54 protein-coding genes and 3 riboswitches (1 of these 57 running past the window's edge) are annotated in these 56009 nt (G+C 74.0%); of the genes, 33 read left to right on the top strand and 21 right to left on the bottom strand.

Annotated elements, in window-relative coordinates; genetic code table 11:
• Positions 1–1272: the end of a hypothetical protein gene (locus AB0C35_RS39060; protein ID WP_358467340.1), read on the top strand. Its footprint begins 2034 nt before the window's first position; the window shows 1272 of its 3306 coding nt (coding positions 2035–3306); the start codon falls outside the window, past its left edge; it ends in the stop codon at positions 1270–1272.
• A 5-nt stretch (positions 1273–1277) separates the two neighbouring features.
• Here the strand turns inward: AB0C35_RS39060 and AB0C35_RS39055 are convergent, their stop codons facing one another.
• The 3 genes from AB0C35_RS39055 to AB0C35_RS39045 form a co-directional block, all read right to left on the bottom strand.
• On the bottom strand, positions 1278–1703 hold the full coding sequence (locus tag AB0C35_RS39055) for a hypothetical protein (protein ID WP_358467338.1): 426 nt from the start codon (positions 1701–1703) through the stop codon (positions 1278–1280).
• A 60-nt stretch (positions 1704–1763) separates the two neighbouring features.
• Positions 1764–3131 (bottom strand): AMP-binding protein, encoded by a 1368-nt coding sequence (locus tag AB0C35_RS39050; protein ID WP_358467336.1) that lies wholly within the window; start codon positions 3129–3131, stop codon positions 1764–1766.
• A gap of 266 nt (positions 3132–3397) precedes the next feature.
• Complete coding sequence (locus AB0C35_RS39045) at positions 3398–4222, bottom strand: NAD(P)H-binding protein (protein WP_358467334.1); 825 nt, start codon at positions 4220–4222, stop codon at positions 3398–3400.
• A 168-nt stretch (positions 4223–4390) separates the two neighbouring features.
• Here AB0C35_RS39045 and paaZ point away from each other — a divergent pair, with 168 nt between their 5' ends.
• Positions 4391–6430: a phenylacetic acid degradation bifunctional protein PaaZ gene (paaZ, locus tag AB0C35_RS39040; protein WP_358467332.1), complete on the top strand. Its 2040-nt coding sequence runs from the start codon at positions 4391–4393 to the stop codon at positions 6428–6430.
• A gap of 1 nt (position 6431) precedes the next feature.
• Entirely contained in the window at positions 6432–7409 is a 978-nt protein-coding gene (locus AB0C35_RS39035; RefSeq protein ID WP_358467330.1) for an ornithine cyclodeaminase family protein, read from the top strand.
• Between the two features lie 4 nt (positions 7410–7413).
• On the opposite strand, the gene AB0C35_RS39030 is transcribed toward AB0C35_RS39035, so the two are convergent.
• Positions 7414–8808, bottom strand: coding sequence for an NADP-dependent succinic semialdehyde dehydrogenase (locus tag AB0C35_RS39030; protein WP_358467328.1), 1395 nt, complete (start codon positions 8806–8808; stop codon positions 7414–7416).
• Positions 8809–8894: 86 nt separating this feature from the next.
• Positions 8895–9926, bottom strand: a complete 1032-nt coding sequence (locus AB0C35_RS39025; RefSeq protein WP_358467326.1) for a beta-propeller fold lactonase family protein — start codon at positions 9924–9926, stop codon at positions 8895–8897.
• A 205-nt stretch (positions 9927–10131) separates the two neighbouring features.
• Between AB0C35_RS39025 and AB0C35_RS39020 the strand changes: the two genes are divergently transcribed.
• Complete coding sequence (locus AB0C35_RS39020) at positions 10132–11409, top strand: MFS transporter (protein ID WP_358467324.1); 1278 nt, start codon at positions 10132–10134, stop codon at positions 11407–11409.
• 7 nt (positions 11410–11416) lie between these two features.
• Here the strand turns inward: AB0C35_RS39020 and AB0C35_RS39015 are convergent, their stop codons facing one another.
• Complete coding sequence (locus AB0C35_RS39015) at positions 11417–12220, bottom strand: acyl-CoA thioesterase domain-containing protein (protein ID WP_358467322.1); 804 nt, start codon at positions 12218–12220, stop codon at positions 11417–11419.
• A 256-nt stretch (positions 12221–12476) separates the two neighbouring features.
• On the opposite strand from AB0C35_RS39015, the gene pgi reads away from it, so the two are divergent.
• Complete coding sequence (gene pgi, locus AB0C35_RS39010) at positions 12477–14123, top strand: glucose-6-phosphate isomerase (protein WP_358467320.1); 1647 nt, start codon at positions 12477–12479, stop codon at positions 14121–14123.
• 60 nt (positions 14124–14183) lie between these two features.
• Here the strand turns inward: pgi and AB0C35_RS39005 are convergent, their stop codons facing one another.
• The 6 genes from AB0C35_RS39005 to AB0C35_RS38980 all read right to left on the bottom strand — a co-directional run bounded on the left by AB0C35_RS39005 (position 14184) and on the right by AB0C35_RS38980 (position 18412).
• Complete coding sequence (locus tag AB0C35_RS39005) at positions 14184–14438, bottom strand: EF-hand domain-containing protein (RefSeq protein ID WP_358467318.1); 255 nt, start codon at positions 14436–14438, stop codon at positions 14184–14186.
• A 92-nt stretch (positions 14439–14530) separates the two neighbouring features.
• On the bottom strand, positions 14531–15301 hold the full coding sequence (locus tag AB0C35_RS39000) for a sugar isomerase domain-containing protein (RefSeq protein WP_358467316.1): 771 nt from the start codon (positions 15299–15301) through the stop codon (positions 14531–14533).
• Positions 15294–15725, bottom strand: a complete 432-nt coding sequence (locus tag AB0C35_RS38995; RefSeq protein WP_358467314.1) for a PTS sugar transporter subunit IIA — start codon at positions 15723–15725, stop codon at positions 15294–15296. Before AB0C35_RS38995 ends, AB0C35_RS39000 begins: the two co-directional genes overlap by 8 nt.
• Before the next feature lie 47 nt (positions 15726–15772).
• A complete protein-coding gene (locus AB0C35_RS38990; RefSeq protein ID WP_358467312.1) occupies positions 15773–16075 on the bottom strand; it encodes a PTS sugar transporter subunit IIB in 303 nt (100 codons plus the stop codon).
• Positions 16076–16115: 40 nt separating this feature from the next.
• Positions 16116–17567, bottom strand: a complete 1452-nt coding sequence (locus tag AB0C35_RS38985; RefSeq protein ID WP_358467310.1) for a PTS ascorbate transporter subunit IIC — start codon at positions 17565–17567, stop codon at positions 16116–16118.
• 104 nt (positions 17568–17671) lie between these two features.
• Positions 17672–18412 carry a GntR family transcriptional regulator gene (locus tag AB0C35_RS38980; protein ID WP_358467308.1) on the bottom strand — a complete coding sequence of 247 codons (741 nt, stop codon included), beginning with the start codon at positions 18410–18412 and terminating at the stop codon, positions 17672–17674.
• 173 nt (positions 18413–18585) lie between these two features.
• Between AB0C35_RS38980 and AB0C35_RS38975 the strand changes: the two genes are divergently transcribed.
• From AB0C35_RS38975 to AB0C35_RS38960, 4 genes are all read left to right on the top strand, one after another.
• Positions 18586–19917, top strand: coding sequence for a hypothetical protein (locus AB0C35_RS38975; RefSeq protein ID WP_358467306.1), 1332 nt, complete (start codon positions 18586–18588; stop codon positions 19915–19917).
• Between the two features lie 67 nt (positions 19918–19984).
• Positions 19985–21121, top strand: coding sequence for a carbohydrate kinase family protein (locus tag AB0C35_RS38970; protein WP_358467304.1), 1137 nt, complete (start codon positions 19985–19987; stop codon positions 21119–21121).
• A 50-nt stretch (positions 21122–21171) separates the two neighbouring features.
• Positions 21172–21801 (top strand): TetR/AcrR family transcriptional regulator, encoded by a 630-nt coding sequence (locus AB0C35_RS38965; RefSeq protein WP_358467302.1) that lies wholly within the window; start codon positions 21172–21174, stop codon positions 21799–21801.
• Positions 21802–21824: 23 nt separating this feature from the next.
• The gene (locus AB0C35_RS38960; RefSeq protein ID WP_358467300.1) at positions 21825–22013 is read left to right on the top strand and encodes a hypothetical protein; all 189 of its coding nucleotides are present in this window, start codon (positions 21825–21827) and stop codon (positions 22011–22013) included.
• Between the two features lie 3 nt (positions 22014–22016).
• Here AB0C35_RS38960 and AB0C35_RS38955 read toward each other — a convergent pair whose 3' ends face one another.
• Positions 22017–22958 (bottom strand): AraC family transcriptional regulator, encoded by a 942-nt coding sequence (locus tag AB0C35_RS38955; protein ID WP_358467298.1) that lies wholly within the window; start codon positions 22956–22958, stop codon positions 22017–22019.
• Between the two features lie 81 nt (positions 22959–23039).
• Here AB0C35_RS38955 and AB0C35_RS38950 point away from each other — a divergent pair, with 81 nt between their 5' ends.
• A complete protein-coding gene (locus AB0C35_RS38950) occupies positions 23040–23888 on the top strand; it encodes an NAD(P)H-binding protein (protein WP_358467296.1) in 849 nt (282 codons plus the stop codon).
• A 30-nt stretch (positions 23889–23918) separates the two neighbouring features.
• Positions 23919–24422, top strand: coding sequence for an anthrone oxygenase family protein (locus tag AB0C35_RS38945; RefSeq protein WP_358467294.1), 504 nt, complete (start codon positions 23919–23921; stop codon positions 24420–24422).
• 61 nt (positions 24423–24483) lie between these two features.
• On the opposite strand, the gene AB0C35_RS38940 is transcribed toward AB0C35_RS38945, so the two are convergent.
• Positions 24484–25914 carry a prolyl oligopeptidase family serine peptidase gene (locus tag AB0C35_RS38940; RefSeq protein WP_358467292.1) on the bottom strand — a complete coding sequence of 477 codons (1431 nt, stop codon included), beginning with the start codon at positions 25912–25914 and terminating at the stop codon, positions 24484–24486.
• A gap of 79 nt (positions 25915–25993) precedes the next feature.
• Between AB0C35_RS38940 and AB0C35_RS38935 the strand changes: the two genes are divergently transcribed.
• Genes AB0C35_RS38935 through AB0C35_RS38925 form a run of 3 tightly spaced genes read left to right on the top strand, consistent with a single transcriptional unit; the run spans position 25994 to position 28084 of the window.
• On the top strand, positions 25994–26560 hold the full coding sequence (locus AB0C35_RS38935) for a helix-turn-helix domain-containing protein (protein ID WP_358467290.1): 567 nt from the start codon (positions 25994–25996) through the stop codon (positions 26558–26560).
• 46 nt (positions 26561–26606) lie between these two features.
• Positions 26607–27443 (top strand): metallophosphoesterase, encoded by an 837-nt coding sequence (locus AB0C35_RS38930; RefSeq protein WP_358467288.1) that lies wholly within the window; start codon positions 26607–26609, stop codon positions 27441–27443.
• Positions 27440–28084, top strand: a complete 645-nt coding sequence (locus AB0C35_RS38925; RefSeq protein ID WP_358467286.1) for a 4'-phosphopantetheinyl transferase superfamily protein — start codon at positions 27440–27442, stop codon at positions 28082–28084. The genes AB0C35_RS38930 and AB0C35_RS38925 overlap by 4 nt, the downstream gene beginning before the upstream one ends.
• On the opposite strand, the gene AB0C35_RS38920 is transcribed toward AB0C35_RS38925, so the two are convergent.
• Positions 28081–28665: a helix-turn-helix domain-containing protein gene (locus tag AB0C35_RS38920; RefSeq protein ID WP_358467284.1), complete on the bottom strand. Its 585-nt coding sequence runs from the start codon at positions 28663–28665 to the stop codon at positions 28081–28083. The genes AB0C35_RS38925 and AB0C35_RS38920 overlap by 4 nt on opposite strands.
• A 203-nt stretch (positions 28666–28868) precedes the next feature.
• Positions 28869–30494, bottom strand: a complete 1626-nt coding sequence (gene thiC / locus AB0C35_RS38915) for a phosphomethylpyrimidine synthase ThiC (RefSeq protein ID WP_358467282.1) — start codon at positions 30492–30494, stop codon at positions 28869–28871.
• Positions 30490–30603, bottom strand: a riboswitch (TPP riboswitch). Its footprint overlaps the gene before it by 5 nt.
• A gap of 78 nt (positions 30604–30681) precedes the next feature.
• On the opposite strand from thiC, the gene tsaA reads away from it, so the two are divergent.
• Entirely contained in the window at positions 30682–31095 is a 414-nt protein-coding gene (gene tsaA, locus AB0C35_RS38910) for a tRNA (N6-threonylcarbamoyladenosine(37)-N6)-methyltransferase TrmO (protein WP_358467280.1), read from the top strand.
• Between the two features lie 22 nt (positions 31096–31117).
• On the opposite strand, the gene AB0C35_RS38905 is transcribed toward tsaA, so the two are convergent.
• A complete protein-coding gene (locus tag AB0C35_RS38905) occupies positions 31118–32191 on the bottom strand; it encodes a hypothetical protein (protein ID WP_358467278.1) in 1074 nt (357 codons plus the stop codon).
• Between the two features lie 88 nt (positions 32192–32279).
• On the opposite strand from AB0C35_RS38905, the gene AB0C35_RS38900 reads away from it, so the two are divergent.
• From AB0C35_RS38900 to AB0C35_RS38885, 4 genes are all read left to right on the top strand, one after another.
• Positions 32280–33023 carry a histidine kinase dimerization/phosphoacceptor domain-containing protein gene (locus AB0C35_RS38900; RefSeq protein ID WP_358467385.1) on the top strand — a complete coding sequence of 248 codons (744 nt, stop codon included), beginning with the start codon at positions 32280–32282 and terminating at the stop codon, positions 33021–33023.
• Positions 32966–33274, top strand: a complete 309-nt coding sequence (locus AB0C35_RS38895; protein WP_358467276.1) for an ATP-binding protein — start codon at positions 32966–32968, stop codon at positions 33272–33274. Before AB0C35_RS38900 ends, AB0C35_RS38895 begins: the two co-directional genes overlap by 58 nt.
• 221 nt (positions 33275–33495) lie before the next feature.
• On the top strand, positions 33496–34185 hold the full coding sequence (locus tag AB0C35_RS38890) for a CDP-alcohol phosphatidyltransferase family protein (RefSeq protein WP_358467274.1): 690 nt from the start codon (positions 33496–33498) through the stop codon (positions 34183–34185).
• The gene (locus tag AB0C35_RS38885; protein WP_358467272.1) at positions 34182–36680 is read left to right on the top strand and encodes a mannose-1-phosphate guanyltransferase; all 2499 of its coding nucleotides are present in this window, start codon (positions 34182–34184) and stop codon (positions 36678–36680) included. Before AB0C35_RS38890 ends, AB0C35_RS38885 begins: the two co-directional genes overlap by 4 nt.
• Before the next feature lie 12 nt (positions 36681–36692).
• Here AB0C35_RS38885 and AB0C35_RS38880 read toward each other — a convergent pair whose 3' ends face one another.
• On the bottom strand, positions 36693–38045 hold the full coding sequence (locus tag AB0C35_RS38880; RefSeq protein ID WP_358467270.1) for a PLP-dependent aminotransferase family protein: 1353 nt from the start codon (positions 38043–38045) through the stop codon (positions 36693–36695).
• Between the two features lie 95 nt (positions 38046–38140).
• Here AB0C35_RS38880 and AB0C35_RS38875 point away from each other — a divergent pair, with 95 nt between their 5' ends.
• The 9 genes from AB0C35_RS38875 to AB0C35_RS38835 all read left to right on the top strand — a co-directional run bounded on the left by AB0C35_RS38875 (position 38141) and on the right by AB0C35_RS38835 (position 44825).
• Complete coding sequence (locus AB0C35_RS38875) at positions 38141–38779, top strand: LysE family translocator (RefSeq protein ID WP_358467268.1); 639 nt, start codon at positions 38141–38143, stop codon at positions 38777–38779.
• An 84-nt stretch (positions 38780–38863) separates the two neighbouring features.
• Complete coding sequence (locus tag AB0C35_RS38870) at positions 38864–39556, top strand: response regulator transcription factor (protein WP_358467266.1); 693 nt, start codon at positions 38864–38866, stop codon at positions 39554–39556.
• Between the two features lie 37 nt (positions 39557–39593).
• Complete coding sequence (locus AB0C35_RS38865) at positions 39594–40499, top strand: DUF881 domain-containing protein (protein ID WP_358467264.1); 906 nt, start codon at positions 39594–39596, stop codon at positions 40497–40499.
• A gap of 16 nt (positions 40500–40515) precedes the next feature.
• Positions 40516–40848 carry a small basic family protein gene (locus AB0C35_RS38860; protein ID WP_358467262.1) on the top strand — a complete coding sequence of 111 codons (333 nt, stop codon included), beginning with the start codon at positions 40516–40518 and terminating at the stop codon, positions 40846–40848.
• Positions 40845–41606, top strand: coding sequence for a DUF881 domain-containing protein (locus tag AB0C35_RS38855; protein WP_358467260.1), 762 nt, complete (start codon positions 40845–40847; stop codon positions 41604–41606). The genes AB0C35_RS38860 and AB0C35_RS38855 overlap by 4 nt, the downstream gene beginning before the upstream one ends.
• 312 nt (positions 41607–41918) lie before the next feature.
• A complete protein-coding gene (locus AB0C35_RS38850; RefSeq protein WP_358467259.1) occupies positions 41919–42455 on the top strand; it encodes an FHA domain-containing protein in 537 nt (178 codons plus the stop codon).
• A 65-nt stretch (positions 42456–42520) separates the two neighbouring features.
• The gene (locus AB0C35_RS38845) at positions 42521–43258 is read left to right on the top strand and encodes a MerR family transcriptional regulator (RefSeq protein WP_358467258.1); all 738 of its coding nucleotides are present in this window, start codon (positions 42521–42523) and stop codon (positions 43256–43258) included.
• A gap of 142 nt (positions 43259–43400) precedes the next feature.
• Positions 43401–43871: a bifunctional nuclease family protein gene (locus tag AB0C35_RS38840; protein ID WP_067468341.1), complete on the top strand. Its 471-nt coding sequence runs from the start codon at positions 43401–43403 to the stop codon at positions 43869–43871.
• 348 nt (positions 43872–44219) lie between these two features.
• Entirely contained in the window at positions 44220–44825 is a 606-nt protein-coding gene (locus AB0C35_RS38835; RefSeq protein ID WP_358467256.1) for a MerR family transcriptional regulator, read from the top strand.
• Positions 44826–44833: 8 nt separating this feature from the next.
• On the opposite strand, the gene AB0C35_RS38830 is transcribed toward AB0C35_RS38835, so the two are convergent.
• Positions 44834–47323, bottom strand: coding sequence for a lysylphosphatidylglycerol synthase transmembrane domain-containing protein (locus AB0C35_RS38830; protein WP_358467254.1), 2490 nt, complete (start codon positions 47321–47323; stop codon positions 44834–44836).
• Positions 47324–47590: 267 nt separating this feature from the next.
• Positions 47591–47685: riboswitch (glycine riboswitch) on the top strand.
• Positions 47686–47793: riboswitch (glycine riboswitch) on the top strand.
• 61 nt (positions 47794–47854) lie between these two features.
• Between AB0C35_RS38830 and gcvP the strand changes: the two genes are divergently transcribed.
• Together gcvP and AB0C35_RS38820 are read left to right on the top strand one after the other, a co-directional pair.
• Positions 47855–50731: an aminomethyl-transferring glycine dehydrogenase gene (gene gcvP, locus AB0C35_RS38825; protein WP_358467253.1), complete on the top strand. Its 2877-nt coding sequence runs from the start codon at positions 47855–47857 to the stop codon at positions 50729–50731.
• 304 nt (positions 50732–51035) lie between these two features.
• On the top strand, positions 51036–52154 hold the full coding sequence (locus AB0C35_RS38820; RefSeq protein WP_358467251.1) for a tetratricopeptide repeat protein: 1119 nt from the start codon (positions 51036–51038) through the stop codon (positions 52152–52154).
• A 12-nt stretch (positions 52155–52166) separates the two neighbouring features.
• Here the strand turns inward: AB0C35_RS38820 and AB0C35_RS38815 are convergent, their stop codons facing one another.
• Positions 52167–52592 carry a PPOX class F420-dependent oxidoreductase gene (locus tag AB0C35_RS38815; RefSeq protein WP_358467249.1) on the bottom strand — a complete coding sequence of 142 codons (426 nt, stop codon included), beginning with the start codon at positions 52590–52592 and terminating at the stop codon, positions 52167–52169.
• Between the two features lie 50 nt (positions 52593–52642).
• On the opposite strand from AB0C35_RS38815, the gene AB0C35_RS38810 reads away from it, so the two are divergent.
• Positions 52643–53263, top strand: a complete 621-nt coding sequence (locus AB0C35_RS38810) for an alpha/beta family hydrolase (protein ID WP_358467383.1) — start codon at positions 52643–52645, stop codon at positions 53261–53263.
• A 102-nt stretch (positions 53264–53365) separates the two neighbouring features.
• Here AB0C35_RS38810 and AB0C35_RS38805 read toward each other — a convergent pair whose 3' ends face one another.
• Entirely contained in the window at positions 53366–53569 is a 204-nt protein-coding gene (locus tag AB0C35_RS38805) for a DUF5999 family protein (RefSeq protein WP_358467247.1), read from the bottom strand.
• A 275-nt stretch (positions 53570–53844) separates the two neighbouring features.
• Between AB0C35_RS38805 and AB0C35_RS38800 the strand changes: the two genes are divergently transcribed.
• On the top strand, positions 53845–54573 hold the full coding sequence (locus AB0C35_RS38800) for a (Fe-S)-binding protein (protein WP_358467245.1): 729 nt from the start codon (positions 53845–53847) through the stop codon (positions 54571–54573).
• A 56-nt stretch (positions 54574–54629) separates the two neighbouring features.
• A partial coding sequence (locus AB0C35_RS38795) for a lactate utilization protein B (RefSeq protein ID WP_358467381.1) occupies positions 54630–56009 on the top strand: 1380 nt, incomplete at its 3' end.

Below are 56009 nucleotides of genomic sequence, written 5' to 3'. Positions count from 1 at the left end.
GGCGGGCTCGGGGACCTCGTGCCGTGGGCGGAACGGGAGGACGAGACCGTCCTCGCCGAGGCGGCGCTGGAGGCGATGGCGGGCACGGACCGCCCGGCCGAGGCCCTCGCGATGCTCCTCGTCCATGCGCGGGGCCCGCGCTCGGCGGTGGCGGTCGCGGCCGTGGGCCGGTGCGGCGCGTCGGTGCCGCCGTCCAGGCTCGGACCGGCCCTGGCGGAGGCGCTGACCGGCCCGGACGGGAAGGTGACCTCCCGGAAGCAGGCCGCCCGGCTCCTCGAACGACTGCGGGTCCCGGACGCGGCCGGCGTCCTCCTCCACGCCTGGAGAGACCCCGGCCTGCACCGCGACGTCCGGGTCGCCGTCGCGGCGGCCCTGCGCCGCAACCCCGAGGATCACCGCGTGCTCGACGCGCTCTACGACGCCGCGGGCCCGTACGCGTCGGAGCCGATGTTGCGCACGCTCTTCCAGGCGAAGCCTTCGGAGTACGCGCCCGCGCACCGCCCCGCCTACGCCGCGCTCGTCCGCCGGCTGGTCTCCGCCGCGGACGGACCGGGCGTCCGGTTCCGGGCGTCCAAGGCGTTCGGCGCGTGGGCGCCCTGGTACGAGGAAGGGTTCGGAGCCGTCCTCGCCGCCGTCGCCGATCCCCGCGACCCCGCCGGGGACGACGAAATCCATGTTCTGCACGCCCTCGTCAAGACGGGGTCGGTGGGGGAGGAGGCGCTCGACGTGCTCTCCGCCCTGGTGGGCGCCGACCTCGACGACCGGGCGCGGGTGCGGGCCACGGCCATCGCGCAGACGGTCGGCGGCCTGCCCGCCGGCCACCCCAACGCGTCGCTGGCCCGCCGGGCGGTCCGGATCCTCGCCGGGCATCCTCTCTACGCCGCCCAGGCGGCGGGCGTCGCGCTCAGCTCGGCGCACCTCACCGAGGACGATGTCACCGCCGAGCGCGTGGCGGACGAGCTGGCCGCCCTGGCGGACCTGCTGCGCGGCCGTCCCGCCCTGACCGCCGCTCTCTGCGAGAGACGCCTGTTCCAGGCGGTCGGCGGCCACGGCGTCCGCCGGCAGGGCGGGCCCGCGCGGCTGCTGCCCGCCGCGCGGCTGCTCGCCGGCCGGGGCGACGTCGCGTCGCACCTGCTGGCCGCGGCGCTGGTCCGGCAGATGGGCCCGGTCGCCGGGTGGCCCGGCGGCTGGCGCGACCTCCTCGGCGAGCTGCGCCGGTCCGAGCACGTGGAGGTCCGCCAGACCGCCTGGGACGTCAGACCCTGGTCCTGACCGCGTCAGCGGGGCTCGTCGCGGCGGAGCGCGGTGTACTGCACCGCCGCGAAACCCGCGACCACGATCGCCTGGAGCACCGCCCAGACGGTGCCCACGGTGTTCAGGGAGAACCAGCCCAGAACCACCGTGACGATGCTCAAGACCGTCCACAGCAGGTTCGCCTCCACCACCGCGCTCACGGCGTGGCGGTGGGGGCGGGCGGGCATCGAGACCGCCCACACGGCGGCCGCGTAGACGAGCAGGAACACGCCGATCACGCGGCCCGGTCCGGCGTCCAGGCCGAGGAGTTCTTCGAGCGGTCCGGCCAGCGCCAGGTAGGCCAGGCCGTTGACGCCCGTCACGACGGCGTCCAGGCGGAGCGCGAGACGAAGCAGGCGGCGCGCGTCGGCGAACAGGCCGTCGGAGGTGATGGAACGGGTCGCGGTCATCGGGATTCCCCTCTCATCGTCGATGACCGTGACGCTACGGACCCGGCGTCGTGCAGGCGATTACCTCGGAGGTAGGCGGGCGGCGTCCGGGAGGGCGTGCTTGACGACCTTTCCCGCCGGGTTGCGGGGGAGCGCCTCCAGGAAGACCACGTCCCGGGGGACCTTGTGCCTGGCGAGGTTCGCGGCGACGTGGCCCTTGACGTCGTCCTCGGTGAGGCCCGGGGCGACCACGTAGGCGCGCAGCCGGTGCCCGAACTCCTCGTCGGGGACGCCGGCGACGGCGGCCTCCCCGATGCCGGGATGGGCGGCGAGGAGGTCCTCGACCTCGCCGGGGTGGACGTTCTCGCCGCCGGAGACGATCATGTCGTCGGCGCGGCCGTCGACGTGCAGCCGGCCGCCGGCGTCCAGGTGGCCGAGGTCGCCGACCGCCATCAGGCCGCCGACCTCGTCCTTGCCGCCCCCGCCGGTGTAGCCGCCGAACCGGGCGGGGGTGTCGACGAAGATCCGCCCGGTGGCGCCCGGCGGCACGGGCCGGTCGTCGTCGCCGAGGATCGCGACGGTGGTGCCGGCGGGCGGGCGGCCGACGCAGCCGGGCGCGGCGGCCAGGTCGTCCGGGGTGGCGATCGTGATGCAGGACGCCTCGGTCGAACCGTAGAAGTTGTAGAGCGACGGCCCGAACGCCGCCAGCGCGCGGCCGCCGAGCCCGGCGTCCAGCCGCGCCCCGCCCGTCATGACCACCTTGAGGCGGGACAGGTCGCGCGTCTGCACACCGGGGACGGCGAGGATGCGGCTGAGCATCACCGGGACGGCGACGAGCGACGTGCAGCGATGCTCCTCCAGGTCGTCGAGGACCCGCTCCGCGTCGAACCGGCGGCGCAGGACGAGCGTCGACCCGAGCCCCAGCGCGAGGACGGCGGAGGTGAGGCCGAGGCCGTGGAACAGCGGCGGGCCGACGAACATGGCCTCCCCGCTCCGGAACGGCACCTTCGACAGGATGCCGCCGGGCAGCGCCATCGACGGGGACTGCGACCGCGGCGCGCCCTTCGGCCGCCCGGACGTGCCGCTGGTGAGGATCACCATCGAGCCGTGCCGGGACGGGGCGGGCGGCGGCGCGCCGTCCGCGCCGCCGATGAGGTCGTCCAGGTCGGATTCGGTGAAGCGGGGCAGGTCGAGGCCGTCCGCGACGGCGGCGAACTCCTCGTCGTGCACCAGCACGGTGACGCCCTCGCGTTCCACGGCGTCGCGGAGCTGGGGCGCGGCGAAGTCGGTGTTGAGGAACAGGACGGACGCGCCCGTCTTCGCCGCCCCCGACATCGCCTCCAGCAGGCCGCGGTGGTTGCGGCACAGGATTCCCACGGTGTCGCCGACGCCGACGCCGCGCGACCGCAGGGCGTTCGCGAGGGCGTTGCAGCGCCGGTGCCAGCTCACCGAACGTGAGGGTTCCGCGTTCGTCGACGAGGCCGGTGCGGTCGGGGAACCGGTGCGCGGGCAGCGCCGTCGCGGCGCCGAGCGGCCCGTACCCCCGCAGGGCCCGCGCCGTCGCGGCGAGGGCCCTCGGGGGCATCGGGCCGATCATCCCGGCGCGGACGGCGGCCCGCAGCCCGTTCAGCTCGGCGGAGATCCGGGTGCGCGTGACCATGACCGGCAGCGTATTCACCCTTGGAACAGATCCACAACATCTGTTCCTCTGCTCCTCAAGCCCGGAACGCGTCCGCGTGCTCCTCGGCCCACTGCGAGAACGGCCGCGCGGGGCGTCCGGTGACCTCCTCCACGACGCGGGAGACGGTGCGGCCCTCGACCGGGGTGTTGCCGAGCGCGTCGAGCAGGAACCCGATGAGGTCGTCCGTCATGCCCTCGCCGCGCCACTTGGCGCGCGCCTCGTCCTCGGACAGCTCGGCGAACCGGATCTCCCGGCCGGTCGCCGCCGCGAGCATGTCCACCTTCTGCGCGGTGGTGATCGCCTCCGGGCCGGTGATGACGAGGGTCCGCCCGGCGTGGCCGCCGCGGGTCAGCACGGCCGCCGCGACCGCGCCGATGTCGGCCTCGTGGACGAGGCTGCTCCGGCGCCCGCCGAACGGCTCGCGGACCACGCCCTCGGCCCGGACGGACGCGGCCCACCACTGCAGGGTGTTGGCCATGAACTCGACCGGGTTGAGGAACGTCCACTCCAGGTCGCTGCCCGCGAGTGCCCGCTCCAGGCCGCCCTCGGAGCGCCCGCCGAGGAGCGTGACGCGCCGGACGCCGCTCTTGACCGCCAGGTCGACGATCTGGGGGCCGGTCTCCATCGGGGCGTAGCCGTCGCCGGCGAAGTTGATCAGGTGCACGGCGGTGACGCCGTCGAAAGCGGGGACGAGGCCGTCCGGGTCGGCCAGATCACCCTGGACGACCTCCACGCCTTCGGGCAGTACGGCCTTGGCCGGGTCGCGGGTCAGCGCCCGGACGGACTCTCCCGCCCGCAGCAGTTCGGCGACGATGTGGCGGCCGACGGTTCCGGTGGCACCGGTCACGAGGACGGTCATGTACGGCTCCCTTGTAGAACGGAACGTTCGGTTCCACTATAGCAGAACGGAACGCTTCATTCCAATATGAGTACACAAACGGACCGCGTCCCGGCTGTCATCTCTGCGATGCGTGAACCAGGCTGATGGGTGGCAGGAAGACTCAGAGACGCGGACAAGGAGGTCCCGGTGGTCGTGCTGCGCAGTTATGTGTCGGGTTCATGGCGTGCTCCGGAGGACGAGGGGGCGCCGCTGCGCGACGCCGTCACGGGAGAGGAGGTCGCCCGGATCTCCTCGGCGGGGATCGACAAGGGCGCCGCCCTGGAGTACGGGCGGACGGCCGGCGGCCCGGTGCTGAGGGAGCTGACGTTCCACCAGCGCGCCGCCCTGCTGAAGGCGCTCGGCTCCCACCTGCGGGAGCACCGCGAGGAGCTGTACGCGCTGTCGGCGCGCACGGGCGCGACGCTGGGCGATTCGAAGTTCGACATCGACGGCGGCATCGGAGTCCTGTTCGGCTATGCGAGCAAGGGCAAACGCGAGCTGCCGAACGACACGGTGCTGATCGAGGGGGACGTCGAGCCGCTCGGCAAGGGCGGGACGTTCGTCGGGCAGCACCTGTGCACCCCGTCGCACGGCGTCGCGGTGCAGATCAACGCCTTCAACTTCCCGGTGTGGGGGCCGCTGGAGAAGCTCGCGCCCGCGTTCCTCGCCGGGGTGCCGAGCCTGATCAAGCCCGCGAGCCAGACCGCCTATCTGACGGCCCGGCTCGTCGAGCTGATCGTCGAGTCCGGCATCCTGCCGGAGGGCACCGTGCAGATGATCTGCGGCGACGCCGGTGACCTGCTCGACCACCTCACCGAGCAGGACATCGTCGGGTTCACCGGATCGGCGTCCACGGCGCGGCTGCTGCGCACCCACCCCGCGATCGTCGGGAACGCCGTCCGGTTCAACGCCGAGGCCGACTCGCTGAACTGCTCGATCCTCGGGCCGGACGCCGCGCCCGGGACGCAGGAGTTCGACCTGTACGTCAAGCAGCTCGTCGCGGAGATGACCGTCAAGGCCGGCCAGAAGTGCACCGCGATCCGCCGCGCGCTGGTCCCCGCCGCGCTCATCGACGACGTCGCCGAGGCCGTCCGCGAGCGGCTGTCCAGGGTCACGGTCGGGAACCCGGCCGACCCGGACGTGCGGATGGGCGCGCTGGCCGGCCTCGACCAGCGCGAAGAGGTTCGCCGCTCGCTGAAGGCGCTGATGGACGCGGGGCGCGTCGTCTTCGGCGACCCCGAACGCGTGGACGTGCGCGGCGCCGACGCCGAACGCGGCGCGTTCATGTCGCCGATCCTGCTGCGCGCCGACGACACCGGCCGCGCCGAGCCGCACGAGGTCGAGGCGTTCGGGCCGGTCAGCACGCTGCTGCCCTACGACGGCGCCGGCCGGGCGGTCGAGCTGGCGGTGCGCGGCCGCGGCAGCCTCGCCGGGTCGATCGTCACCGGCGACGCCGCCTTCGCGCGGGACGTCGTGTTCGGCACCGCGCCGTGGCACGGGCGGCTGCTGGTGCTGAACTCCGAGGACGCCGGGGAGTCCACCGGGCACGGCTCGCCGCTGCCCGCCCTCGTCCACGGCGGCCCCGGGCGCGCGGGCGGCGGCGAGGAGATGGGCGGGATCCGCGGGGTCGTGCACCACATGCGGCGCACCGCCGTGCAGGCCGGGCCCGCGATGCTCACCTCGATCACCGGGCGGTGGGTCCCCGGCACCGACCGGACGGTCACCGGCGAGCACCCGTTCCGCAAGCACCTGGAGGACCTGCGCGTCGGGGACACCGCCGTCGGCGGCCCCCGCGTCGTCACCCTCGCCGACGTGGAGCACTTCGCGGAGTTCACCGGCGACACCTTCTACGCCCACATGGACGAGGAGGCCGCGAGGGCCAACCCGTTCTTCGGCGGCCGGGTCGCGCACGGCTACCTCGTCGTGTCGTTCGCGGCGGGCCTGTTCGTCGAGCCCGACCCCGGGCCGGTCCTGGCGAACTACGGGCTGGAGAACCTGCGGTTCCTCACCCCCGTCAAGCCGGGCGACGAACTGACCGTCACGCTCACCGCCAAGCAGATCTCGCCGCGTGAGGGCGCCGGCTACGGCGAGGTCCGCTGGGACACCGACGTCACCAACCAGGAAGGGGCCTCGGTCGCCAAGTACGACGTCCTGACGCTGGTGTCCAAGCGGCCCCAGCAGGACTGACATGGCCGGCATCCTGCTGCTGTCCGCCGCCGACGTGCGCGCGGTGTTCGACCTTCCGGCGGCGATCGCCTCGCAGCGCGAGGCGTTCGGGGCGCTCGGCCGCGGGGAGGCGCGGCTCGCGCCGAGGCTCCTGCTGGACGGCCCCGGCGGCGACGTCGCGTTCTGCTACGTCTCCCGCCTGCCCGGAACCGGCGCCGTCTCCAAGTTCGGCAGCGTCAACCCGGGGAACGCGGCGCGCGGCCTGCCGACCGTCGCGGCGCTCGTGACCGTCCAGGACCCGGTGGACGGACGGCCCGTCGCGATCATCGAGGGCGATGCCGTGACGACGCTGCGCACGTCGGCGGCGAGCGCGGTCGCGGCCGACCATTTCGCGCTGCCGGACGCGTCCCGGCTCGCCGTGATCGGCTGCGGCGTGCAGGGCCGCGCGCACGTCCGGGCGATGGCGGAGGTCCGCCCCATCGCCCGGGTGGCGCTGGCCTGCCGCGACCCGGAGGCGTGCGGCGTCGCCGCCGAGCTGTCGGACGAGCTCGGCATCCCCGTCGAGGCGGCGGCCTCCGCCCGCGACGCCGTCGAGGGCGCGCAGATCGTCGTCACCGCCACGACCAGCCGGGAACCGGTCGTCCTCGGCGCGTGGCTCCGGCCCGGCTGCACGGTGCTGAGCGTCGGCTCCTTCGCTCCGGACCGGGCGGAGGTGGACGACGGCGTCGTCACCCGCGCCGCCGCCGTGGTGGTGGACCACGTGCCCACCGCGCTGGAGCACGCGGGCCCCGTGGTGGCCGCCGTCCGGGCGGGGCACCTCAGCCCCGAGCGGGTGCGGCCGCTCGGCCCGGTCGTCGCGGGCCTCGCAGCGGGGCGGGAGTCCGGCGGCGACATCGTCTTCTACAACAGCGTCGGCGTGGGAGTCCAGGACACCGCCGCGGCCTCCGTCATCGTCGGCCGCGCCCGCGAAGCGGGCATCGGCCGCGTCGTGGAGCTGTGACGCGTCAGCCGACCCACACCGTCTTGGCGTTGCAGAACGCGTGCATGCCCTCTTCCGACAGCTCGCGCCCGTAGCCGGAGCGTTTCGTGCCGCCGAACGGCAGCTCGGGATAGGACGTCGTCTTCCCGTTGACGAAGACCTGCCCGGCGTCCAGCTCGCGGGCGAACCGCTCCCGCTCGGCGTCGTCGCGCGTCCAGGCGTTCGAGCCGAGCCCGAAGCCCGTCGCGTTCGCGACCTCGACCGCCTCCGACACCCCGTCGACCCGGAACAGCGACGCGACCGGCCCGAAGACCTCCTCGTGGTACATGCGCATATCGGGCGTCACACCGGAGATCACGGTCGGCGGGTAGAAGAAGCCCGGCCCCTCCGGCCGCTCGCCGCCGCACAGCACCGCCGCGCCCTTGCCCACCGCGTCGGCGACCAGCTCCTCGACGCCGGCGCGTCCCTCCTCGCTGACGAGCGGGCCGACGTCGGTGGAGTCGTCCATCGGGTCGCCGACCTTCTGCGCGCGCATGTTCTCCACGAACAGCCGCTCGAACTCGTCGGCGCAGCGGGTGTCGGCGATGAAGCGCTTGGCCGAGATGCAGCTCTGCCCGTTGTTGAGGCACCGCGACTCCGCCGCCGTCCGCGCTGCCGCCTCCAGGTCGGCGGACGGCATCACCACGAACGGGTCGCTGCCGCCGAGTTCCAGGACGGTCGGCTTCACCTCGTCGCCGGCGATCGAGGCGACGGACCGCCCGGCCGGTTCGCTGCCGGTGAGCGTCGCGGCCTTCACCCGCGGGTCGCGCAGCACCCGCTCCACCTTGGACGACCCGATCAGCAGCGTCTGGAACGCGCCCTCGGGGAACCCGGCCCGGCGGAACAGGTCCTCCAGGAACAGGGCCGTCTGCGGGACGTTCGAGGAGTGCTTCAGCAGCCCCACGTTGCCCGCCATCAGCCCCGGCGCCGCGAACCTGATCACCTGCCAGAGCGGGAAGTTCCACGGCATGACCGCGAGGACCGGCCCGAGCGGCTGGTAGCGGACGTAGGCGTCCCGCGCCCCCACGTCCTCGGCGTCGGCGGGACGGCGGTCGGCGAGGAAGCCCGCCGCGTTGTCGGCGTAGAACCGGCACGCCTTCGCGCACTTCTGCGCCTCAGCCCGGGCGGCCTTCAGGGTCTTGCCCATCTCCGTCGTCAGCATCGCGGCGATCCGGTCCGCCTCCCGGTCGAGGATGTCCGCCGCGGCGTGCATCCACTCCGCTCGCCGGCCGATGCTCGTCGTCCGGTAGGAGGCGAACGTCTCCGCCGCGCGCGCGATGCGCCGGTCGACCTCCTCTTCGGCCAGCGCGTCGAAGGTCTTCTCGACCTCTCCCGTCGCGGGATTGGTCGTGGCGATCGTCGTTTTGTCAGGATGCGTCATGTCGGGATGCTCCCGGTCGGTGTCCGATGTCCGGATGTCCGCTCTTCACCGGGGAGGTGCCCGGGGCGCCCTCCGGGAAACGCCGGTCAGGCGGGGATCACGCACACCGGTGACGGCACGCCCAGCGGTGTTCCCGCCGGTGCGGGGACGCCGTCCGGCCCGATCCGGAACGTCGCGATCGTGTCACTGCGCTCGTTGGCGACGTGCATCCACTCGCCGTCCACGTGCAGGTCGCGGGGCCAGCTCCCGCCGGACGAGACGTCGGCGACGGGCTCGAGCGCCGCGCCGCCGTCCAGCACCCGGTGGGCCGTCACCACGTCCGTGCCGCGCGTGGAGGTGTACACGTACCGGGCGCCGGCGCCGAGCTTGATCGCCGCGCACTGCGCCGCGCCGCCCGCCGGGTCCGCCGTCGCGGGGGACTCGGCCGCGATCTCCAGGGCGGCGTACCCGTCCAGCGGCCGCAGCACGAGCACGGTCGCGGCCAGCTCGGTGACCACGTGCACGTACCCGCCCGGGTGGACGACCAGGTGCCGCGGCCCGCATCCGGCCGGGAGGGGCGTCTCCCCGGTGAGCCGCAGCGCACCGCGCTCGATCCGGAACGAGCGGACGAGGTCGGCCCCCAGGTCGGTCGTCAGGACGGTCCCGTCGGGGGCGTGGGCGCTCGCGTGGGCGTGCGGACCCTCCTGCCGGTCGGACCTCGGCCCGCTCCCATGCCCCGCGGCCGCGTCCGGGTCCCCGGCGAACCGGCCGTCCGGGTCGAGGGGGACGGCCCTGACCGTCCCGGACCCGTAGTCGGCGACGACCAGGTGCCCGCCCCCGGGCGCCACGGACAGGTGGCACGGCAGCGCCCCCGCCGCGCGCCTTCCGATCTCCCGCAGCCGCCCGCCGGTCACCTCGTAGGCGAGGACGCCGCCCGCGTCCTCCTCCCGCACCGCGTAGAGGACGCTCCCGCCGGGATGCAGGGCCAGGTAGGACGGGGACGCGGCCTCGGCCGCGAGCCGCGGCGCCGCCAGGGAGCCGTCGGCGCGCCGCACCGCCCGGTACACGCCCGCGCCGCCGCCGGCCCCGCCGGTGTAGGTGCCCACCCAGAACGCCCGCTCGCCCACCCGGACTCCCATCCCCACGCCAGAGTGCTCGCCCGCCCGGGACCGGGCGGCCGAAGGCGAGCCTAGGCCCCTCCGCGCAGGGGAATCCGCCGCCCCGCAGGTCGCCCGCCTTTGCCCAGGTCAAACGTGACATGTCTCATACACCTCGGTGGTTTGGAACGCACCAAAGACACCTTGCGTTTAATGCGCTTTGACGTGACTTTAAAGGGAGAAGACCTTGGCGTTCCCGGTGATGCTGCGCTCGCTGCGCCATCACAACTACCGGCTGTGGGCCACCGCGGACTTCGTCTCGATCACCGGGACGTGGATGCAGGTCCTCGCGCTGAACTGGCTCATCCTCTCCATCACCGGCTCGGCGACGAGCGTCGGCCTCGGCCTGGTGCTGCAGGCCCTGCCGACCATGCTGATCGGGCCGTGGGGCGGGGTGATCGCCGACCGGCTGCCCACCCGGTACGTCGTCGCGGCGGGGCAGGCCGGGCAGGCGCTGCTGTCGGCGCTGCTCGCCCTCATCGCGGCGGGCGACCCGTCCACCACCGGGCAGCTGTACGCGATCTCGCTGGTCTCGGGCGTCATCACCGCCCTCACCTCGCCCGCCCTCGGCCGGTTCGGCGCCGAGGTCGTCGGGCCGGACGACCTGTCCAACGGGCTGGCGCTCGGCTCGGTGCTCAGCTCGGGCGGCCGCATCCTCGGGATGAGCCTCGCCGGGGTGGTGATCCCCCTCGCCGGCGTGCCCGGCGCGTTCGTGACGAACTCCGTGAGCTTCCTCGGCGTCCTCGTCGCCATCGCGCTGATGCGCCCGCAGGAGTTCTACACGCTTCCGCCCGCCGAGCCGGGGGAGCGCGGGATCGCCGCCGGATTCCGGTACGTGCTGGCCTCGCCCCGGCTCCTGATCATGTTCGGGCTGGCGTTCATGCTCGGCAGCCTCGGCCGCAACTACCAGGTCACGATGGCGGCGATGAGCCAGGGCCCCCTGGACGCCGGCGCCGCCGGGTACGGCGCGCTGTCGGTGGCGTTCGCCGTCGGGACCGTCCTCGGCGGCGTCTACGCGGCGTCCCGCGCCCGGCTCCCGCTCCGGCTGCTGCTGATCACCGCGGCGCTCTGCGCGACCGGGCAGATGCTCAGCGGCGCCGCGCCGAACCTGCTGCTGTTCGGCGCCGCGATGCTGCCGATCGCCGCCTGCGCCGTCGTCCTGGACACCACCGTCAGCACCCGGACGCAGCTCGACAGCCCCGGCCACCTGCGGGGCCGCGTCATCTCCGCGCAGGGCATGGTCGGCGCCGCGTCCGGCGCGTTCGGCGGCCCCGCCCTGGGCGTGCTGAGCGACACGCTGGGTCCCCGCGCCGCGCTGATGCTCGCCGGGGCCCTCTGCCTCACCGCCGCCGTCGCCGCCGCGTACGGGCTGGCCCGGATCCGCAGGGCGCGCGCCGCCGCCGCGGTCCCCTCCCACGCCGCCGCCCCGCGGCCCGCCCCGGCCCTGGCCGCCGCCGACGCCTGAGCCGCGGTCAGGACGCGGGACGCAGCAGCGCCTCCTGCGCGACCGAGACCAGCAGCGTCCCGTCCGCCGTGTGGAGCGTTCCGCGCGCGAGGCCGCGGGCGCCGTGGTTCGTCACCGGGTCCACCGAGTAGAGCAGCCACTGGTCGACGCGCGGCGGCCGGTGGAACCACATCGCGTGGTCCAGCGTGACCGCCGTGACCAGCCTCCTCGGCGAGCCCGGCGCGCGGGCGCTGCTGACCACCCCCATGTCCGACAGGTAGGCGGCCAGGCACGCGTGCAGCGCGGGATCGTCGCCGACCGGCGCGGACGCCCGGATCCAGAACGGGTGCGAGATCGGCCACTCGCCCTCGCCGGGCGGGTCCACCACACGGACGTCGAACCCCACGGGGTGCCTGAAGAACGACGGAAGCGCGAGCCCCGGCAGCCCCTCAGGACCCGGCGTGCCGGACGGCGGGTCGGCCTGCCAGTCGAACCCGTCCTCCGGGTCGTGGAACGAGGCGATCAGCTCCAGGATCGGCTTCCCGCCCTGGCTCGCGGTGACGTGCCGGGTGGAGAACGAGCGCCCGTCCCGGGTGCGGGACACGTCGAAGGTCAGCGGCTCGTCCGGCGTCCCCGGGCGGATGAAGTAGGCGTGCAGGGAATGCGGCGGGCGCCCCCCGGCCGTCAGGCACGCGGCGCGCAGGCTCTGCCCGGCGACCTGCCCGCCGAACAGCCGCGGCCGTCCCACCGACGGGGAGGTGGCGAGGAAGGAGTCCTCGCCGAGCGGCGTCAGGTCGAACATCCGCGTGAGTTCCAAGGGGGCCTCGCTCATCCGGGGACCTCGCTCGTCCGGGCGCCTCCTGCACCCGGCGCCGTGGCCGCGACCCTACCGGCGGGCCCGGCTCCCGGTGGCGGGCGGCCCCCGCGCCCCGAAAGGGCGGTCCGGCCGCGCGGCGGGGGAGAGCCTGATACGGTCACGCGCGGTCGACCTATGATCGCCGTGGGGGACGGCGCGGCGCCCGGGGGACAACGGTGCCCGTCTCGCCCCGCGAGGAGATGACTCGCCCCGCGAGGAGATGAGAGAGGCAATGGCTGATATCACCGAGTCGCCCGAGTGGTCCGCGCTGGCCGGGCATCAGGCGGAGATCGCCGGGCGGCACCTGCGCGAGCTCTTCGCGGACGATCCGGGGCGCGCCGGCCGCATGACCGTCACCGCGGGGGATCTCCACCTGGACTACTCCAAGCACCGCGTCACCGGCGAGACGATGAGGCTGCTGGCGGCGCTCGCCGAGCGGGCCGGGCTGCGCGGCCGCATCGAGGCGATGTTCACCGGGGAGCGCATCAACGTCAGCGAGGACCGCGCCGTCCTGCACACCGCGCTGCGGCTCCCGCCCGGCGAGGCCCTGACCGTGGACGGGCAGGACGTCGCGGGCGACGTGCACGCCGTCCTGGACGAGATGGCCGCCTTCGCCGGACGCGTCCGCTCGGGGGAGTGGACGGGCTTCACCGGCAAGCGCATCACGACCGTCGTCAACATCGGCATCGGCGGCTCCGACCTCGGCCCCGCCATGGCCTACGAGGCCCTCCACGACTACGCGGACGCCGGGATCTCGTGCCGGTTCGTGTCCAACATCGACCCGGCCGACATCGTCGGGAAGCTCGCCGGCCTCGACCCCGAGCAGACGCTGTTCGTCATCAGCTCCAAGACGTTCGGGACGCTGGAGACCCTCACCAACGCCAAGGTCGCGCGGCAGTGGCTCGTCGAGCGGCTCGGCGACGACAAGGCCGTCTCGCGGCACTTCGTCGCGGTGTCGACCAACGCGGAGCGCGTCGCCGGATTCGGCATCGACACCGCGAACATGTTCGGCTTCTGGGACTGGGTCGGCGGCCGCTACTCCGTCGACGGCGCCATCGGCCTCTCGCTGATGATCGCGATCGGCGGCGAGGCGTTCCGCGAGATGCTCGCCGGGTTCCGGGAGATCGACGAGCATTTCCGCGCCGCGCCGTTCGAGCGGAACATGCCGGTCGTGATGGGGCTGCTCGGCGTCTGGTACACCGACTTCTTCGGCGCGCAGACGCGGGCCGTCCTGCCCTACAGCCAGCGCCTGGCCCGCTTCCCCGCCTACCTCCAGCAGCTCACGATGGAGTCCAACGGCAAGTCGGTGCGGGCCGACGGAGCGCCCGTCGTCGCGCAGACCGGCGCGATCTTCTGGGGCGAGCCCGGGACGAACGGCCAGCACGCCTTCTACCAGCTCCTGCACCAGGGCACCCGGCTCGTCCCGGCCGACTTCATCGGGTTCGCCGAGCCGTTCGAGGAGCCCGTGGTGGAGGGGGCGGGGAGCATGCACGACCTGCTGACCGCGAACCTGCTCGCGCAGACCTCCGCGCTCGCGTTCGGCAAGACCGCCGAGGAGATCGCCGCCGAGGGGACGCCCGCGGAGCTCGTCCCGCACAAGGTCATGCCGGGCAACCGCCCGACCAGCACGATCCTCGTGCCGAAGCTGACGCCCAAGACCCTCGGCTCGCTGGTCGCCCTCTACGAGCACATCGTGTTCGTGGAGGGGACGATCTGGGGCATCGACTCCTTCGACCAGTGGGGCGTCGAACTCGGCAAGGTCATGGCCATGGACCTCGCGCCCGCGCTCACCTCCGGCGAGCCGCCCGCGCGGACGCCCGACCCGTCCACCGCCGCCCTCGTCCGCCGGTACCGCGAACTGCGCGGCCGCGAGGTCTGACCCCGGCCGCCGCATACGCAGGGGCCCGGCCGGCCGCGCCGGCGGGCCCCTCGCCGCCGTTCAGGCGCGCGCGCCGGGCAGCGGGCCCTCGGCCCAGCCCTGGGACTCCAGGATGGCGCGGAACTCGCCGTAGGAGATGAACCCGTCGAGGTTGCTGTCGGCCTTCTCGAACCTGTCCTGCGTATCGGCTCGGGTCCAGGAGAGCCCGAGCTCCTCCAGGACGAGCGTGAACTCCATCAGGTCGAGCCTCTCGTCGCCGCCGAGGTCCGCGCGCCTGAACACGGCAAGAAGGTCGTCCTCGGTCGGTCTGGTCATCTCGCTCCTCGCTCTGCTCCGATGTGGCCCGCATCATGCCATAGGGGGCGAGCCGGTCGATATGAGAAACGCCGCAGGAAGAGCCCCGGTTCCTACTCGCCCGTGAGCTCGGGCACACGGTGCCGGTACCGCTCCAGCAGCGCGACGTTCACCTCGTCGCCGCCGGGGACGTTCGCGCTCGTCCAGCGGGGGAGTTCCACGCCGCGCGCCGCCGCGAGGTCGTCGAGCGCGGCCAGCACCCGCGACCACGCGTACGCGGCGAGGATCGTGGAGACCGCCGCCGTGCGCGGCTCCTCCGCGGGATGCAGCACGTCGCCGGGCGGGACGCGGGTGTCCAGCACGATGGCGGCGTGGTCGGCCAGCGTCGTCGCGGCCCGCGCCGCGGCGCCCTCCGACGCCCGCGCCGAGGTCACCGCGACGACCGGCACGCCGCGCGCCGCGCACTCCTCGGCGACCTCGACCGGGTACGGGTTGCGGCCGCTGGTGGAGAACACCACCGCCACGTCCGGCGGGGCGGGCGCGGCCCGGGCGACCACCGCGCGCCCCACCCCGCCGCGCCGCTCCACGCGGGTGCTGCGCACGGCGTCGTCGAGCGGGAACACGCCCGGGTCCCAGATCGGGCGGACCGCGGCGAGGCCCCCGGCCCGGTAGAACGTCTCGCACACCATCGCCAGGGAGTGGCCCGCCCCCGCGACGTGCACGATCCCATCGGCCGCGACCGCCTCCAGCAGGAGGGCGGCGGTGCCGCCGATCGCCTCCCCGGAGGCGGCGTCCAGGCCGTCCAGTAGTGTCCGCACCCGGTCGGGGAACCGCCGCCCGCGAGGGTCCGGGGGGCGCTCCCCGGGGGACACCGCGTCAGGCATCGGGCACGGCCTCCTTCAGGGTGCGGGCCATGTCGTCCTGTCCGGACGCCGCGCGGAGCCGGTCGGCGAGGCCGCCCGACAACGCGCGTGCCAGACCGGACAGCGTGCCGACGTGCGCGTCGGCGTCGGGTGTGCAGAACGCGAGGAGCAGGTCCACCGGATCGTTGTCGGGGTGACCGAACTCGACGGGCGCGGCCAGCCGGGTCACGCCGACGCCGACGGCGAGCCCGCCGTCCTCCGGCCGGGCGTGGACGAGCGCCAAGCCCTTCGTCAGAACGATGTACGGGCCGTTCTCCTCGACCACGCGGACGCACGCGGCGGGGTAGCCCTCACCGGCGGCGCCGGCGTCGACCAGCGCGGAGGCCGCCGCGCGGACGGCCTCCCGCCAGTCGCCCGCCCGCACCGCGTCGGTGGCGGTGACCACCTGCGGTTGCCGGGGGGTCCGGGGGGTCGCCCCCTCAGAATGAGACGTCACGAAAGCCAGCCCTGCTCGGTCAGGCGCTCCCTCAGCTGCGCCTCCAGGCCGTCCTTGTCCATGAAGTCGCTGATGGTGATGACGACGGGCGCGAGGTCGGCGATCTCGCTGGTGTGCATGCCCTGGCCGATCACCACGTCGGGGGACAACCCGCGCGCGGACGAGACGTCGGTGTTCTCGACCCGGGCGTCCACGCCGAGCGAGCGCAGCGCGTCCTCGGCGGTCATCTTGAGCATCAGGCTGGTGCCCATGCCGACGCCGCAGACCGCGAGGATCTCCAGTTGCCGGTCCAGTGCCATCTCGTCCCTCTCTCTCGTCGCCGCGGCCGGGTGACCGCGGTCAGGCCTTCGCGGGGGCCCTGCCGCCCTTCTCCGGGCCGCCCTCCTCCGGCGCCGCGTCCCCGCGGGCCTCCCGGCGCTTGTCGGCGCGTCCGAGGAGCAGCAGCGTCACGACGGTCGCGGCGAGCGCGACGGCGGGCACGAGCCAGACCGACCTGTCGCCGATGACCGGGTCGGCCGCCTCCAGCAGCCACGCGATCGCGTACCAGTCGGGGTCGGCGAGGGTGGCCAGCTCGGGCGCGGTCGTCTCGTACAGGCCCCAGGTGACGGCCTGCCCGACCGCGAGGATCAGGCCGGTGATCACGCCGCCGAGGACGGCGCCGCGCCAGCCCGAGACCACGTTGCCGAACAGCCCGGCCGCGCCGCCGACGAAGAACAGCATGATCATCGGCGGGGCGAGGGTGAACCAGCCCGCGCCGGCGAACACGCCGAGGCAGACCAGGAACACCGCGGTGGACGCCACGAACCCGACCATGACGGCGGTCGGCGCGACGGGGAAGACGGTCGGCGCGTCCAGCGCGGGGCGGGTGCCGGGGATGACCCGGTCGCTGAACCCCTTGAAGGCGGGGACGATCTCGGCGAGGAACATCCGCACCCCGAACAGCAGGATCGCGATGCCTCCCGCGAACCGGAGCGCGACCAGCAGCGCCCACACCCACGGGGACAGCTTGGCGTCCATCTCCGCCGCGGCCTCGTTCACCACGCCGCCGTCGGCGAACGCGACCGCCACCAGCATGATCACGCTGATGATCAGCGCGGTGCTGACGTTGACGTCCTTGAAGAACGACAGCTGGCGCGGCAGCTTCAGCCGCTCGGTGTCGTGCTTCTCGCGGCTGCCCAGCGGACGGGCGGCGTAGCCGGTGATCAGGCAGGCGAGCGAGCTGGTGTGCGCGTACCCGAACCGGTCGTCCGGCATGACGCGGCGCATCAGCGGCCGCATCCACAGCGGCTGGAGCGTCCAGTACGCGGCGACGAACCCGGCCCCGCACAGCACCAGCGTGAGCTGGTCGGCGCCCGGCGCGATCGTCACCAGCGACGCGACCGTCACCGTGCTGATCCAGAACATGAGGTGTCCGGTCAGGTACAGGTACCGGGCCGCCGGGAACAGCCGCACCACCAGCACGTGGACGAGGAACGCCACCGTGATGACCAGCGCGATCGTCCCGCCCTGGTCGGTGAGGAACTCGGCGAGGGTGTTGTCGGACTTCGGCGGCGTCGTCCCCATCGCGCTGGCGAGGACGGTCTGGAAGCTCGTCAGGCCTCCGGTGAACACCTCCACGCCGATGAACAGGATGACCACGCCGATCGTGGCGCGCAGCGCGCCGGCGAAGACGTCCTCGAACCGCTTGCGCTGCAGGATCAGCCCGATGAGGGTGATGAGCCCGATGAGGATGGGCACCTGGCCGAACACGTTGTCGGCCAGGAAGGTGAGGATGTCCTTGATGACGTCCATGGTGAAGTCGCCTTACTTCTCCGAGGGGGGGTGGGTCGTGCGCTGTCGCCCCCGTCAGCGCGGACGGACGGTCGTGCTCCCCGGGCGGCGTGCCCGGGGGCGGGTCAGTGGGTCGGTGGGCGCAGGTCGAGCTCCAGGCGGTACCGGTCGCCGCGGTAGACCGACCTGACGTATTCGAGGGGCCGCCCGTTCTCGTCTTTGGTGATCCGCTCGAACAGGAACGCCGGCGTGTGCACCGGCACGTCCAGCTCGGCCGCCTCCTCGGCGGTGGTGACGGTCGGCTCGATCGTCTCGGTGCCCGAGGCGATCGCGACGCCGTTGCCTCTCAGCAGGTCGTAGAACGACCGTCCCTCCAGGTCGTGCCGCCGCAGGCCCGGCATCAGCGACCGCGGCAGGTAGAGGGTCTCGATGGCCATGGTGGTCCCGTCGGCGAGCCGGAGCCGCCGAATGGTAAATACCTCTTCGCTGGGCGACAGGGCCAGCCGCCTGCCGATCCGCGCCCCCGCGGTCTCGATGCGGAACGACAGGACCCGGCCTCCCGGTTTCATCCCGCGCCTGATCATGTCCTCGGTGAACGAGGTCATGGTCAGCGAGACGGCGATGCGGGGTTCGGCCACGTAGGTGCCGCTCCCGTGCCGCCGGTCCAGCAGGCCCTCGGCGACGAGGCCGTCGATGGCCTGGCGCAGCGTCGGCCGGGAGACGCCGAGTTCGTCGGCCAGCCGGCGCTCGGACGGCAGGGCGTCCCCGACGTCGAGCGCATCCAGCATCGCCAGCAGCTCGCGGCGCACCGCCTGCCGTTTCGTGTTCCCGGACCGGGCCTCACCGCCGGATGGCACGCCGCTCACCTCCTTTGACGCTGTTCCTGTCGCAGCACACGGTATGTCCCATTGTGGCGACTGGTCAATACCACTTTGGCGATGTTTGCCGTGGCCGCGGGCGCGCGGGCCGCCTAGCGTCACCGACGATCGTCCTGACCGTGCCGAGGCCGCGCCGGACGCGCGGCGAGAAAGGCTGCGACATGCGCATATCCGTACGCGGCGCCCTGGCGCTGACGCTCCCGCTGATCCTGCCGGCGGCCCTGTGCGCGGGCCCGGCCCACGCCGGCGCGAGCCCGCCCGGTGCCCGTGACGGGTGGCGGCTGGTCGCCGCCGAGCCGTTCAACCGCCACCTGGACGACGCCCGAGCCCCCTGGAAACGGGACGGCGACGGCCCGTCCAGCCCCTACAACGTCGACATGTACGACAACGACGGCGCCTACTTCGACACCGTGGGCGGCCCGGCGTTCCGCGAGCAGCTCGCCAAGATGAAGACCTACCGCAAGTCGTTCGAGTTCGGTGAGCGCGGCTGGCTCACCGCCGAACTGGCCGCCCGCGACGCCGACGGCGACGGCCGGCCGGACAAGCCGCCGACGCTCACGTCCGGCAAGGGCGTCGCGCACCTGGAGGAGCCGAGCCACCAGGCGGGCGTCGTCATCCGCTCGACCCGCGACCTGCCCGCCGAGTACCGGGTGGAGATGACGCTGCGCGGCCTCGACTTCGGCGGGCAGCGCGACGGGTCGTGGGACTACCCGGACGGCCGGATCAACGGCTACTCGCCGGAGGGCTGCAAGACCAACTTCCCGTGGGCGTCGGGCGGGGACTTCACCCGGCCGGAGTGCGAGTGGGCGAACGTCCGCACCGACTCCAACGGCTTCTACTACATGTCGATCATGGACTACCGGCGCGTCGCGCCGCACAACAACACCTTCATCCACGCCCACCGCAAGGTCGCGATGGACGGCTACAACCGCTACAAGTACACCGGCTCCGGCCTGCTGTACTGCAACCCGGCCACCGGGGAGTACGAGCCGTACTCCGCCGGGACGGGCAACGGCGTCAACGCGCTCTTCATGACCGACGACCGCCGGTACGCGACCGCGCCGGGCACCGAGTACCTCATTGAGAGCGAGTGCGGGTTCAGGAAGGGCGGCGCGATCGTCTCCGCCGTGGACATGCAGCCGCAGCTGCTGCCGGACGAGCCCTACACCTTCGCGATCGAACGGCGCGACGGCGCCTACACGATGGAGATGTCCGGCGTCTTCGCGCACGTGGGCCGGGCGACCTTCCGCTACACGCGCTCCTTCGTCCAGGACGGGGAGCCCATCTGGCACTACAACCAGCGGCCGGACGAGTACGACGGCCGGTTCAACGCCGACTGGACCTGGCAGGGACCGGGCGGCACGCTCACCGACCGCGACACCTGGCCCGCCGGATCGGCCTACCCGGACCGGTTCATGATCGGTGACCCGCACATGAATTTCTACGAGGGGAGTGCGCAGGTCGACGACATCCGGCTGTACGTTCCGAGGTAAGCGTCGATGTCGGTGGCGGGGGCTAGGGTCCGGGGGAACGTGCCCAAGCCTCGCCCTGGGGGGCCTCGTGACTCAGCAGACCGCGCCGGGCAGGCCGCCCGAGCCGTCCCTCGCCGACCCCTGCGCGGAGCGGGAGCCGGCGGGGGACCGGCTGCGCGGCGGGGCGGGCCCGGCGCCCGCGCTGGACGTGTTCCTGTCCGGCCGGGTCTTCATGGACATGATCTTCACCGGGCTGCCGGGGCTGCCGCCGCCGGGCACCGAGATCGTCACCGACGGGCTCGGCTCGGCGCCCGGCGGCGCCGCCAACATCGCCGTCGCGATGAGCCGGCTCGGCCTGCGGGTCGGGCTGGCGGCGCCGTTCGGCGACGACATGTTCGGCGCCTACCTGTGGCGGACCCTCGCCGAGCAGGAGGGCGTCGACCTCGGGCTGTCCCGGCGGGTGCGCGGCTGGTCCACGCCGGTGACGGTGTCCATGGCCTACGACTCCGACCGCAGCATGGTGACCTACGCGCGTCCCGTCCCGGGCCCGGAGGAGGAGTCGGTCGACGACCTGGCGGACATGCCGCCGCCGTCCGCGCGGGCGTGCTTCGTCGACGTCGACCGGCCGGTGCCGCCGTGGGCCGCGGTGATGCGCGAGCGCGGCGCGCTGGTCTTCGGCGACCTCGGCTGGGACCAGACCGGCGCCTGGCCGGCCGAGGTCCTCGACCGGCTCAAGCACGTGGACGTGTTCCTGCCGAACGCCGCCGAGGCGATGGCCTACACGCGCACGGGCACCCCGCGGGAGGCGGCGGAGGCGCTGGCAGGCCGCGGCGTGCCGGTGGTCGTGGTGAAGTGCGGCGGCGACGGCGCCATCGCGATCGACTCGGCGACGGGGGAGCGGGCCGAGGTCGGCGCGCTGCCGGTCGAGGCGCTCGACCCGACCGGCGCGGGCGACGTGTTCGCCGCCGGGTTCGTGTTCGCCACCCTCGCCGGCCTCCCCCTCGCCGAGCGGCTCCGGTTCGCCAACCTCTGCGCCGGGCTGTCGGTGCGGCACCGCAGCGGCTCGCTCGGCTCGCCCTGCTGGGGCGAGATCGCCGCCTTCGGCGAGTCGGGCGAGATCCCCGACTCGGTCCTGGCGGAGTACGCGTTCGTGGTCCCGTTCATCCCGGACGCGGCGGGCGACTCGGTCGTCCGCGCCGAGCCCACCCTGCGCAAGGAGAGGTGAGCGGCGGCGGGGATTGCTAATGCGAAGAGTTTCGCATTAGAATCCGCCGGGTGAGTGACGACGCACGAAGTGAGAGGGCCGCCCGACCCGGGGGCCGGACGGCCCGCACTCGCGCCGCGGTGCTCGACGCCGTGCTCGGCGAACTGGAGGAGGCCGGATACGGCGGCCTCACCATGGAACGCGTGGCCGAGCGGTCGGGCGTCCACCTCGCCACGCTCTACCGGAGATGGCGGAACGCCGAGGGACTCATCGTCGACGTCCTCGGCGAGATCGGCACGCGGGAGGTGCCGATCCCCGACACGGGGTCGCTGAAGGACGACCTGCGCGCCCTCGCGTCCGAGATCGCCGGGCTGTACGCCCGGCCCCGGTACCGCGCGCTCGTGGAGGGCATGGTCGCCGCCGCCGTCCGCTCGCCGGCGGCCGCCGCCGCGCTGAGCGAGGTGTTCGCCGGCCGGAACCGGCTGGCCGGCCGGATCGTCGAGCGCGCGGCCGAGCGCGGCGAGCTGCCGCCCGGCACCGACGCCGCCGCCGTCATCGCCGCCGTCGGCGCGCCCTTCTACTACCGGCTGCTGATCCAGCGCGGTCAGGTGGACGACGCCCTGGCCGCGACCGCCGCCGCGGCCGCCCACGCCGCCGCGCTGAGCGGCGCGTTCACGCCCCCCGCCGTTCAGGACCCCTGACGCGGACGGACATCCCGCCGCTGATGGTGGTCGCCGGCCAGGACATGCTCACCCACAGCGACCTGGCGTTCGCCGCCTGCGAACGCGCCCTGCACCCGAAGGGGCTGGAGGTCCTGCACGGTGACCACTTCGTCGTCTACGGCAAGGAGGGCGAACGCGTTCTCGCCCTCATGACCGCGTTCTTCCACGAGCACCTCGGCGCGGCGGCCTGAGGGTCAGCCGGCCGCAGGCCCGGTCCGGTACTCCTGCGGGCTGACGCCGTGCTCGCGCTTGAACGCGGTGCTGAGCGCGAACGCGTTGCCGTAGCCGACCTGGCGCGCCACCGCCTCCAGCGTCGCGTCGCTCTCCCGGAGCAGGTCGGCGGCCTGGGCGAGGCGGATCCCGGTGAGGTACGACATGGGCGGCTCGCCGATCAGCTTCGCGAACCGCTGCGCGAGCGCCGCGCGGGAGACGCCGACCTTGGAGGCGAGGTCGGCGACGGTCCACGGGTGCGACAGGTCGTCGTGCAGCAGCCGCAGCGCCGGGCCGACGATCGCGTCGCCGTGGGCGCGGTACCAGCCGGGTGCCTCGGCGTCCGGCCGGGAGAACCAGGCGCGGAGCGTCCCGATGAGCAGCAGGTCGAGCAGCCGGTCCAGGACGATGTCCTGGCCGGGCTCGTCCTTGCCGATCTCCTCGCCGAGCACGTCGACCAGCGGCGACTTCCAGGTGTCGCCGCGGACGACCGCGACCGGGGGCAGGGCGGCCAGCAGCCGCTGGGTGACCGCGCCGCGCATCTGGTAGGCGCCGACCAGCATGACCGCCGACCCGTCGGGGTCGTTGCCCCACGCCCGGACGCCGAGGTCCATCGCCTCCTCCAGGCTCGTCCCGTCCGGGGTGGTGCAGTGCTGCCCCGGGTGGATGACGATCTGCGGCTCGGTCGCCGGGTCGTCGCCGACCGTGTACGGGTCGGGGCCCCGGAAGATCACCATGTCGCCGGGGGAGACGCGCTGCGGCTCGCCGTCGTCCGGGATCAGCCACGCGTCGTCGCTGATCATCGACAGCAGCGTCAGCGGCGCCTCGTCCTGGATCCGCATCGACCAGGGCGGGCTGAGCGACGCGCGCAGCAGGAAGGCCCCCCGTGCCCGAGGTCCGTCGAGGAGGTCGGTGAGGGCGTCCATGGGGCAAGCGTAGACGCTCGCGTATGCGGGCGAGTTTCTCGACGATGGTGGCCGGACTCGTCCGCCGGTTGACTCAAGGGCATGACGAACTCGGCACAGAACATCATCGAGAACGGCCTCACCCTCGTCCTCGGCGGGACCGGCAAGACCGGCCGCCGCGTCGTCGAGCGGCTGGAGGCGCTGGACGTCCCGGTCCGGATGGGGTCGCGGTCGGCGTCGCCGGCGTTCGACTGGGAGGACGAGACGACCTGGGCGCCCGTCCTGCACGGCGTCGAGAAGGTCTACCTGTCGTACTACCCGGACCTGGCGGTCCCCGGCGCGGCCCAGGTCATCGCCGCGTTCACCGCGAAGGCGGCGGAGGCGGGCGTGCGGCACGCGGTCCTGCTCTCCGGGCGCGGCGAGGACGAGGCGCAGGAGTGCGAGCGGATCGTCCAGGAGTCGGGCCTGGCGTGGACGGTCGTGCGGTCGAGTTGGTTCGCGCAGAACTTCAGCGAGGACTACCTCCTCGACCCCGTCCGCGCGGGCGAGGTCGCCCTGCCGGCCGGCGACGTGCCCGAGCCGTTCGTGGACGCCGACGACATCGCGGACGTGGCGGTCGCGGCCCTCACCCGCGACGGGCACGCCGGCGAGGTCTACGAGGTGACCGGGCCCCGCTCGCTCACCTTCGCCGAGGCCGTCGCCGAGATCGGCCGCGCGGCGGGACGCGACATCGCGTTCGTCCCCGTCCGCGCGGACGAGTACGCGGCCGTCCTCAAGGAGCACGGGCTGCCCGGCGAGCTCATCGGGTTCCTGACGTACCTGTTCACCACCGTCCTGGACGGGCGGAACGTCCGCCCGGCCGACGGTGTGCGGCGCGCACTCGGCCGTGAGCCGGCGGACTTCGCCGACTACGCCCGGCGCACCGCCGCCAGCGGCATCTGGAACACCTGACGTGACCACCTCCAGAAGATCGGAACATCGATGAAGACCATTCTCGCGGGCACCTCGGTGACCCTTTCGATCATCATGGCGGCCGGTATGGCCGGGGCGTTCTTCGCCTTCTCGACCGGCGTGATGCCGGGCCTGAACGCGGCGAAACCGGCGTCGGCGATCGACTCGATGCAGGGCATCAACCAGAAGATCCAGAACCCGCTCTTCATCGCCTGCTTCCTGCTGGTGCCGGTCCTGGCGGCCGCGGCGGGGATCCTGCTGCTCACCCTGGACGAGAAGTCCGCGGCCGTCCTGTTCTTCGTCGCGGCAGGCGTCTACTTCGTGGGCGCCCTCGTCCCGAGCTTCGCGGTGAACATCCCGATGAACAACGCCCTGGACGGCGCGGCGATCCCCGCGGACGCGGCGGAGGCGGCGAAGGTCTGGTCGGACTACTCCGGCCGCTGGACGGCCTGGAACACCGCGCGGGCCGTGTTCAGCTGGGCGAGCATCCTCGCCATGAGCCTCGGCGTCTACCTCTGGGGCAAGAGCGACTGACACGGCACGGGGGCCGCCGCGGCCCGGCTCCGGGATGGGAGCCGGGCCGCGCCGTTCGCCGTCAGGGGACCAGGAGCCCCCAGTAGAAGGCCCAGGGGACGAAAACGGCGCCCGCGGTGAGCAGCAGCCCGAGCCGGACGTGCTCGCCCGCCGGGACGGTGCCGGCGGCCCGCCTCCACGCCACCGCGGTCGCGACGCCGGCGGCGACGGCGGCCACGGCGAGCCCCTGCAGCGCGAGCCACGGCAGCGGCCTGCCGGCGAGGACCGGGCCCGGGTCGGGATACCTCCCGGCGGCCATCAGATAGAAGACGTAGAAGAGCAGCCCGACGGCGGCGGCGAGGCCGGCCCCGGCGAGCAGGCGGGCCCAGCGGCTCACCGGGCGCACCGTCCGCCCGCGCAGCCGCCGCACCAGGGCGACGACGGGGTAGCCGGTGAACGCGACGACGAACAGCGCGAACGCCGCGAGCTGCATCCGGGCCGACGCCCACCACGGCGACGGCGAGATCGCGACGCTCGGGTGGTCCTGCTCGGGGAGCGGCGCGGTGTCGGCCTCGGGCAGGCGCCCGCTCGTGACGTCGTGGACCCAGGAGGCGACCAGGTCGGCGTATCCGGGTGCCAGCGCGTCGCCGCGGGTGAGGCCGCCGTCGGGGGTCACGTGCACGCCGTGGTCGGCCTCGGGGAAGAAGCGGAACGTGTAGTGGGTGTTGCCGCCCCGCCGCAGGGCCTTCGCGAACAGGGGCGGATTGTCCTCGGGCGGGGTCTGCAGATCGCGTCCGCCCCAGACTCCCAGCAGCGGCTGCCGGACCCGTTCCAGGACGCTCTGGGCGTCGAAGAACGCCTCGGCGAAAAGGCCGGCGTCCGCTCCCATCCGGGCGAAGTTGCGCTTGGCGTGACTGATCAGCGACCCGGAGACGCCCGCCCGGCGCAGCCCGGAGGTCTCGTTCCAGACCTGCTGGCGGATCGGGGGCATGGCGTTGCCGCCGACCACGATCACGAACGCGACGTCCGCCGACCGGGACGCGGCCAGCGGCACCACCCAGCCGCCCTCGCTGAGCCCCCACAGCCCGACCTTCGCCGGATCGACGCCGGGCCGGGAGCGCAGCGCCCGGACGGCCCCCAGCGCGTCGTCCGCGAGTTCGGAGTAGGAGCGGCGGAAGTCGGTGTAACCGGCCGACCTCTTGTCGTAGATCAGGACGGCGAGGCCCCGCCGCGCGAACTCCGTCGCCTCGGTGAGCTTGGCCTCGCGCGGCACGCCCGAGCCCGATCCCGCCACGAGCACGACGCCCGGCAGGCGGCCGCGGGCCTTCTGCGGCGCCAGGACGGTGCCGTGCAGGGTGAGCCCGCCGAATCCCTTGAAGCTCACGTCGGTGGCGGTCAGGCCGGGCGGCGCCGGGATCGAGGGGGACGCGGAGGCCCTCGCGGGCGGCAGGCCCAGGACGCTCAGCAATGCGCCGGCGAGGAGCGCCAGCGCGACGGTCATCGATGTCTTCATGCCGGAGACCGTAGACTGCAGAGAAAGCTCTGCAAATAGTTCTCTGCAAATATACTTCTGTAGTACTAGACTGCTCACCATGAAGGACGATGCCGAGCCCGTCATCCTGGACGACCCCGGGAGGATCAAGGCGCTGAGCCACCCGCTGCGCCGCCGGATCCTGCACCGGCTGCGCGCGCACGGGCCCGCGACGTCCACGACGATCGGCGACGTGCTCGGCGCCAACACCGGGACGACCAGCTACCACCTGCGCCAGCTCGAGAAGTACGGGTTCATCGAGGAGATCCCCGAGCGGTCCGCCGGCCGGGAACGCTGGTGGCGCCCCGCCGACACCCCCCGCGACATGCGGCTGCCCCACCCCGACACGGTCGCCCCCGAGGACCGGGCCGTCCTCGACGAGCTGGTGCGGGTCGGGCACGCCGAGGACATGGAGCTGTTCCGCAGGCTTCCCGAGGAGTACCGGCGCGACCGGGCCTGGGCGCTGCTCTCGCGGGGCTTCGCCCACATGACCGACGAGGGGCTGGCCGAGTTCTTCGAGGCCTACATCCGGCTCCTCAACGAGCACGGCCACCGCCGCGACGACGCGCCCCCCGGCGCGCGCCCGGTCCACATCCGGCTCTTCACGCTCCCCGCCGACGGCGACTGAGCCCCCTTCGAGGGGTCCGCGACCGCACCGGGCTTACGATCACCGGATGAGCGGTGTTCACGCGATCAGCGACCTGCACGTCGGTTTCCCCGAGAACCGCGCGTTCGTCGAAGGGCTGAGGCCCGCGTCGGAAGGCGACTGGCTCATCGTCGCGGGCGACGTCGCCGAGCGCTTCGCCGACGTCGAGTGGACCCTCCGCACGCTGCGCGAACGCTTCGCCACCGTGATCTGGACGCCCGGCAACCACGAGCTGTGGACGATCAAGGACGACCCGGTGCGGCTCCGGGGAGAGGCGCGCTACCGAAGGCTCGTCGACATGTGCCAGGCCCTGGACGTCCTGACGCCCGAGGACCCGTACCCCGTGTGGGACGGCGACGGCGGCCCCGTGACGATCGCGCCGCTGTTCATCCTGTACGACTACACGTTCCGGCCGGAGGGGGCGTCCACCAAGGAAGAGGCCCTCGCCGTCGCGCACGAGTCCGGAGTCGTGTGCACCGACGAGGTGTACCTCCATCCGGACCCGCATCCCACCCGGGACGCCTGGTGCGACGCCCGGATCTCCTACACCGAGAGACGCCTCGCCGCACTGGAGCCGGGGACGCGGACCGTCCTCGTCAACCACTGGCCGCTCGTCCGCGAACCCACCCGCGTCCTGTGGTACCCGGAGTTCGCCCAGTGGTGCGGCACCGAGCGCACCGCCGACTGGCACGGCCGGTTCGGCGCGGTGTCCGTCGTGTACGGGCACCTCCACATCCCCCGGACGATCTGGACCGGCGGAGTCCCGCACATCGAGGTGTCGGTCGGCTACCCCCGCGAATGGCGCAGGCGGGGCGAGGCGCCGCGCGGTCCCCGCCGGATCCTCCCCGTCCCGGAGACGGAATGATCGAGCGCATCCTGCCGCCCGGCGTCGCCACCGCCGCCGCCTACGACGACCCGCCCGAGGCCGTCCTGCTCCCCGAGGAGGAGGCCGCGGTGGCGCGGGCCGTCGAGAAGCGGCGGCTGGAGTTCACGACCGTCCGCTGGTGCGCCCGCCGCGCGCTGGCGGAGCTGGGCGTCCCGCACGCCCCGATCACGCGGGGGGAGCGGGGCGCGCCGCGCTGGCCGGACGGCGTCGTCGGCAGCATGACCCACTGCGACGGCTACCGGGCGGCCGCCGTCGCGAGGGCCGGTGAGATGACGGCGCTCGGCATCGACGCCGAACCCCACGCGCCGCTGCCGGGCGGCGTCCTCGGCACGATCGCGCGGGAGGAGGAGCTGCCGCTCCTGGACGGGCTGCGCCGCACGTCCCCGGACGTCCACTGGGACCGCCTGCTGTTCAGCGCCAAGGAGGCCGTCTACAAGGCGTGGTTCCCGGTCACGGGCCGCTGGCTCGGCTTCGAGGACGCCGCCCTCACGCTCGATCCCGGCGGGACGTTCACGGCCCGGCTGCTCGTCCGGGACTCCCCGTTCGCCGGTTTCCAGGGGCGCTGGACGGCGGGCAACGGGCTGATCGCCACCGCGATCGCCGTGTCCCCGCGCGCCTAGCCCGGCCGGCCCGCCTTGCCCGGGATCACCCCGGCGGCGGCCAGCGACAGCAGCCGGCCGGCCGCGTCCGGGTCGTGCTCGGTGACCGTCGCGATCGCGCCCGCGAGCCGCAGCGCGTCGATGAACGCGGTCTGCGGGGGGACGTCCCCGGCCTCCTGGGCGCGGGCGAACAGCGCCTCGCCGGCCTCGCGCATCGCGCGGGACGCCGGCCGCTCGTCCCGCAGCGACGTCACGGCCGCGGCCGCCATGCCGCGGAACGTCGTCACCTGCGTGATGAACGCGTGCAGCCAGTCCGCCAGCGCGTCGCCGGGCGCGGGGGAGGCCATGAGCTCCCGCGCGTGCGCGGCCAGCCGGTCGTAGGCGTCGCAGAGCAGGGCCTCCAGGAGGTCCTGCCTCGTCGGGAAGTGGCGGTAGAGCGTCCCGATGCCGACGCCCGCCAGCCGCGCGACGCCCTCCAGGGACGCGCCGGCCCCGTCGCGCTGGAACATCTCCCTGGCCGCGGCGAGCAGCCGGGCGCGGTTGCGGCGCACGTCGGCGCGCACCGCCCGGGCAGGGGCCTTCGGCGTGTCGTCGCTGGTCACCTCGGTCGTGGGTCCTTCCCGGCGGGTCAACGGGCCGGCGGCGATTCGGGGGGATCCGCGGCTTTGGAACGGTCCCCCGATACTAACCGCGGCGAACCGATGACCCTCCCCCCGGGCAGACGGGGACGCCCGCCCGGGGGGAGCCGGTGCGCCGCGGGCCCGATCCGCACCGGGCCCGCGCCCACCCGTCACACGCCCGCCGGTTAGGTGCCGCCGGGGGAGAGCGGCAGGTGGACGCGCCCTCCGCCCGCCCTGAACTCCTCGGCCTTCTCGCGCATCCCGGCGGCGAGGGCCTCGTCCTCGCCGAGGCCCCGTTCGCCGGCGTACCGGCGGACATCCCGGGTGATCTTCATCGAGCAGAAGTGCGGGCCGCACATCGAGCAGAAGTGCGCGGTCTTCGCCGGGGCGGCCGGGAGCGTCGCGTCATGGAACGCGCGGGCGGTGTCCGGGTCGAGGGACAGGTTGAACTGGTCCTCCCACCGGAAGTCGAACCGCGCCTCCGACAGCGCGTCGTCCCACGCCTGCGCGCCCGGATGGCCCTTCGCCAGGTCCGCGGCGTGCGCCGCGATCTTGTAGGCGATCACGCCGGCCTTGACGTCGTCGCGGTCCGGCAGCCCGAGATGCTCCTTCGGCGTGACGTAGCAGAGCATCGCGGTGCCGTGCCAGCCGATCATCGCCGCGCCGATCGCCGAGGTGATGTGGTCGTAGCCGGGCGCGATGTCGGTGGTCAGCGGCCCGAGCGTGTAGAACGGCGCGCCGTCGCACCACTCCTGCTGCAGGTCGACGTTCTCCTTGATCTTGTGCATCGGGACGTGCCCGGGCCCCTCGTTCATCACCTGGTTGCCGTACTCGGCCGCGATCCTCGTCAGCTCGCCCTGCGTGCGCAGCTCGGCGAACTGCGCCTCGTCGTTGGCGTCGGCGATCGAGCCGGGACGCAGCCCGTCCCCGAGCGACCAGGTGATGTCGTAGGCCGCGAAGATCTCGCACAGCTCCCGGAAGCGGGTGTAGAGGAAGTTCTCCTCGTGATGCGCCAGGCACCACGCCGCCATGATCGACCCGCCGCGCGACACGATGCCGGTCTTGCGGCGCGCCGTCAGCGGCACGTACCGGAGCAGCACCCCCGCGTGGACGGTCATGTAGTCCACGCCCTGCTCGGCCTGCTCGATCACCGTGTCGCGGAACACCTTGTAGGTCAGCTCGGCCGGGTCGCCTCCCACCTTCTCCACGGCCTGGTACAGCGGGACCGTCCCGACGGGCACCGGCGAGTTGCGCAGGATCCACTCGCGCGTCGTGTGGATGTCGCGGCCCGTCGACAGGTCCATGATCGTGTCGGCGCCCCAGCGGGTCGCCCACCTCATCTTCTCGACCTCGTCCTCGATCGACGACGCCACCGCCGAGTTGCCGATGTTCGCGTTCACCTTGACGAGGAAGTTCCGTCCGATGACCATCGGCTCGATCTCGGGATGGTTGACGTTGGCGGGCAGCACGGCGCGTCCGGCCGCCAGCTCGTCCCGGACGAACTCCGGCGCCACGCCCTCGCGCAGCGCCGCGAACTCCATCTCCGGCGTGATCTCCCCGCGCCGCGCCCAGGCGCGCTGCGTCACCGCGCCGCCGGCCGCGCGCCGCTCGGCGATCCACGGTTCGCGCAGCGGCGGCAGCCCGCCGCGGACATCGGTCTCCCTGGCGGGATCGGTGCACGGCCCGGACGTGTCGTACAGGACGACGGCGCCGCCGCCGGTCAGCGGCACCTCCCGCATCGGGACGCGGATCTCCGGGCGCGAGCCCTGGAGGTAGGTCTTGCGGGCGGCTGGAACCACAGGTTCGGTCATGACGACTCGATCTCTCCCTACGCCGGCATTACCCGGTCAGGTTCATGCGGTCAGCGGCCGTCCCAGCCGCTATCTCAGCCCGGTTCGCCGGGCCCCCGCGATCTGTCGCCCCCGACGCTAACCCGCCGCACCCCCGTTGCCGCAACCGGCGTTCGTGGGATAGAAGGGCGGCTGAGAGGATCGGAGCATGCCGGAAGACTTCACCGTGACGGCGGTCGGCCACGTCGAGTCCACGCTGACCGACCGTGCCGCCGCGCCCAAGCAGGGGCCGGAGGGCTCGCCCGAGGCGTGGCTGGTCTTCGAGCCGTCCGTGCTCGACGCGCTCGACGGCCTGCAGCCGGGCGACCGGGTCTTCGTCCTGACCTGGCTGCACCTGTCACCGCGCGACGTCCTGCGCGTCCACCCGCGCGACGACCTCGCCGCCCCGATGCGCGGCGTCTTCGCGACCCGCTCACCGGACCGCCCGAACCCGATCGGGCTGCACCCGGTCGAGATCCTGGAGGTCGCGGGGGACCGCCTGCGCGTCCGGGACCTGGAGGCCCTGGACGGCACCCCGATCCTGGACGTGAAACCCGTCCTCACCTGCGCACCGGAAACCTGACCGCCACCCGCCGCCGCACGGTTCAGATCCGGCGGGCGATGCGGACCGCCATGGGGAGGGCCAGGGTGAGCGTGCGGAGCGGGCCGGGAGCGGACGGCGAGCGCTCCAGGCACATGACGCCTTCGCCGGCGCCGTTCCCGATCTGCAGCGAGGCGGACTCCCTGGCGTCCACGCCGGTGACGACGTAGCGGTCGCCGGTCCGACTGGTGACGCCGAGGAGCATGCCGCCGGCGGTGTGGAAAGACGGCTCGTCCCCGCCCCTAATCTCCCCGGCGAGACGGCCGTCCGCGTCGAACACGCGCAGGCGGCGGCGGCCCGGCAGCGGGGACGCCCTCCTGAACACCAGCAGCGTTCCGGCGTGGGGATCGCGCAGCACGATCGCCCGGCGGCCGCCGCCGGGGTCGCGGGCGAGGAGGCCCGGCCGCTCCGCCGGCCGTCTGGCCGCCCGCCCGCAGGCCACGGCGAGCAGGGCGCCGCCGCGTTCGCCGCGGTAACGGCCCGCACCGTCCACGAGGACGCGGTCGGCGCGGGGCAGCCCGCCCTCCGGAGGCCCCTCGATCTCCTCGCCCTCGTCGTCGAGGACGCGCCAGGCGGCCCCGAGGGCGCCCGTCGCCGCGGCCTGCACGGCCTGGATCCATCCCGGCGGGAGCGACCGGTCGCGGAGCAGGGCCGCCGCACGGCCCTCGACCTTCGTGACGGCGTCGACGCCCGGCGCGGCCCCGGGGTCGAACCAGACCGTCCAGACGGGGTCGGCGACCGGCCAGACGAGCCCGACGGCGTCCACGGCGTCCGCGGGGATGACCGCCTCGTTCCCGCCCCGGCGGAGGACGAGGCCCTTCTCGCCGATCGTCACGACGAGGCGGGTCCGGTAGATCATGAAGGCCCAGAGGGCGGCGGCCGCCGCGGCGAGCACGCCGCCGCCTCCGTAGAGGGCGATGGTCCGCCGGGCCTCCTCGGGCTCCCAGGGTTCGGGGCCGGTGAGCGTGGACAGCGAGACGGCCAGGCCGATCGTCAGCGCGGTCAGGCAGAGCCGGAGCGGCCACCGGTAGGCCCTCCGGGTCAGGGTGATCTTGAGTCCGGGCGGGGGAGCGGACACGGGCGGCCCTTCGTGACGGGGTTCGCAGAACTATAGGGCGGGGCGGTTCGCGCGGGTCGCGGGCGTCGGGGAAAATGGGCGGGTGGTGATGGTGCCCCGGATCGGTGCGACGGCGAGAGACGCTCTGCTCGCGACGCTGCTGGCGGCCGCCGCGGCCGCGGTGGCGGTCATGTGGCCCGGCGTGCGGGCGCTGGACGTGCCCGGCGCGCTGCTGCTGATCGCGGCGCACGTCCCGCTCGCGGTGATCAGGCGGCGGCCCGCCCCTGGGCTGGTCGCCCTGGTGATCCTGGTGCTGCCCTATCACCTGGCGCAGTACCAGCACCACGCGCTGGTGCCCGCCGAGGTGATCGCGCTGTTCGCCTACGCGGTGCTCGGGCGCCGGGTGCGGGCCGTCGTCACGGTCGTGGCGTTCCTGCTGGCCGTGTGCGTGTTCGGGATGGCGATGCGGGCCGGCGGCGGTTCGCTCCGGGAGCAGATCGCGGTCATCGAGGCCGTCGTGGCCGTCGTGATCGCCGTCCAGGTGTGGCGGGTGCACCGGGCGCGGCTGGCGACGATCACCGAGCGGGCCGAGCGGGCGGAGCGGACGCGGGAGGAGGAGGCCCGGCGCAGGGTCGCCGAGGAGCGGCTGCGGATCGCCCGGGACCTGCACGACCTCCTCGCCCACAGCATCACGGTCATCGGCGTCCAAGCCGGGGCCGCGTCCCACCTGCTGCGCGCCGACCGGCCGCTCGACCGGGCGGAGCTGGCCGACGCGTTCGGGGCGATCGCGCAGACGTGCCGCTGCCGCCGGAGATCGGCGTCGCGGCGTACCGGATCGTCCAGGAGGCCCTGACCAACGTCGTCAAGCACGCGGCGGCGCGGCGCGTGACGGTGCGCCTGGCCCGCGACGCCTCGGGCCTCGTTGTACGGGTCGCCGACGACGGGACGGGACCGTCCGGCGGGGCGCCCGAGGGGTTCGGGATCCTCGGGATGATCGAGCGGGCGCGCAGCGTCGGCGGGACGCTCGACGCCGGCCCGGGCGACGGCGGCGGGTTCGTCGTCACGGCCGTCTTCCCGCCGGCGGACGTCGCCAGCTCGCACTGAACCCCCGGCCCCGTGGGCGCCGGGACCCGCCACGCCTCCGCGCACCCACCCGGGCGCGGGTTCGTTCCCGCCGGGCCGACAGCGCCGGATCCGGCCGCGTCCGGGGCGCTCCCGCACGTCGGCCGTGCACTACGGCGGCCGCTGCGGGCGACGTCATCGGGGCTTTCACAACCCTTACCGGTAGGGTCAGGATCAAGGGACCAGGGGAGGCGAACGCGTCGGTGAGCACACAGCAGGGAGCCCCGCAGGACCGGATCCTCACGGTGCCGAACAGCCTGAGCCTGGCCCGGCTCGTGGGCGTCCCGCTGTTCCTGTGGCTCGTGCTCATCGAGGCGGACTGGTGGGCGCTCGGCGTGCTCGTGTTCGCGGGGCTGTCCGACTGGCTGGACGGCAAGCTGGCGCGCGCGCTGAACCAGATGAGCAGGCTCGGGACGGTGCTCGACCCGGCGGCCGACCGCCTCTACATCCTCGCGACGCTCATCGGGCTCACGATCCGCGACATCATCCCGGTGTGGCTGGTGGTCGTGCTGGTCGCCCGCGAGTTCGCGATCCTGCCGATCGCGCCGCTCGTCCGGCGGCTCGGGTACAGCGGGACGCTTCCGGTGCACTTCATCGGCAAGGCGGCGACGATGTGCCTGCTGTACGCGTTCCCGCTGCTGCTGCTGGGCGACCACGACGGCGGGGCGGCGACCGCGGCGAAGGTCACCGGATGGTCGTTCGCCATCTGGGGGACGGGCCTGTACTGGTGGTCGGCCGTCCTCTACTGGACGCAGACGCGGCAACTGGTGCTGGCCGGCCGCGGCTCGTCGCCGGCCTCCGGGCCGGGCCCCGCGCCGGAACCGGGTGAGCCGGGGGGACCGGGCGCGGATCCGTCGGCCGGCGACCAGAAGGGAGCTGAGACCCCCCGATGAAGGCCGTCGTGATGGCGGGAGGCGAGGGGACGCGGCTGCGTCCGATGACCGCCAACCAGCCCAAGCCGCTGCTTCCGCTCGTCAACCGGCCGATCATGGAGCATGTGCTGCGGCTGCTGAAGAAGCACGGGTTCAGCGAGACCGTCGTCACCGTCCAGTTCCTGGCCGCGCTGATCCGCAACTACTTCGGCGACGGCGAGGAGCTCGGCATGTCGCTGAGCTACGCGACGGAGGAGATCCCGCTCGGCACCGCCGGCAGCGTCAAGAACGCCGAGGAGGCGCTGCGCGACGACCGGTTCCTGGTGATCTCCGGGGACGCGCTCACCGACATCGACCTGACCGACATGGTGCGGTTCCACGAGGAGAACGGCGCCCTCGTCACGATCGGGCTCAAGCGCGTCCCGAACCCGCTGGAGTTCGGCATCATCATCGTGGACGACGAGGGCCGCGTGCAGCGGTTCCTGGAGAAGCCCACGTGGGGCCAGGTGTTCTCCGACACCGTCAACACCGGCATCTACGTGATGGAGCCGGAGGTCCTCGGGCACGTCGCGGCGGGGGAGCCGGTCGACTGGTCCGGCGACGTGTTCCCCAAGCTGCTGGCCGAGGGTGCACCGCTGTTCGGGTACATCGCCGACTGCTACTGGGAGGACGTCGGCACCCACGAGAGCTACCTGAAGGCGCAGGCCGACATGCTGTCCGGGGCGGTCGGCATCGACCTGGACGGGTTCGAGGTGTCGCCCGGCGTCTGGGTCGCCGAGGGCGCCGAGGTGGACTCCGAGGCCGTCCTGAAGGGCCCGCTCTACATCGGCGACTACGCAAAGGTCGAGGCGGGCGTCGAACTGCGCGAGTTCACCGTCCTCGGCAGCAACGTGGTGGTGAAGGAGGGCGCGTTCCTGCACCGCGCCATCGTCCACGACAACGTGTTCGTCGCGCCGTCGACGAACCTGCGCGGCTGCGTGGTCGGCAAGAACACCGACATCATGGCCGGCGCCCGCGTCGAGGAGGGCGCGGTCATCGGCGACGAGTGCGTCATCGAGGCGGAGGCGTACGTCTCCAGCGGCGTGAAGGTCTACCCGTTCAAGACCATCGAGGCCGGCGCGGTCGTCAACACCAGCGTGATCTGGGAGTCGCGCGGGCAGCGCAACCTGTTCGGGCCGCGCGGAGTGTCCGGCCTGGTCAACGTGGAGATCACGCCCGAGCTGGCGGTGCGGCTCGCCAGCGCGTACGCGACGACGCTGAAGAAGGGCACCACGGTCGTCACCGGACGGGACGTCTCCCGCGCGGCCCGCACGCTGAAACGCGCGGTGAACAGCGCGCTGACCGCCAGCGCGATCAACGTCCACGACCTGGAGGCGACGCCGCTGACCGTCGCCCGGTTCGAGACGGGCCGGGAGGACGCGGTCGGCGGCATCTACATCCGCACGACGCTCGGCGACCCGCAGGGCGTCGACATCATCTTCCTCGACCCCGGCGGCGCCGACCTGTCGCAGGCCGCGCAGCGCAAGCTGGAGCGCGTGTTCGGCCGGCAGGAGTACCGCCGCGCGTTCCCCGGCGAGATCGCCGAACTGGCCTACCCGCCCCGCGTCGTGGAGACCTACACCCGCGACCTGCTGCGGCGCGTCGACATCCGGGGGGTCCGCGAGGCCGGGCTGAAGATCGTCCTGGACTGCGCGGGCGGCGTCGCCTCCCTCGTGCTGCCCAACCTGCTCGGCAAGGTCGGGGTGGAGGTCCTCACCCGCAACGCCGGGCTGGACGAGGCCAACCCGACCGAGACGCTCGCCGAGCGGATGCGCGATCTGGAGCGGCTCGGCGAACTGGTGTCGTCGTCGCGGGCCGCGTTCGGCGTCCGGTTCGACCCGGTGGGGGAGCGGATCTCCCTCGTGGACGAGAACGGCGAGCTCGTCGGCGACGACCGGGCCCTGCTCGTCATGCTGGACCTGGTCGCGGCGGAGCGGCGCGGCGGCAAGGTCGCGCTGCCGGTGACGACGACGCGGGTCGCCGAGCAGGTGTGCCGGTTCCACGGCGTCCAGGTCGAGTGGACGTCCACGTCCCAGGACGTCCTCACCAAGGCCGCCGCGCAGCCCAGCGTCGTGTTCGCGGGGGACGGGCGCGGCGGGTTCCTGATGCCGGAGTTCAGCGGCACGGTCGACGGGATCGCGGCGTTCGTCCGTCTCGTCGGGCTGGTCGCCCGTACGCGGCTGACGCTGTCGCAGATCGACCGCCGCATCCCGGACGCGCACCTGCTGCGCCGCTCCGTCCCGACGCCGTGGGCGGCCAAGGGCAGCGTGATGCGGCACGTGGTGGAGGCCGCCGGGAACCGCACGATCGACACCACCGACGGTGTCCGCGTGGTCGAGGACGACGGCCGCTGGGTCCTCGTCCTGCCCGACCCTGCCGAGCCGGTCACCCACCTGTGGGCCGAGGGGCCGGACGCCGACGCGGCGCAGGCGCTCCTGGAGGAGTGGGCCGTCGTCGTCGAGCGCGCGGGCTCCTGACCCGGCGGGCCCTCAGTCGACCGGGGTGTCCTCGGGGGACCCGGCGGCGATCTCGGCGAGGACGCCGAGGGCTGCGGCGAGGGTCCGCAGGGGCGGGGAGGCGAGCCCGACGCGGACGGCGCGGGGGGCGGACCCGGTCCCGGCGGCGAAGGCGGCGCCCGGCGTGACGGCGATCCCGCGCCGCGCCGCCGCCGCCACGAAGGTCTCCGCGCGCCACCGGGGCGGCAGGTCCCACCAGCAGAAGTACGACGGGCCGGACGGGACGGCGGCGCCCGGGAGCCGCTCGGCGGCGAGCCGCAGGCGGGACGCGGCGTCCGCGCGCTTGGCGCGGGTCACCGACTCGACCGTGCCGTCGGCGATCCAGCCGGACGCCGCCTCCAGCGCGAACCCGGCCGGCGCCCACGCACCGGAGCGCAGGGCCGCGGCGACACGCCCGGCCAGCGCGGCGGGCGGGACGACGAACCCGATGCTCAGCCCGGGGGCGAGACGCTTGGACAGGCTGTCGACGAGCACGGTGCGGTCCGCCGCCGACGCCGCGAGCGGCGCGGGACCGTCCTCCCGGAGGAACGCCCAGACGCGGTCCTCGATCGCGTGGAGGCCGAGCCGTTCCAGGACGCCCGCCAATTCGGCGCGGCGTTCCCGCGGCATCGTCGTCCCGTACGGGTTGTGCAGCGTCGGCTGGACGTACACGGCGCCGAGCGGGGCGCCGCGGTGGGCGCGGGCCAGGGCGTCCGGGCACAGGCCGTGCTCGTCGACCTCGACCGGGACGAGCGTCACGCCGAGCCGCGCCGCGATCCCCTTGATCACCGGGTAGGTGACCGCCTCGACCGCGAGCCTCCCGCCGGGCGGCACGAGGGCCGCCACGGCGCCCGCGATCGCCTGCCGCCCGTTCCCGGCGAACAGGACGCCGGACGGGCCGGGCCGCCAGCCCGGCGCGGCCAGCAGCGCCGCCGCGGCCTCGCGGGCGGCGGGCGTCCCGGTGACGGCGGCGGGCCCGAGCGCCCCCCCGAGGACGTCCGGACGCAGCAGCCGCTCCAGCCCGGCGGCCATCAGCTCGTTCTGCCCGGGCGTCTCGGGGTGGCCGAGCTCCAGGTCGACGCGCGCGTCCGCCGGCTCCGACAGCGCAGGCCCGGACAGCGCAGGACCGGCCGGGCGGCGTGCCGCGCGGACGAACGTGCCCCGCCCCACCTCGCCCACCACGAGGCCGCGCTCCGCCAGTTCCCGGTAGACGCGGCTCGCCGTCGAGTTCGCGATGCCGCGCTCGCGGGCGAACGCGCGCTGCGGGGGCAGCCGGTCGCCGGGCCGCAGCCGGCCCGCCGCCATGTCGGCGGCCACCGCGTCCGCGACCTTCCGGTAGTCCTCCATGGGCCCGCCTCCTAATTGCACCGAGAGCAATTTCATTATTGCACTGAGAAAGCTCCGGCATCTAGCATCGGATCTCTCGGTACGTCAGGAGCGTTATGATCTCGTTCACCGCCGCGGCGGGCATCGCCCTCATCGCCCTCGGCCTCGTCCTCACCCCCGGCCCCAACATGATCTACCTCGTGTCGCGGTCGGTGACGCAGGGCCGGCGCGCCGGGCTGATCTCCCTCGCCGGCGTCGCCGCCGGGTTCCTGGTCTACGTCGTCGCCGCCACCGCCGGGATCACCACCGTGTTCACGCTCGTCCCGCCGCTCTACACGGTCGTCAAGGCCGCCGGGGCGGCCTACCTGCTGTGGCTGGCCTGGCAGACGGTCCGGCCGGGCGGGAGGACGGCGTTCGCCACCGCGGACCTGCCCGCCGACCGGCCCCGCCGGCTGTTCACCATGGGCCTGGTCACCAACCTGCTCAACCCCAAGATCGCGATCCTGTACGTGTCGCTGCTGCCGCAGTTCACCGACCCCGAGCGCGGGCACGTCGCCGTCCAGAGCATGCTGCTCGGCCTCACCCAGATCACCGTCGCCATCACGGTCAACGCCCTCATCGTGCTCGGCGCGGGCGGCATCGCCCTGTTCCTGGCCCGGCGGCCCGGCTGGCAGCGGGCCCAGCGGTACCTGATGGGATCGGTGCTCGCCGGCCTCGCCGTCCGCATGGGCCTCGGCCGCCCCGCCCCCGCCTGACCCGGCCCGCCCGATCCGCTCCGCCCGGCGCGCCGCGGAGGGCCCGCTGCGCGCCCGCGGCGGTCGGTGGGGAGACTGGGCACCGTGACCCCCACCAAGATCCTCGTCGTGGACGGCGACGCCCGCCTGGCGGAGCTCGTCGCGACCGCGCTGCGCTACGAGGGCTTCGAGACGGCCGTGGCCGGGTCCGGCGCCGGTGCGCTGGCGAGCCTGCCGCGTCTCGTCCCCGATCTGATCGTCCTGGCCCTGACGCTGCCGGACGGGCCGGGCGTGGAGGCCCGCGCCCGGCTGCGGCGGGCCGGCTGCGACGCCCCGGTCGTGTTCCTCGCCGCCCGCGACGCCGCCGGCGACGAGATCAAGGGCCTCGCCGCCGGCGGGGACGACCACATGACCAAGCCGTTCAGCCTCGCGGAGCTGGTCGCGCGCATCCGCGCCGTGCTGCGCCGCGCTCGGCCCTCCGGGCGGGAACGGGCCCGGCTGACGATCGCCGACCTGGAACTCGACGAGGACGCGTGCGAGGTGCGGCGCGGCGGCGTCCCGATCGGCCTGACCCCCACCGAGTTCACCCTGCTGCGCTACCTGCTCCTCAACGCCGGCCGGGTGCTGACGAAGCGCCAGATCCTCGACCACGTCTGGCCGTACGACTTCGACGGCGGCGACGGCGTCGTCCAGACCTACGTCAGCTGCCTGCGCCGCAAGCTCGACGACCGCGGCCCCCGCCTCGTCCACACGGTGCCGCGGGTCGGTTACATCCTCCGCATGCCCCGGGACGGCTGATGCCGCGCCGGCCGCCGTCCCTTGCCATGATGGGGCGGTGATCGCGCGACAGGACGAGGACGCCCCCGGATGGCGGCGGCCCGACGCGTCCATGTCGCTGCTCGCCGATCTGTTCGCGGGCGAGCTCCTCGACCCCGGGTACGCGGAGGCCGCCGCGCGGCGGGCCCGCCGCGCGGGCGGGGCGGGCGGCCCCCGCCCCCGGCGGGGACGGCTGCGGGGGAGCGGAGTCCTGCTCGTCCTCGTCCTCACCGGGGTGCTGATCGCGGTCGCCGGGGCGGAGGTGCGCCGCGGCGAGCCCGTCGCCGCCGAGCAGCGCTCCCGGCTCGTCGGCGAGATCGGCGCCCGCACCGCCGAGACCGACGCCCTGCAGCGCCGGCTCGGCCGGCTCCGCGCCGAGACCGAACGGCGGCGCGCCGCGGCGCTGGCCCGCAGCGACGCCGGCCGCCGCGCCCGCGCCCGGCTCGACCGCGCGGCCGCCGCGGCCGCCGCCGCGCCCGCCGCCGGCGAGGGACTGGTGGTCACCCTGGACGACGCGCCGCGCGCCGACCCGGATGCGCCCGGTGCGCAGGGCCACGACGCCCCCGGCGGGCGGGTCTATGATCAGGATCTCCAGGTCCTGGTGAACGGGCTCTGGGCGGCGGGCGCCGAGGCGATCGCCGTCAACGGCCAGCGGCTCACGGCGACGACCGCGATCCGCACCGCCGGTGAGGCGATCATGGTCGACTACCGGCCGCTCGCCAGGCCCTACGAGGTGACGGCGCTGGGCGACCCCGGCGGCCTGCGGGACGCCTTCGCCGGCTCGGCCGCCGACCGGCGGCTCCGGGCGCTGAAGGAGCGCTTCGGGATCGGGTACCGCACGCGCCGCGCGCCGGACGTGCGGCTGCCCGCCGCGGGACCGGTCCGGCTGCGCTACGCCGTCCCCCGCGAGGAGGACGGCCCGTGAGAGAGGTGACCCGGGAGTGATCGCGCTCATCGGGCTGTTGATCGGCGTGACGCTGGGCCTGGTGCTGCAGCCGGACGTGCCGCTCTGGCTGCAGCCGTACCTGCCGATCGCCATCGTCGCGGCGCTCGACGCCATGTTCGGCGGAGTCCGCGCCCGCCTGGAGGGCATCTTCGACGAGAAGGTGTTCGTGGTCTCGTTCGTCGGCAACACCGTCGTCGCCGCGCTGATCGTCTTCCTCGGCGACAAGCTCGGCGTCGGCTCCCAGCTGTCCACCGGTGTCGTGGTCGTCCTCGGCATCCGGATCTTCTCCAACGTGGCGGGCATCCGGCGGAGGCTCTTCGGCGCATGACGGGGAACGAGAACGAACGCGAAGACGGGCCCGCGGAAGGGCGCCGGGCCGCCGGCGCCGAAGGGCGCCCGGCGGAGCCCGCCGGCCTGCGCGGGCTCGCCGCGCTGTTGAGGCCGCGAGTCAGCCGGGGCCAGCTCGCCGGCGGGGTGCTGTGCCTCCTGCTGGGCTTCGCCGTCGTCGCCCAGGTGGAGTCCACCGAGCGGGACACCACGTTCGCCACCGCCCGGCAGGACGAGCTCGTCGGGATCCTGTCCGATCTGGGCCAGCGGTCCGAGCGGCTGAGAGGCGACCTGCGCGAGCTGGAGGAGACCAAGGCCGAGCTGGAACGCGACGCCGAAGGCGGGACGGCGCTGCAGGAGGCCCGCGAGCGGGCCGCCACCTACGGCCTGCTGGCGGGGACGCTCCCCGCCGAGGGGCCCGGCATAGAGATGGTGGTCGGCGACCCCGGCGGCGGCGTCAAGGCGATCAACCTGCTGGACGCCCTGGAGGAACTCCGCGACGCGGGCGCGGAGGTCGTCCAGGTCAACGACGTGCGCGCCGGTGTCGACACCTACTTCCTGGACGGCCCCGACGGCATCCTGGCCGACGGGCGGCTCCTCACCGCCCCCTACCGCTTCCTGGCCATCGGCGACCCCCACACGATGACGACCGCGCTGAACATCCCCGGCGGCCTGGTGAAGACGCTCCAGGGGACGGGGGCGTCCGTCCTGATCAACCCGCGCGCGAAAGTGACCGTCGGCGCGATACGGTCTCCGTAGAGGGGAACGGGGGGAGCGGTGAACCGGGCGCCCGGCACAGGCGTCGCGATCGGAGCCGTCCGCGCGGCGGCGTAGACCTGCGATCATCGACGAATGTAGTTTGGTCCAGTCGGCTCACCGTTCCAGTTGACCCCTCGGGTAATACCCGCGTAAGTTGCGGCGACCGTCGCGTGAGCGGCCGGTGAGTTGGACCGTGGTCGGGGGCGGGTCCCCGGCGTGGGTTGGTTTGATGGATGCGCGTGGCGCAGGCGGCTCCCGCTGCGGCGGGACGGCCGCCGGCGGTACGCCGATGGTAGGAGGCCGAGCCGATCGATGCCGAGCGTCTACTGCACGCAGTGCGGTCACGCCAACCCGGACGATGCCCGCTTCTGCTCGAACTGCGGCACTCCGCTGACGCGGAGTTCGCCGTCGCCGCCGCCTCCCCGCGAGTCCCCGGGTGAGTCCACGTCCACGATCTCCATCGGCGGGTTCGAGGCCCTGGACACCGACGCGGGCGCCGAGGAGCCGGTCGGCCCCGACCAGATGGCCATGGAGGCGCTCCCCCCGGGGACGGCGCTGCTCGTGGTCAAGCGGGGTCCCAACGCCGGCAGCCGCTTCCTCCTCGACAAGGACCGCACGTCCGCGGGCCGGCACCCAGAGAGCGACATCTTCCTCGACGACGTCACCGTCTCCCGGAGGCACGCCGAGTTCTCCCGCCAGGGCACCGCGTTCTCCGTCCGCGACGTGGGCAGCCTGAACGGCCTCTACGTCAACCGTCAGCGGATCGACCAGGCCGCGCTTTCGGGCGGCGACGAGGTCCAGATCGGCAAGTTCCGGCTGGTCTTCCTGACCAACCCGGCGCACGGCTGACCGGCGGAGCGCGGGCGAGCACTGGCGAGCACGAGAACGGGGTCGCGGCGACGATGGGAGGGGCGTTGAACGCGCAGCCAGCCCGGTCCCTGATGACGATCGGGGACGTCCTCGGCCTGCTCAGGCCCGAGTTCCCCGACATCACCATCTCCAAGATCCGGTTCCTGGAGTCCGAGGGCCTGGTCGAGCCGCAGCGCAGCCCGTCCGGCTACCGCAAGTTCGGCGACGCCGACGTGGAGCGGCTCCGGTTCGTCCTCACGGCGCAGCGCGACCACTATCTGCCGCTGCGCGTCATCCGGCGGCATCTGGAGGCGTGCGACCGCGGCGAGAGCGTCCCGCCGCTCGGCTCCCGCGACTCCGGCGCCGGCGACCCCGGCACGCCGCAGCGCCGCCCCCGCATGCTCGTCGCCGCCGACACCACCGCCGAGGACCCGGCCGTCCGGCTGACCCGCCGCCAGCTCCTGGACGGCGCCGGCATCGACGAGGCGCTCCTGGCCAGGCTGGAGGAGTACGGTCTCGTCCGCAGGACCGGCGCGCACTACGAGGGCGACGCGCTCAGCATCGCGCGGGCCGCCGCGGCGCTCGGCGAGTTCGGTTTCGAGGTCCGGCACCTGCGGGCGGTCAAGGCCGCCGCCGACCGTCAGGCGGGCCTCATCGAGCAGATGGTCGCGCCGCAGTTGCGCCGCCGCAGCCGGGGCGCCCACGAGCAGGCCGCCGAGACCGCGCGGGAGATCGCCGCCCTGTCGGTCAGGCTCCACGCCGCCCTCGTGTCGGCCGGTCTCCGCGAAAGCCTCGACCGCTGATCATGGCGGCCGCGGAGGATTTTGCCGAACCCGCGGCAACGCGAGCTGTCCGGGGCTGGGTGTACGTTGGCTACAGGGTTCGGTCACGAATCGATCCGCTGCACGTGGTGATCGAGACAGCGAGAACCAGCAGGGAGCCGCAGTGAAGCAGATGGAGGTCGTCGGCGTCCGGGTCGAGATGCCCTCCAATCAGCCGATCGTCCTGTTGAAGGAGACGGAGGGCGATCGCTACCTGCCCATCTGGATCGGGGCGGTCGAAGCGACCGCGATCGCCTTCGCCCAGCAGGGCGTGCTGCCCGCGCGCCCCCTCACCCACGACCTGTTCCGCGACGTGCTCGACGCCCTCAGCGTCCAGCTCCGCACGGTCAACATCACCGCGCTGCGCGAGGGGATCTTCTTCGCCGACCTCATCTTCTCCAACGGCGTCGAGGTGAGCGCCCGCCCCTCCGACTCCATCGCCCTGGCCCTGCGCACCGGCGCCACGATCTTCGCCAGCGAGGACGTCCTCGAAGAGGCCGGCGTGGCCATCCCGGACGAGCAGGAGGACGAGGTCGAGAAGTTCCGCGAGTTCCTCGACACCATCTCCCCGGAAGACTTCGGACGGGCGGGATAGGGCCGCGAACGCCCGCCGTTCCCGGTCCGCATGCTCCGTGCTCGGCGGGGGATACGAGGATCGTGGGGAATGTCACTCTCGTGTGCATGTTCATGCCCTGCCGCGATTGGTTGTGCATCGCCCCGGACCTGGCGGTTTTTGCCCGGGGCCCATCGGGGTAGGAGTGGTGAGGCGGTGAAGGTGCGCAGTTTGCCCACGTGAAGCCGGTTCATCCGGGCATGCGACGCGCCGACGGTGAACGTTGACCACACCCTGACCGGCACCTACCGTGCTGGTGGAACACCCGTGGTGTAATTCGTCAAACCCCCTTGACGAAGCGGCACGGGCTGATAGAAGCCGGAGGTCCGCGTGGCGGTGAGCAGCGGCGAGGGCAAGGCGACCCCCGACAGGCACATGGCGTCCCGGCGTGCCGGAGAGCAGGGCCTGCTCTTCGACACCCAGGTCTCGGCGCCGCCGGAGGATGTCGGTTACCGCGGCCCGACGGCGTGCGCGGCCGCGGGGATCACCTACCGGCAGCTCGACTACTGGGCGCGCACCAAGCTGGTGGAGCCGAGCGTGCGTCCGGCGCACGGGTCGGGCAGCCAGCGGCTCTACAGCTTCCGCGACGTCCTCGTCCTGAAGGTCGTGAAGCGGCTCCTGGACACCGGCGTCTCGCTGCAGCAGATACGCACGGCCGTCACCCACCTGCGTGACCGCGGCGTCCGCGACCTGGCGCAGATCACGCTGATGAGCGACGGCGTCAGCGTGTACGAGTGCACCTCGCCCGACGAGGTCGTCGATCTGCTGCAGGGCGGTCAGGGCGTGTTCGGCATAGCGCTCGGAAGGGTGTGGCAGGAGGTGGAGGGCAGCCTCGCGGAACTACCCGGTGAGCGCGCCGCCGCCGCCGACGACGACCCGTCAGAGCACCCCCACGACGAACTGGCCGGCCGGCGGCGCGCCCGCCGCACCGGCTGAGCGCGCGATCAGAGCGCCTCCCGCCGCTGCAGGTAGGTGAACGCGCCCCATCCCGGCATGACCGGCAGCCACAGCGTGAGAAGCCGGTAGAGCAGCACCGCCGACGTCGCCGTCTCCGCGGTGAGCCCCGAGATCGTCAGCGCCAGCGTCAGCGCCCCCTCGACGGCGCCGAGACCACCGGGCGTCGGCGCCGCCGACCCCACCGCGTTGGCGGTGAGGAAGACCACCACGACGGTCGTGAGGGGCAGCGAGCCGCCGAAGGCGCGGATCGAGGCGTCCAGGCAGAGCACGAACGCCGCCGTCAGCAGCAGCGTCCCGCCCACCCCCGTGAACAGCTTCCGCGGCGTCTGCAGGACGTCCACCAGCCGGGGCACCACACCGGAGAACATGCTCTTCAGCCGCGACGCGACCACGCGCCGGACCCGCGGGACGGTCATCGCCAGCCCCGCCACCAGCCCCAGCGACAGCACCGCGATGACGATCGTGCGGGACGGCGCGAGATCCTGTGTCGCCTTCGTCGTCGAGCCGGTGAGGAACCCGAAGAGGATCAGCAGCAGGATGTGCGTGACCAGTCCCATCAGCTGCGACGCGCCGACGCTCGCCACCGCCAGGCCCGGCCGCAGACCCGAGCGCTGCAGATAGCGGGTGTTGACGGCGACACCGCCCACGGCCGCCGGCGCCACCAGCTTCACGAACGACGCGGCGACCTGGACCAGCACCGTCCGCCCCAGCGGCAGCCGCTCCGGCACGAACCCCATCAGCATGAGCGCCGCGGCGACGTAGGTGAGGGCCGCCGCGCCCAGCGCGGCCAGGGCCCAGTGCCAGCTCGCCGCGGACGCCATGGTCGCCACGTCCAGGCTCGCCACCTGCGGGATGACGATGTAGGCCGCGATCGACAGCGCCACGATGCTGAAGATCGTCCGGGGCCGGAACCGCTCCAGCCTGGCCGGCGCGACCTCCGTCTCCGGCTTCAGCCGGACGATCTGCTCCCGGATGCGGGTCAGCAGGTCCCGGTCGCTCCGCAGCGCCGTCCGGGTCGTCCTCGACAGCGCCACCCGCTGCAGCAGCGGCACCGCGGCGGCCAGGGCCTCGCCGCCCAGCACCGACGCGGCGGTGCGGACCGCCCGCTCCGGCCCCGCCCGCAGCGCGAGCGTCGTCAGCAGCTGCGCCAGGTCGAGCCGCAGCGCCAGGTCGCCCGCCGCGGTCTCCCCGGACCGCAGGTCGGTGATGTAGGCGCGGCCGTCGGCGCCGACCACGATCGCCTCGTCCTGCAGCCGCCGGTGCGCCAGCCGGCCCGCCTGCAGTGAGCGGAACTGCCGCCACACGTCCGTCAGCAGCGCATCGGTGATGTCCTCGCCGGGGACGTCCGTGAGCCGCCGCCCCGGCACGTGCTCGAAGGCCAGCAGCGCCGCCTCCGTGCCGACCTCCGAGGTGCCGACCAGGCGGGGGGTCCGGGCGCCCGCGGCGTCCACCGCGTAGGCCATCAGCGACTCCTGCTCCAGTGACCTGCGCAGGGACCGCAGCGCCCGCCCGGTCGTCGTGGACCGCAGCCGCAGCAGCCGCCAGACGCGGTACAGCAGCCCCGCGGTCTGCTGGTCGCGGTCCAGGACGCGGAGTTCGAGGTCCCATTCGCCGCGGCCGCCGCGCCGCGCCGGGAGCCGCGCGGCGCCGCCGTCCCCCTCCCCGTCGACGGGGCAGGGGGCGAGGACGACGCCGTACCGTCGGGTCTCCTCCGCGCCGCCCGCCGGGTCGTCCAGGCGCGCGGCGCGCTTCGGGCGCAGCCCGAGCCGTTCGAGCGCCGCCACGACCGCCATGCCCGTGGGACGCGGGTTCGGCGTGCCGACCGCGTACAGGGTGCCGTGCCCGATGGCGCGGCCGAGGAAGAAGGTGGCCGCCAGCGCGGACACCGAGGCGTAGTTGGCGGTGAGGCCCGTCAGCGCCGCCAGCCCGATCATCGTCCAGGTCGCGGCCTGCCACCGGGCGCGCCCGGCCATCCCGACCGCGCTGACGAACGCGATCACGGGGGCGATGTCGGTGTGGATCGGGGCCGTCTCCGTGCCGCCCCAGATCAGCGAGTCCAGGACGCCGCCGGGCGCCGCCCGCACCACGAGGTCGTCCAGCCCGACCGTGATCCCGAACGCGATCATGGCGGCCAGCAGCGCGATCGCGACGCGCGTCCCGTCCTTGTGGAACAGCCGCTCGATGCCGAACGCGATCGGCACGGCCAGCACGCCGAAGCTGGAGATCAGCGTGGCCAGCGACAGCAGCATCCAGGGCGCGTGCGCGGTGCCCTCCTGGATGTCGGCGTGCAGGCCGTGCGTCGTCTCCTGCGCGAACGACACCAGCAGCATCACCGCCGCGAGGCCGGTCACCGACGCCGCGAACCTGATCGCGTCCGACGGGCGGCGGATCCGGTCCGGCTGGGCGGGCTCGTCGACGGGCACACCGGCCGCCTCGCCCTGCCGGGGACGCACCGTGTCGTCGTGGGTCTGCGTCACGCCGTACCGCCGCCCTGACCATCCGTCATCGTGATCAGCGTCCCAGAACCGGCGGCGCGCCGTCGAGCGGCCGGCGGCCGTCCGGCCGTCGCGTGTGCACCCGCAGCCCCATCTCCGTCCTGAGGCCCCGAGGCCCGTTACCTCCCAGGTCAGCCCTTCACATCCTACTCATTGGTAAAGCGGTTCGCCCGCAGGGGCGCCCGCGCCGGGCGGGGCGCGGCGATCGCGGCGCCCGGATTTGGGTAGGGTTCGTCCAGGACATGCCGTCGACCCTGTGCGGGAGAGACCCCACGCCGCCAGCGTGGGGCGCCGAAGGGGCAACCTCCCCGGAACCTCTCAGGCAAAAGGACCGCCGGGCGAGGCACCTCTGGAAAGCAGGCGTCGGTCCCCGCACGCGGGGAAGGGCGGCTCACCGAAGGGGAAACCCCGCCGCGCGGGTGAAGCTCTCAGGTGCCGATGACAGAGGGGGAGACCGGCCGCCGGCCCGCACCGGCGGCGGACCTGAGCATCGCAGCAGCCAGGAGGCTCTCCATGACCGCCCAGTTCTTCGCCCCCGTGGCCTCGCCGCAGCATCCCCGTTCCACGTTCGCCGACCGGCACGTCGGCCCTTCCCCGGACGACCAGGCCCGGATGCTCGCCGTCATCGGCTACTCCGGCATCGAGGCGCTCATCGACGACGCGGTGCCCGCGGCGATCCGCACGTCCCGGCCGCTGGACCTGCCGCCCGCGCTGAGCGAGACCGCCGCGCTGGACCGGCTCCGGGAACTCGCCGCCCGCAACACCGTGCTGACGTCCATGATCGGCCTCGGCTACCACGGCACGATCACCCCGGCCGTCATCCTGCGCAACGTCATGGAGAACCCCGGCTGGTACACCGCCTACACCCCGTACCAGCCGGAGATCTCCCAGGGGCGCCTCGAAGCCCTGCTGAACTTCCAGACCGTGGTCGCCGACCTGACGGGCCTGCCGGTCGCGAACGCGTCCATGCTGGACGAGGGCACCGCCGCCGCCGAGGCGATGGCCCTCGCCCACCGCGTCTCCAGGCGCAAGGAGCCCGGGACGTTCCTCGTCGACGCCGACGCCCTCCCGCAGACGATCGAGGTCGTGCGGACGCGGGCGGTCCCGCTCGGCATCGAGGTCGTCACCGCCGACCTGGCCGGCGGCCTGCCCGAGGGCGACTTCTTCGGGGTGCTGCTGCAGTACCCGGGCGCGTCCGGCGCCGTCCGCGACCTGGAACCGGTCATCGGGCAGGCGCACGACCGCGGCGCCAAGGTCGTCGTCGCCGCCGACCTGCTCGCGCTGACGCTGCTGCGTCCGCCGGGGGAGTCCGGCGCCGACATCGCCGTGGGCTCGACGCAGCGGTTCGGCGTCCCGTACGGCTTCGGCGGCCCGCACGCCGGCTACATGGCGGTCGGCGAGGGCATCCAGCGCCAGCTCCCCGGGCGGCTCGTCGGCGTGTCCGTCGACGCCGCCGGCGCCCCCGCGCACCGGCTCGCGCTGCAGACCCGCGAGCAGCACATCCGGCGCGAGAAGGCCACCAGCAACATCTGCACCGCGCAGGTCCTCCTCGCCGTCATGGCGAGCATGTACGCCGTCTACCACGGGCCCGAGGGGCTCGCCGCGATCGCCCAGCGGACCCACCGCCGCGCCGCCGAGATCGCCGCCGGGCTGCGCGCCGGCGGCGTGGAGATCGTCCACGACGCGTTCTTCGACACCGTCCTCGCCCGCGTCCCCGGCCGCGCCGCGGAGGTCGTCGCCGCGGCCCGCGAACGCGGGATCAACCTGCGGCCCGCGGACGCCGACCACGTGGGGATCGCCTGCGACGAGACGACGCTGCCCGGGCACGTCACCGCCGTCCTGGACGCGTTCGGCGTCCCGGCGGCCGGCGCCGCGGACGCGGCCGAGGCGTTCCCGGACGCGCTGCGCCGCGAGAGCCCCTACCTGACCCACCCGGTCTTCCACGCGCACCGCTCCGAGACCGCGATGCTGCGCTACCTGCGCAGGCTCCAGGACAAGGACATCGCGCTCGACCGGTCCATGATCCCGCTCGGCTCCTGCACGATGAAGCTGAACGCCACCGCCGAGATGGAGCCGGTCACCTGGCCGGAGTTCGCGGACATCCACCCGTTCGCCCCCGTCGACCAGGCCGCGGGCTACGTCGAGCTGATCGGCGAACTGGAGCGCGCGCTCGCCGAGATCACCGGGTACGCCGAGGTCTCCGTCCAGCCGAACGCCGGCTCGCAGGGGGAGCTCGCCGGCCTGCTCGCCATCCGCGGCTACCACGCCTCCCGCGGCGAGCGGCACCGGGACGTGTGCCTGATCCCGTCGTCCGCGCACGGCACCAACGCCGCCAGCGCCGTCATGGCCGGGATGCGCGTCGTCGTCGTGAAGTGCGACGAGGGCGGCAACGTCGCCCTCGACGACCTGCACGCCAAGATCGACGAGCATGGCGGCCGGCTCGCCGCGATCATGGTGACCTACCCCTCGACGCACGGCGTCTTCGAGGAGACGATCACCGACGTGTGCGCGGCCGTGCACGAGGCGGGCGGCCAGGTCTACGTGGACGGCGCCAACCTCAACGCGCTCGTCGGCCTCGCCCGCCCCGGCGAGTTCGGCTCGGACGTCTCGCACCTCAACCTGCACAAGACGTTCTGCATCCCGCACGGCGGCGGCGGCCCCGGCGTCGGCCCGATCGGCGTCCGCGAGCACCTGGCCCCCTTCCTGCCGAACCACCCGCTCCGCGCGGAGGCCGGCCCGGAGACGGGCGTCGGCCCCATCTCCGCGGCGCCGTGGGGCTCGGCGGGCATCCTGCCGATCTCGTGGGCGTACATCGCGATGATGGGCCCGGACGGCCTGCGCGCCGCCACCGAGGGCGCGATCGTCGGCGCCAACTACCTCGCCGCCCGCCTCGCGCCGCACTACCCGATCCTGTACACCGGCCGCAACGGCCTCGTCGCCCACGAGTGCATCGCCGACCTCCGCAAGATCACGAAGGAGACCGGGATCACCGCCGAGGACGTCGCCAAGCGCCTCATCGACTACGGCTTCCACGCCCCGACCCTGTCGTTCCCCGTCGCCGGCACCCTGATGATCGAACCGACCGAGTCCGAGGACCTCGCCGAACTCGACCGGTTCTGCGACGCCATGATCGAGATCCGCCGCGAGATCCGGCGCGTCGCCGACGGCGGCTACGACCGCGAGGACAACCCCCTCAAGAACGCCCCGCACACCGCCGCCTGCCTGGTCTCCGACGACTGGAAGCACGCCTACACCCGCCAGGAGGCCGCCTACCCCGTCCCCGCCCTCCGCGACGACAAGTACTGGCCGCCCGTCCGCCGCATCGACCAGGCCTACGGCGACCGCAACCTCATCTGCTCCTGCCCACCCCCCGACGCCTTCGAGGAGTGAACGCGGGTCTCCCAGGGGGGCGACCCCCTGGAACCCCCGTCACGAGCCGGTCGATCCTCACGCCACGGTTTCGCTTAGTTGTGACCCTGCAGGTCTGTGACGTGTCGCTGCGGTCGCCCGGCTCGTCGGGTCGTGCGACCTCCGGCGCCTGGGGCGCCTCCGGCCGCACGATCCGTGGTGTGGGAGGCGGGGGTCGGGGGGGAGCGGATGTGTGATCTTGGTGGGATTTCGGGTGTCGTCGCGAGACCTGGAAGGGGCGGATCGCTAGGCTTTCCGGCGACCCCGACCCCCAGAGGGCAGATCGATGAGCGAGTCACCGGAGCGTGTGTCCGACGACCCGGCGCAGTTGTGCGAGGAGGCGCGGAGCCTCGCCGAGAGCGGTGAGGCGGAGCGGGCGGCGCTGCTGTTCGGGAAGGTGCTCGCGCTCGGTGAGACGCCCTGCCGGGCGCAGGCGGCGCTGGGGCTGGCCGTCGTCCTCGACGATTCCGGCGACGTGGACGGGGCGCGGGAGGCGGACCGGGCCGCGATCGCCACCGGGGACCCCGAGTACGGGCCCCGCGCCGCCTACCATCTGGCCCTCACGCACGAGCGGGCCGGTGAGCACGGCAGGGCGGCGCCCGCCTGGCGGGTCGTGGTCGACTTCGGCAACGCCGCTTACCTTCCGCCCGCCCACCTGGCGCTCGCCAGGATCGCCGACGACGCCGGCGAGTTCGAGGAGGCGCGCGAGCACTGGGAGGCGGTGATCGGGACCGGTGACGCCGAGTACGGGCCGCCCGCCGCGCACGACCTGGCCCAGCGGCTGCTGGAGCGCGGCGACCCCGCGCGCGCCCAGCGGATCCTCGCCGCCGGGCTCAGGCTGATCGACCGGGGCACCGCCCCGTACGCCTACGCGCGGCTCGCCGTGGCGCTCGGCATCTCCTACCTCGATCAGGCGATCGGCGCGTTCGGCGCGGCGCTGGGGGAGGAGCCGCCCGACCCGGAGGTGGGGCCGCTGGCCACCGAGCTGCTGGCGCGGACGCTGCCGCTGCGGGGACGCGCCGCCGAGGCGGGCGAGGTGTGGCGGCGGGGGCTGGCCGACCCGGGCACCGCCGGGCAGGTCCGGGCGCGGCTGCGCCGCGACTTCGGCGACGGCGAGGAGGACGGCGACCCCGCCGACCTGTGGTGGGAGCCCGTCCTGGAGCAGGCCGTGTCGGACGGGACGCTCCCCGCGCTCACCGGTGAGGCGTTCGGCGCCCTCGACCACATGTACGCGCTGCTCGCCGTCCGGTACGCCGAGCGGCGGCCGGGCGAGACGCACGAGGTGCTCGGCAGGGCGGTGCGGGTCCCGAGCGACTACGCGTGGGGTCCGCTGCTGCACGAGAGCTTCGCCGAGCGGCTCCGCCTCGCCCTGGGCACGCCCGTCCCCGACTGGCCCGACGCGTGAACCGCGCGCCCGTCAGTGGGCGATGGCGCGTTCGGCGACGACCTTGGTGATGCGGGCGCGGACGAGGTACTCGGTGGGGACGGCGTTGCGGGCCCCGAACTCTTCGGCGCGTTCTTCGCCCATGTAGCGGCCGCCGATGGCGGTGGCCCAGCGGCGCATCTCCTCGAGGTCCTCGATGAGGGACGCCTCGGCCTGCATCAGGACGTAGGAGTACGGCGGCGTCTGGTCGTCCACGCAGATGGAGACGCGCGGGTCGCGGGCCAGGGCGCGGCCCTTGACGGTGTTGCGGGAGGTGTTGAACACCACGTCGTCGCCGTCGAGGACGAACCAGATCGGCGTGACGTGCGGCGCCCCGTCCTTACGGATGACGCCCGCCTTGCCGGTGCGGGTTCCCTCGGAGACGAAGGCGCGCCACTCACTGTCGGTCATCTTCTCCATAGGGAGAGTCTGCCGCAATGACCGTTCGGGCGGGCGGCTACCGTGGCGGCATGGAGATCGCGACCGTGCACGGGCCGGCGGAGGTGACGCTGGACGAGGTGGCCGATCCGGCGTTCCTGCTGGTGCTGACGCACGGGTCGAATGGGGGAGTGGACGCGCCCGACCTGCTGGCCGTGCGGGAGACCGCCCTCGGCCTGGGCGGCGCCGTCGCGCGGGTGATGCAGCCGTTCCGGCTCGCCGGGCGGCGCGCGCCGGGCCCCGCGGCCAAGCAGGACGAGGCGTGGCTGGAGATCGTCGGCGTGGTGCGGGACGGGTTCGGGGACGTCCCCCTGGTTCAGGGCGGACGGAGCAACGGCGCCCGGGTGGCGTGCAGGACGGCGGCCGCCGCCGGGGCGGCGGGCGTTCTGGCGCTGGCCTTCCCGCTCCGCCCGCCGCGCAACCCGGAGAAGACCCGGGTGGAGGAGCTGCGTTCGGCGGGGGTGGAGGTCCTCGTCGTCAACGGCGACCGTGACCCGTTCGGGGTCCCGGACGCGGCGGACGCGGCGCACGTCGCGGTGCTGGCGGGGGAGCGCCACGATCTGAACCGGGACCCCGCCGCGGTCGGGAGGGCGGCGGAGCCGTGGCTGCGGAGATGGGCGGCCCGTCCGGTGCGGACGGGCGGCCGGGAGTAGCGGATCTGCTCCGGGCCCGGTGCGGGCCCAGAGACTTCGGGCAGGTGGCCGTGCCCCCGAGGATGATCGTCCGTTCGAACTAGTCCCCCGTGGAGACCCCGTTCAAGCGGCGGACGGAGCCTGCAGGTCCGTCGGCCGGTGCGGTGCGATGACTCCCCCGTCGGGCAGCAGCTCACCGGTGTCCTCGAAGAGCACGACGCCGTTGCACAGCAGGCTCCACCCCTGCTCGGGGTGCGAGATCAGCGTCCGGGCGGCGTCGCGGTCGGGTGCAGTGTGTGCGGGACAAGGCGGCTGGTGCGGGCACATCGTGGTGCCTCCGGTCTCAACTACTGGTCGGTCGTGGTGCTTTCCCTAATTGACGCACCCCAGTGTGGAACGGTTCGCCATGACCGGCTATAGCCCGTTGGGACGGTTGTCGTTTGGTACCGAGGTACCGGAGTGCCGTGACCCGTCTCACCCCGTGGTGCCAGGCATAGCGTCCCTCCCGCACGTAACGGATGAAGAACGACACGCCGTCGGGGCGGAAACCTCTACGATGTTCGGCGGGAACGGCTTTGCGAGGCGTGGGGGGAGTGAGGCCGGTGCGGGTCGCCCTGTCCGTCGCCTGCTTCGACGACGCGCTGTTCCCCGACACCGGGAAGGCCGTGACCGCCCTGCTGGAACGGCTGGGGCACGAGGTCGCCTACCCGCCGGGGCAGACGTGCTGCGGCCAGATCCACTGGACGACCGGCTACCACCGCGAGGCCGCCGACCTCGCCCGCGCGTACACGGCCGCGTTCGAGGGCACCGAGGTCGTGGTCGCCGCGTCCGCGTCGTGCGCGGCGGCCGTCCGCGACGCCTACCCGCGGATCGCGCGGGCGTCCCGCGACCCGGGCCTGGCCCGCGCCGCCGAGGCCCTCACCGTCTGCGAGTTGACGGAGTTCCTCGTCGACGTCCTCGGCGTCACCGACGTCGGCGCCTACTTCCCGCACCGGGTCACCTACCATCCGTCCTGCCAGTCCGCACGGACGCTCGGCGTCGGCGACCGGCCGCTGCGGCTGCTGCGCGCGGTCAGGGGCCTCGACCTGGTGGACCTGCCCGCGGCGGGGGAGTGCTGCGGGTTCGGGGGCGCGTTCGCGATGAAGAACGCGGACGTGTCGGTCGCGATGGTCGCCGACAAGGTCAGGCACATCCGCGACACGGGCGCCGACGTGGTGTGCGCGGTCGACAACTCCTGCCTCGCCCATATCGGCGGCGCGCTGTCGCGGCTGCGCGGCGGCGTCCGCACCATGCACCTGGCCGAGATCCTCGCCGAGACGGGGCCGGCGTGACGGGCCCCGCCCCGCGGACGGCGCCGTCCTCCGCCGGGCAGGGCGGGCCGGTTCAACTGCCGACGCCGAAGTTCGCCGCCGCGGCCCGGTCCGCGCTCGCCGACACGCGGCTGCGCCGCAACCTGCGCGGCGCGACGGCGGCCGTCAGGGAGCGGGAGGCCGCCGCGGCCGCGGAGACCGCCGACTGGGAGGAGCTGCGCGAGGCCGGGCGCGCCGTCCGGGACGAGACGCTCCTCGACCTCGACGTCCACCTGGCGGAGCTGGAGCGGGCGGTGACCGAGGCGGGCGGCGTCGTCCACTGGGCGGCGGACGCGGCCGAGGCGCGCGGGATCGTCACCGGCCTGGTGCGGGCGGCCGGCGCGGCGGAGGTCGTGAAGGCCTCCTCGGCCACCACGCGGGAGATCGGGCTGAACGACGCGCTGGCCCGCATGGGCGTGACCGCCCGCGAGACCGCCCTCGCCGACATGGTCGTCCAGTTCGGCGGGGACCGGCCGTCGCACCTGCTGTCGCCGGCGGCCCACCGCGACCGCGCGGAGATCAGGGAGCTGTTCCGGCGGGAGATGCCCGCCGCCGGGCCCGGCCTGTCCGACGACCCCGCGGCGCTGGCCGCCGCCGCCCGCGCGCACCTCCGGGACCGGTTCCTGCGCGCCGGGGTCGCGGTCACCGGCGCGAACTTCCTGGTGGCCGAGACCGGGACGCTCGTGGTGCTGGAGTCCGAGGGCAACGCGCGGATGTGCCTCACGCTCCCCGAGACGCTGATCTCCGTCGCCGGCATCGACAAGGTCGTCCCGACCTGGGCGGACATGGAGGTGTTCCTGCAGCTTCTGCCGCGTTCGTCGTCGGGTGACCGGATGACCCCGTACGTCTCGACGTGGACGGGGGTGACGCCGGGCGACGGGCCGCGCGAGTTCCACCTGGTCCTGCTCGACAACGGCCGCACCCGGGCCCTCGCCGACGAGGTCGGACGCGCCGCGCTGCGCTGCATCCGCTGCTCGGCCTGCATGAACGTCTGCCCCGTCTACGAGCGGACGGGCGGGCAGGCGTACGGGCCGGTCTATCCGGGGCCGATCGGCGCGATCCTCACCCCGCAGATGCGCGGTGTGGAGAGCGCCGCCGATGCGTCGCTGCCGTACGCGTCCACGCTCTGCGGCGCCTGCGCCGACGTGTGCCCGGTGAAGATCGACATCCCGGACGTGCTGGTCCATCTGCGCGGGAAGGTGGTCGAGTCGCGCCGCAGGCGTCCCGTCCCGACGCCCGAGCTGATGCTGATGCGCGGCCTCGCGTGGACGATGGGCGACCCGCGCCGCCACGAGACGGCGCTGCGGCGCGGCACCCGGTGGGCGCGGCTGCTGTCGCGCGGCGGGCGGATCCGCCGCCTGCCGGGCCTGCTCGGGAAGTGGACCGAGGCCCGCGACCTGCCCGCGCCGCCGGCCGAG

Source organism: Spirillospora sp. NPDC048819, assembly GCF_040650055.1.
Taxonomy (GTDB): domain Bacteria; phylum Actinomycetota; class Actinomycetes; order Streptosporangiales; family Streptosporangiaceae; genus Spirillospora.
This window is presented reverse-complemented; position numbering and strand designations above follow the sequence as displayed.

Bases quoted from the DNA above. Each gene is read 5' to 3' on its own strand.
- AB0C35_RS39055 (WP_358467338.1), bottom strand. From the start codon at position 1,703: ATGACCGCGACCCGTTCCATCACCTCCGACGGCCTGTTCGCCGACGCG.
- AB0C35_RS39045 (WP_358467334.1), bottom strand. From the start codon at position 4,222: ATGACCGTCCTCGTGACCGGTGCCACCGGAACCGTCGGCCGCCACATC.
- AB0C35_RS39035 (WP_358467330.1), top strand. From the start codon at position 6,432: ATGGCCGGCATCCTGCTGCTGTCCGCCGCCGACGTGCGCGCGGTGTTC.
- AB0C35_RS39030 (WP_358467328.1), bottom strand. From the start codon at position 8,808: ATGACGCATCCTGACAAAACGACGATCGCCACGACCAATCCCGCGACG.
- AB0C35_RS39025 (WP_358467326.1), bottom strand. From the start codon at position 9,926: ATGGGAGTCCGGGTGGGCGAGCGGGCGTTCTGGGTGGGCACCTACACC.
- AB0C35_RS39015 (WP_358467322.1), bottom strand. From the start codon at position 12,220: ATGAGCGAGGCCCCCTTGGAACTCACGCGGATGTTCGACCTGACGCCG.
- pgi (WP_358467320.1), top strand. From the start codon at position 12,477: ATGGCTGATATCACCGAGTCGCCCGAGTGGTCCGCGCTGGCCGGGCAT.
- AB0C35_RS39005 (WP_358467318.1), bottom strand. From the start codon at position 14,438: ATGACCAGACCGACCGAGGACGACCTTCTTGCCGTGTTCAGGCGCGCG.
- AB0C35_RS39000 (WP_358467316.1), bottom strand. From the start codon at position 15,301: ATGCCTGACGCGGTGTCCCCCGGGGAGCGCCCCCCGGACCCTCGCGGG.
- AB0C35_RS38990 (WP_358467312.1), bottom strand. From the start codon at position 16,075: ATGGCACTGGACCGGCAACTGGAGATCCTCGCGGTCTGCGGCGTCGGC.
- AB0C35_RS38985 (WP_358467310.1), bottom strand. From the start codon at position 17,567: ATGGACGTCATCAAGGACATCCTCACCTTCCTGGCCGACAACGTGTTC.
- AB0C35_RS38975 (WP_358467306.1), top strand. From the start codon at position 18,586: ATGCGCATATCCGTACGCGGCGCCCTGGCGCTGACGCTCCCGCTGATC.
- AB0C35_RS38960 (WP_358467300.1), top strand. From the start codon at position 21,825: ATGGTGGTCGCCGGCCAGGACATGCTCACCCACAGCGACCTGGCGTTC.
- AB0C35_RS38955 (WP_358467298.1), bottom strand. From the start codon at position 22,958: ATGGACGCCCTCACCGACCTCCTCGACGGACCTCGGGCACGGGGGGCC.
- AB0C35_RS38950 (WP_358467296.1), top strand. From the start codon at position 23,040: ATGACGAACTCGGCACAGAACATCATCGAGAACGGCCTCACCCTCGTC.
- AB0C35_RS38945 (WP_358467294.1), top strand. From the start codon at position 23,919: ATGAAGACCATTCTCGCGGGCACCTCGGTGACCCTTTCGATCATCATG.
- AB0C35_RS38940 (WP_358467292.1), bottom strand. From the start codon at position 25,914: ATGAAGACATCGATGACCGTCGCGCTGGCGCTCCTCGCCGGCGCATTG.
- AB0C35_RS38935 (WP_358467290.1), top strand. From the start codon at position 25,994: ATGAAGGACGATGCCGAGCCCGTCATCCTGGACGACCCCGGGAGGATC.
- AB0C35_RS38930 (WP_358467288.1), top strand. From the start codon at position 26,607: ATGAGCGGTGTTCACGCGATCAGCGACCTGCACGTCGGTTTCCCCGAG.
- AB0C35_RS38925 (WP_358467286.1), top strand. From the start codon at position 27,440: ATGATCGAGCGCATCCTGCCGCCCGGCGTCGCCACCGCCGCCGCCTAC.
- thiC (WP_358467282.1), bottom strand. From the start codon at position 30,494: ATGACCGAACCTGTGGTTCCAGCCGCCCGCAAGACCTACCTCCAGGGC.
- tsaA (WP_358467280.1), top strand. From the start codon at position 30,682: ATGCCGGAAGACTTCACCGTGACGGCGGTCGGCCACGTCGAGTCCACG.
- AB0C35_RS38900 (WP_358467385.1), top strand. From the start codon at position 32,280: ATGGTGCCCCGGATCGGTGCGACGGCGAGAGACGCTCTGCTCGCGACG.
- AB0C35_RS38885 (WP_358467272.1), top strand. From the start codon at position 34,182: ATGAAGGCCGTCGTGATGGCGGGAGGCGAGGGGACGCGGCTGCGTCCG.
- AB0C35_RS38880 (WP_358467270.1), bottom strand. From the start codon at position 38,045: ATGGAGGACTACCGGAAGGTCGCGGACGCGGTGGCCGCCGACATGGCG.
- AB0C35_RS38875 (WP_358467268.1), top strand. From the start codon at position 38,141: ATGATCTCGTTCACCGCCGCGGCGGGCATCGCCCTCATCGCCCTCGGC.
- AB0C35_RS38855 (WP_358467260.1), top strand. From the start codon at position 40,845: ATGACGGGGAACGAGAACGAACGCGAAGACGGGCCCGCGGAAGGGCGC.
- AB0C35_RS38850 (WP_358467259.1), top strand. From the start codon at position 41,919: ATGCCGAGCGTCTACTGCACGCAGTGCGGTCACGCCAACCCGGACGAT.
- gcvP (WP_358467253.1), top strand. From the start codon at position 47,855: ATGACCGCCCAGTTCTTCGCCCCCGTGGCCTCGCCGCAGCATCCCCGT.
- AB0C35_RS38820 (WP_358467251.1), top strand. From the start codon at position 51,036: ATGAGCGAGTCACCGGAGCGTGTGTCCGACGACCCGGCGCAGTTGTGC.
- AB0C35_RS38815 (WP_358467249.1), bottom strand. From the start codon at position 52,592: ATGGAGAAGATGACCGACAGTGAGTGGCGCGCCTTCGTCTCCGAGGGA.
- AB0C35_RS38810 (WP_358467383.1), top strand. From the start codon at position 52,643: ATGGAGATCGCGACCGTGCACGGGCCGGCGGAGGTGACGCTGGACGAG.
- AB0C35_RS38805 (WP_358467247.1), bottom strand. From the start codon at position 53,569: ATGTGCCCGCACCAGCCGCCTTGTCCCGCACACACTGCACCCGACCGC.